At 61.7% G+C, this 56,657-nt stretch carries 54 protein-coding genes and 2 tRNA genes (1 of these 56 cut by a window edge); 30 read left to right on the forward strand and 26 right to left on the reverse strand.

From position 1 onward, the window contains the following. The 3 genes from NKH91_RS25940 to ggt (NKH91_RS25950) form a co-directional block, all read left to right on the forward strand. Positions 1 to 1,375 carry the 3' portion of a bifunctional rhamnulose-1-phosphate aldolase/short-chain dehydrogenase gene (locus NKH91_RS25940; RefSeq protein ID WP_023719464.1) on the forward strand. The gene continues 728 nt to the left of window position 1, outside the view, so 1,375 of the gene's 2,103 nt are visible here — the last part of the coding sequence; its start codon lies beyond the left edge, outside the window; it ends in the stop codon at positions 1,373 to 1,375. 168 nt (positions 1,376 to 1,543) lie between these two features. After that, complete coding sequence (rhaI, locus tag NKH91_RS25945) at positions 1,544 to 2,836, forward strand: L-rhamnose catabolism isomerase (RefSeq protein ID WP_352885287.1); 1,293 nt, start codon at positions 1,544 to 1,546, stop codon at positions 2,834 to 2,836. Between the two features lie 574 nt (positions 2,837 to 3,410). Further along, positions 3,411 to 5,141: a gamma-glutamyltransferase gene (ggt, locus tag NKH91_RS25950; RefSeq protein ID WP_352885288.1), complete on the forward strand. Its 1,731-nt coding sequence runs from the start codon at positions 3,411 to 3,413 to the stop codon at positions 5,139 to 5,141. Between the two features lie 54 nt (positions 5,142 to 5,195). Here the strand turns inward: ggt (NKH91_RS25950) and NKH91_RS25955 are convergent, their stop codons facing one another. The 3 genes from NKH91_RS25955 to NKH91_RS25965 form a co-directional block, all read right to left on the reverse strand. Then, positions 5,196 to 5,540, reverse strand: coding sequence for a hypothetical protein (locus NKH91_RS25955; RefSeq protein WP_198030499.1), 345 nt, complete (start codon positions 5,538 to 5,540; stop codon positions 5,196 to 5,198). Between the two features lie 176 nt (positions 5,541 to 5,716). Further along, the gene (locus tag NKH91_RS25960) at positions 5,717 to 6,157 is read right to left on the reverse strand and encodes a hypothetical protein (protein WP_352885289.1); all 441 of its coding nucleotides are present in this window, start codon (positions 6,155 to 6,157) and stop codon (positions 5,717 to 5,719) included. Positions 6,158 to 6,290: 133 nt separating this feature from the next. Next, positions 6,291 to 6,590 (reverse strand): DUF1236 domain-containing protein, encoded by a 300-nt coding sequence (locus tag NKH91_RS25965; protein WP_023719460.1) that lies wholly within the window; start codon positions 6,588 to 6,590, stop codon positions 6,291 to 6,293. Between the two features lie 424 nt (positions 6,591 to 7,014). On the opposite strand from NKH91_RS25965, the gene NKH91_RS25970 reads away from it, so the two are divergent. The 3 genes from NKH91_RS25970 (at position 7,015) to NKH91_RS25980 (ending at position 8,715) form a co-directional block, all read left to right on the forward strand. Further along, the gene (locus NKH91_RS25970; RefSeq protein WP_023719459.1) at positions 7,015 to 7,206 is read left to right on the forward strand and encodes a DUF3606 domain-containing protein; all 192 of its coding nucleotides are present in this window, start codon (positions 7,015 to 7,017) and stop codon (positions 7,204 to 7,206) included. Positions 7,207 to 7,417: 211 nt separating this feature from the next. Continuing rightward, a complete protein-coding gene (locus NKH91_RS32430) occupies positions 7,418 to 7,567 on the forward strand; it encodes a hypothetical protein (RefSeq protein ID WP_502899031.1) in 150 nt (49 codons plus the stop codon). Between the two features lie 731 nt (positions 7,568 to 8,298). Beyond that, positions 8,299 to 8,715 carry a VanZ family protein gene (locus NKH91_RS25980; protein ID WP_352885291.1) on the forward strand — a complete coding sequence of 139 codons (417 nt, stop codon included), beginning with the start codon at positions 8,299 to 8,301 and terminating at the stop codon, positions 8,713 to 8,715. 555 nt (positions 8,716 to 9,270) lie between these two features. Here the strand turns inward: NKH91_RS25980 and NKH91_RS25985 are convergent. Continuing rightward, complete coding sequence (locus NKH91_RS25985) at positions 9,271 to 10,167, reverse strand: NAD-dependent epimerase/dehydratase family protein (RefSeq protein WP_352482448.1); 897 nt, start codon at positions 10,165 to 10,167, stop codon at positions 9,271 to 9,273. 83 nt (positions 10,168 to 10,250) lie between these two features. Beyond that, complete coding sequence (locus NKH91_RS25990) at positions 10,251 to 11,408, reverse strand: mandelate racemase/muconate lactonizing enzyme family protein (protein ID WP_352482446.1); 1,158 nt, start codon at positions 11,406 to 11,408, stop codon at positions 10,251 to 10,253. A gap of 267 nt (positions 11,409 to 11,675) precedes the next feature. Here NKH91_RS25990 and NKH91_RS25995 point away from each other — a divergent pair, with 267 nt between their 5' ends. Further along, positions 11,676 to 12,662, forward strand: a complete 987-nt coding sequence (locus NKH91_RS25995; protein WP_352885292.1) for an aldo/keto reductase — start codon at positions 11,676 to 11,678, stop codon at positions 12,660 to 12,662. A 72-nt stretch (positions 12,663 to 12,734) separates the two neighbouring features. On the opposite strand, the gene NKH91_RS26000 is transcribed toward NKH91_RS25995, so the two are convergent. Beyond that, positions 12,735 to 13,448, reverse strand: coding sequence for a FadR/GntR family transcriptional regulator (locus NKH91_RS26000; protein WP_352885293.1), 714 nt, complete (start codon positions 13,446 to 13,448; stop codon positions 12,735 to 12,737). 461 nt (positions 13,449 to 13,909) lie between these two features. Here NKH91_RS26000 and NKH91_RS26005 point away from each other — a divergent pair, with 461 nt between their 5' ends. The 13 genes from NKH91_RS26005 (at position 13,910) to NKH91_RS26065 (ending at position 26,362) form a co-directional block, all read left to right on the forward strand. After that, positions 13,910 to 15,190 (forward strand): ABC transporter substrate-binding protein, encoded by a 1,281-nt coding sequence (locus NKH91_RS26005; RefSeq protein WP_352790977.1) that lies wholly within the window; start codon positions 13,910 to 13,912, stop codon positions 15,188 to 15,190. A gap of 2 nt (positions 15,191 to 15,192) precedes the next feature. Then, positions 15,193 to 16,116, forward strand: a complete 924-nt coding sequence (locus NKH91_RS26010; protein ID WP_352482440.1) for a carbohydrate ABC transporter permease — start codon at positions 15,193 to 15,195, stop codon at positions 16,114 to 16,116. Further along, positions 16,113 to 16,991, forward strand: coding sequence for a carbohydrate ABC transporter permease (locus NKH91_RS26015; protein WP_352885294.1), 879 nt, complete (start codon positions 16,113 to 16,115; stop codon positions 16,989 to 16,991). The genes NKH91_RS26010 and NKH91_RS26015 overlap by 4 nt, the downstream gene beginning before the upstream one ends. Before the next feature lie 40 nt (positions 16,992 to 17,031). Next, entirely contained in the window at positions 17,032 to 17,787 is a 756-nt protein-coding gene (locus tag NKH91_RS26020) for an RraA family protein (protein WP_352493805.1), read from the forward strand. A 26-nt stretch (positions 17,788 to 17,813) separates the two neighbouring features. After that, on the forward strand, positions 17,814 to 18,869 hold the full coding sequence (locus tag NKH91_RS26025; RefSeq protein ID WP_352885295.1) for an ABC transporter ATP-binding protein: 1,056 nt from the start codon (positions 17,814 to 17,816) through the stop codon (positions 18,867 to 18,869). A gap of 274 nt (positions 18,870 to 19,143) precedes the next feature. Then, on the forward strand, positions 19,144 to 19,815 hold the full coding sequence (locus NKH91_RS26030; RefSeq protein WP_352482437.1) for a GntR family transcriptional regulator: 672 nt from the start codon (positions 19,144 to 19,146) through the stop codon (positions 19,813 to 19,815). Positions 19,816 to 19,900: 85 nt separating this feature from the next. Beyond that, the gene (locus NKH91_RS26035) at positions 19,901 to 20,746 is read left to right on the forward strand and encodes a transporter substrate-binding domain-containing protein (protein WP_023719454.1); all 846 of its coding nucleotides are present in this window, start codon (positions 19,901 to 19,903) and stop codon (positions 20,744 to 20,746) included. Positions 20,747 to 20,815: 69 nt separating this feature from the next. Further along, positions 20,816 to 21,529: an ABC transporter permease gene (locus tag NKH91_RS26040; RefSeq protein WP_023719453.1), complete on the forward strand. Its 714-nt coding sequence runs from the start codon at positions 20,816 to 20,818 to the stop codon at positions 21,527 to 21,529. Further along, positions 21,526 to 22,245, forward strand: coding sequence for an ABC transporter permease (locus NKH91_RS26045; RefSeq protein ID WP_352716986.1), 720 nt, complete (start codon positions 21,526 to 21,528; stop codon positions 22,243 to 22,245). The genes NKH91_RS26040 and NKH91_RS26045 overlap by 4 nt, the downstream gene beginning before the upstream one ends. Positions 22,246 to 22,266: 21 nt before the next feature. Beyond that, on the forward strand, positions 22,267 to 23,859 hold the full coding sequence (gene ggt / locus NKH91_RS26050; RefSeq protein WP_352885296.1) for a gamma-glutamyltransferase: 1,593 nt from the start codon (positions 22,267 to 22,269) through the stop codon (positions 23,857 to 23,859). 463 nt (positions 23,860 to 24,322) lie between these two features. Further along, positions 24,323 to 24,778, forward strand: coding sequence for a hypothetical protein (locus tag NKH91_RS26055; protein WP_352791676.1), 456 nt, complete (start codon positions 24,323 to 24,325; stop codon positions 24,776 to 24,778). Further along, complete coding sequence (locus NKH91_RS26060) at positions 24,775 to 25,530, forward strand: AAA family ATPase (protein ID WP_023719449.1); 756 nt, start codon at positions 24,775 to 24,777, stop codon at positions 25,528 to 25,530. Before NKH91_RS26055 ends, NKH91_RS26060 begins: the two co-directional genes overlap by 4 nt. Positions 25,531 to 25,747: 217 nt before the next feature. Then, on the forward strand, positions 25,748 to 26,362 hold the full coding sequence (locus NKH91_RS26065) for a class I SAM-dependent DNA methyltransferase (RefSeq protein ID WP_352482429.1): 615 nt from the start codon (positions 25,748 to 25,750) through the stop codon (positions 26,360 to 26,362). 202 nt (positions 26,363 to 26,564) lie between these two features. Here the strand turns inward: NKH91_RS26065 and NKH91_RS26070 are convergent. From NKH91_RS26070 to NKH91_RS26115, 10 genes are all read right to left on the reverse strand, one after another. Continuing rightward, a tRNA-Phe gene (locus NKH91_RS26070) sits at positions 26,565 to 26,640 on the reverse strand. A 375-nt stretch (positions 26,641 to 27,015) separates the two neighbouring features. Next, on the reverse strand, positions 27,016 to 27,207 hold the full coding sequence (yacG, locus tag NKH91_RS26075) for a DNA gyrase inhibitor YacG (protein WP_352885297.1): 192 nt from the start codon (positions 27,205 to 27,207) through the stop codon (positions 27,016 to 27,018). Further along, on the reverse strand, positions 27,204 to 27,833 hold the full coding sequence (locus NKH91_RS26080; RefSeq protein ID WP_023719446.1) for a Maf-like protein: 630 nt from the start codon (positions 27,831 to 27,833) through the stop codon (positions 27,204 to 27,206). The genes yacG and NKH91_RS26080 overlap by 4 nt, the downstream gene beginning before the upstream one ends. 25 nt (positions 27,834 to 27,858) lie before the next feature. After that, positions 27,859 to 28,077 (reverse strand): translation initiation factor IF-1, encoded by a 219-nt coding sequence (gene infA / locus NKH91_RS26085; RefSeq protein WP_006200926.1) that lies wholly within the window; start codon positions 28,075 to 28,077, stop codon positions 27,859 to 27,861. An 89-nt stretch (positions 28,078 to 28,166) separates the two neighbouring features. Next, positions 28,167 to 28,577: an arsenate-mycothiol transferase ArsC gene (locus NKH91_RS26090; protein WP_023719445.1), complete on the reverse strand. Its 411-nt coding sequence runs from the start codon at positions 28,575 to 28,577 to the stop codon at positions 28,167 to 28,169. 58 nt (positions 28,578 to 28,635) lie between these two features. Further along, positions 28,636 to 29,121: a UPF0262 family protein gene (locus tag NKH91_RS26095; protein ID WP_023719444.1), complete on the reverse strand. Its 486-nt coding sequence runs from the start codon at positions 29,119 to 29,121 to the stop codon at positions 28,636 to 28,638. A 2-nt stretch (positions 29,122 to 29,123) separates the two neighbouring features. After that, positions 29,124 to 30,416: a histidinol dehydrogenase gene (gene hisD / locus NKH91_RS26100; protein WP_352885298.1), complete on the reverse strand. Its 1,293-nt coding sequence runs from the start codon at positions 30,414 to 30,416 to the stop codon at positions 29,124 to 29,126. 4 nt (positions 30,417 to 30,420) lie between these two features. Further along, positions 30,421 to 30,855, reverse strand: coding sequence for a DUF2948 family protein (locus NKH91_RS26105; protein ID WP_352885299.1), 435 nt, complete (start codon positions 30,853 to 30,855; stop codon positions 30,421 to 30,423). A gap of 93 nt (positions 30,856 to 30,948) precedes the next feature. Then, positions 30,949 to 32,241, reverse strand: a complete 1,293-nt coding sequence (murA, locus tag NKH91_RS26110; RefSeq protein ID WP_352885300.1) for a UDP-N-acetylglucosamine 1-carboxyvinyltransferase — start codon at positions 32,239 to 32,241, stop codon at positions 30,949 to 30,951. A 159-nt stretch (positions 32,242 to 32,400) separates the two neighbouring features. Then, complete coding sequence (locus NKH91_RS26115) at positions 32,401 to 32,583, reverse strand: hypothetical protein (RefSeq protein ID WP_352885301.1); 183 nt, start codon at positions 32,581 to 32,583, stop codon at positions 32,401 to 32,403. Positions 32,584 to 32,743: 160 nt separating this feature from the next. Between NKH91_RS26115 and NKH91_RS26120 the strand changes: the two genes are divergently transcribed. Together NKH91_RS26120 and NKH91_RS26125 are read left to right on the forward strand one after the other, a co-directional pair. After that, positions 32,744 to 32,818: transfer RNA gene (locus tag NKH91_RS26120), tRNA-Thr, on the forward strand. Between the two features lie 203 nt (positions 32,819 to 33,021). Next, positions 33,022 to 33,285: a hypothetical protein gene (locus NKH91_RS26125; RefSeq protein ID WP_023719439.1), complete on the forward strand. Its 264-nt coding sequence runs from the start codon at positions 33,022 to 33,024 to the stop codon at positions 33,283 to 33,285. 1,370 nt (positions 33,286 to 34,655) lie between these two features. Here NKH91_RS26125 and NKH91_RS26130 read toward each other — a convergent pair. Both NKH91_RS26130 and NKH91_RS26135 read right to left on the reverse strand, forming a co-directional pair. After that, positions 34,656 to 35,273 (reverse strand): cupin domain-containing protein, encoded by a 618-nt coding sequence (locus tag NKH91_RS26130; RefSeq protein WP_352885302.1) that lies wholly within the window; start codon positions 35,271 to 35,273, stop codon positions 34,656 to 34,658. A 1,095-nt stretch (positions 35,274 to 36,368) separates the two neighbouring features. Next, positions 36,369 to 36,554, reverse strand: a complete 186-nt coding sequence (locus tag NKH91_RS26135) for a hypothetical protein (protein ID WP_352482421.1) — start codon at positions 36,552 to 36,554, stop codon at positions 36,369 to 36,371. A gap of 134 nt (positions 36,555 to 36,688) precedes the next feature. On the opposite strand from NKH91_RS26135, the gene NKH91_RS26140 reads away from it, so the two are divergent. Continuing rightward, entirely contained in the window at positions 36,689 to 37,240 is a 552-nt protein-coding gene (locus NKH91_RS26140; RefSeq protein ID WP_352885303.1) for a group I truncated hemoglobin, read from the forward strand. A gap of 117 nt (positions 37,241 to 37,357) precedes the next feature. Here the strand turns inward: NKH91_RS26140 and NKH91_RS26145 are convergent, their stop codons facing one another. From NKH91_RS26145 to NKH91_RS26155, 3 genes are all read right to left on the reverse strand, one after another. Next, positions 37,358 to 38,209: a transglutaminase-like domain-containing protein gene (locus NKH91_RS26145; protein WP_352885304.1), complete on the reverse strand. Its 852-nt coding sequence runs from the start codon at positions 38,207 to 38,209 to the stop codon at positions 37,358 to 37,360. Between the two features lie 88 nt (positions 38,210 to 38,297). After that, on the reverse strand, positions 38,298 to 39,179 hold the full coding sequence (locus NKH91_RS26150; protein WP_352885305.1) for a transglutaminase family protein: 882 nt from the start codon (positions 39,177 to 39,179) through the stop codon (positions 38,298 to 38,300). Between the two features lie 73 nt (positions 39,180 to 39,252). Next, complete coding sequence (locus tag NKH91_RS26155) at positions 39,253 to 39,846, reverse strand: SOS response-associated peptidase (RefSeq protein WP_352885317.1); 594 nt, start codon at positions 39,844 to 39,846, stop codon at positions 39,253 to 39,255. Between the two features lie 53 nt (positions 39,847 to 39,899). On the opposite strand from NKH91_RS26155, the gene NKH91_RS26160 reads away from it, so the two are divergent. Beyond that, the gene (locus tag NKH91_RS26160; RefSeq protein ID WP_352885306.1) at positions 39,900 to 40,214 is read left to right on the forward strand and encodes a hypothetical protein; all 315 of its coding nucleotides are present in this window, start codon (positions 39,900 to 39,902) and stop codon (positions 40,212 to 40,214) included. A gap of 244 nt (positions 40,215 to 40,458) precedes the next feature. Here the strand turns inward: NKH91_RS26160 and NKH91_RS26165 are convergent, their stop codons facing one another. The 3 genes from NKH91_RS26165 to NKH91_RS26175 all read right to left on the reverse strand — a co-directional run bounded on the left by NKH91_RS26165 (position 40,459) and on the right by NKH91_RS26175 (position 43,183). Next, entirely contained in the window at positions 40,459 to 41,097 is a 639-nt protein-coding gene (locus NKH91_RS26165; protein WP_352951018.1) for a hypothetical protein, read from the reverse strand. A gap of 408 nt (positions 41,098 to 41,505) precedes the next feature. Beyond that, on the reverse strand, positions 41,506 to 41,706 hold the full coding sequence (locus NKH91_RS26170; RefSeq protein ID WP_023719429.1) for a CsbD family protein: 201 nt from the start codon (positions 41,704 to 41,706) through the stop codon (positions 41,506 to 41,508). A 193-nt stretch (positions 41,707 to 41,899) separates the two neighbouring features. Next, a complete protein-coding gene (locus NKH91_RS26175) occupies positions 41,900 to 43,183 on the reverse strand; it encodes an ROK family transcriptional regulator (RefSeq protein WP_352885308.1) in 1,284 nt (427 codons plus the stop codon). Between the two features lie 195 nt (positions 43,184 to 43,378). Here NKH91_RS26175 and NKH91_RS26180 point away from each other — a divergent pair, with 195 nt between their 5' ends. The 4 genes from NKH91_RS26180 to NKH91_RS26195 all read left to right on the forward strand — a co-directional run bounded on the left by NKH91_RS26180 (position 43,379) and on the right by NKH91_RS26195 (position 48,819). Then, the gene (locus tag NKH91_RS26180; RefSeq protein ID WP_502899030.1) at positions 43,379 to 45,937 is read left to right on the forward strand and encodes an ATP-binding cassette domain-containing protein; all 2,559 of its coding nucleotides are present in this window, start codon (positions 43,379 to 43,381) and stop codon (positions 45,935 to 45,937) included. Then, positions 45,934 to 46,923 (forward strand): ABC transporter permease, encoded by a 990-nt coding sequence (locus NKH91_RS26185; protein WP_352716916.1) that lies wholly within the window; start codon positions 45,934 to 45,936, stop codon positions 46,921 to 46,923. The genes NKH91_RS26180 and NKH91_RS26185 overlap by 4 nt, the downstream gene beginning before the upstream one ends. A 46-nt stretch (positions 46,924 to 46,969) precedes the next feature. Beyond that, positions 46,970 to 47,971 (forward strand): rhamnose ABC transporter substrate-binding protein, encoded by a 1,002-nt coding sequence (locus NKH91_RS26190; protein WP_352488291.1) that lies wholly within the window; start codon positions 46,970 to 46,972, stop codon positions 47,969 to 47,971. 86 nt (positions 47,972 to 48,057) lie between these two features. After that, the gene (locus NKH91_RS26195; RefSeq protein ID WP_352885310.1) at positions 48,058 to 48,819 is read left to right on the forward strand and encodes a glutamine amidotransferase; all 762 of its coding nucleotides are present in this window, start codon (positions 48,058 to 48,060) and stop codon (positions 48,817 to 48,819) included. A 114-nt stretch (positions 48,820 to 48,933) separates the two neighbouring features. Here NKH91_RS26195 and NKH91_RS26200 read toward each other — a convergent pair whose 3' ends face one another. After that, complete coding sequence (locus tag NKH91_RS26200; RefSeq protein WP_023719423.1) at positions 48,934 to 49,815, reverse strand: YihY/virulence factor BrkB family protein; 882 nt, start codon at positions 49,813 to 49,815, stop codon at positions 48,934 to 48,936. A 222-nt stretch (positions 49,816 to 50,037) separates the two neighbouring features. Here NKH91_RS26200 and NKH91_RS26205 point away from each other — a divergent pair, with 222 nt between their 5' ends. Further along, positions 50,038 to 53,883 carry a caspase family protein gene (locus NKH91_RS26205; protein ID WP_352885311.1) on the forward strand — a complete coding sequence of 1,282 codons (3,846 nt, stop codon included), beginning with the start codon at positions 50,038 to 50,040 and terminating at the stop codon, positions 53,881 to 53,883. Positions 53,884 to 53,982: 99 nt separating this feature from the next. Beyond that, a complete protein-coding gene (locus NKH91_RS26210; RefSeq protein ID WP_352885312.1) occupies positions 53,983 to 55,299 on the forward strand; it encodes an NAD(P)H-dependent oxidoreductase in 1,317 nt (438 codons plus the stop codon). A 121-nt stretch (positions 55,300 to 55,420) separates the two neighbouring features. Here the strand turns inward: NKH91_RS26210 and proC are convergent, their stop codons facing one another. Continuing rightward, positions 55,421 to 56,236, reverse strand: a complete 816-nt coding sequence (proC, locus tag NKH91_RS26215) for a pyrroline-5-carboxylate reductase (protein WP_352849517.1) — start codon at positions 56,234 to 56,236, stop codon at positions 55,421 to 55,423. Between the last annotated feature and the right edge of the window lie 421 nt (positions 56,237 to 56,657).

Here is a 56,657-nt window from a genome sequence, read left to right on the forward strand (position 1 = left end):
CGTCAAATCGCTCGATGCACCGGCGCGTCGCGCTGTGGCTGCAAAACTGATGCCGAGGATCCGCGGCCTGATCTCGGAGAAAAGCCACAAGCTCGGCCATTTCGACGATTCTCCTGCGGTGCTCGAATTCGTCAATTCCAGGGATTTGCGGCCGCTGGCGGCACTCGGCACATCCTGCCCGGACCACTTCCTGCGCACCAAGATCCGGCCGCTGGTCATCGAGTTCGATCCCAGGAATCCCGATGTCGATGCCGTCATTGCCCGTCTTGTCGACGATGTGGCGGAGTATCGCGTCGGCTATCAGGCCTATTATGACCGCTGCAAGCACGCGGATTCGCCACCGGTGCGCGATCCGAACGCCGTGGTCTATCTGATGCCCGGTGTCGGCATGTTCACCTTCGCTGGCGACAAGGCGACGGCGCGTATATCGGGCGAATTCTACGTCAACGCCATCAACGTCATGCGCGGCGCCTCGACGGTGTCGACCTATGTCGGGCTGCCCGACCAGGAAGCCTTCGATATCGAATACTGGCTGCTCGAAGAGGCAAAGCTGCAGCGCCTGCCGAAACCGAAAGCTCTTGCCGGCCAAATCGCGCTGGTCACCGGCGGCGCCGGCGGCATTGGCCGCGCCACCGCCAACCGGCTGCTGCGCGAAGGCGCCTGCGTCGTGCTGGCCGATATCGACGAGGCAGCCCTTGCCAGCGCCAATGACGAGCTTGCCAAGGCCTACGGCAAGGATTTCGTGCGGCCCGTCGTCATCAACGTCACGTCCGAGGATCAGGTGATCTCCGGCTTTGCCGAGACAGCGGTCGAGTTCGGCGGCATCGACATCCTGGTGTCCAACGCTGGCCTGGCCTCCTCGGCGCCGATCGAGGACACCACACTGGCGCTGTGGAACAAGAACATGGACATCTTGTCGACGGGATATTTCCTGGTTTCGCGGGAGGCGTTCCGGCTGTTTCGGACGCAAAAGATCGGCGGCAACGTCGTCTTCGTCGCCTCTAAGAACGGCCTTGCCGCATCGCCAAACGCCGCCGCCTACTGCACGGCCAAGGCTGCCGAGATCCATCTGGCGCGCTGCCTGGCGCTGGAAGGCGCGGAAGCCCAGATCAGGGTCAATGTCGTCAATCCCGACGCCGTGCTGCGCGGCTCGAAGATCTGGACCGGCGAATGGAAGGAACAGCGCGCCGCCGCTTACAAGATGTCGACCGACGATCTCGAAGAGCATTACCGCTCGCGCTCGATGCTGAAGCGGTCGGTGTTCCCCGAAGACATCGCCGAAGCGATCTATTTCTTCGCCTCCGACATGTCGGCAAAATCGACCGGCAACATCATCAATGTCGACGCCGGCAACGCGCAGAGTTTTACGCGATAATAGTTTGAAGGCGGCGCTGCCCCTCACCCTTACCCTCTCCCCGTAAGGACGGGGAGAGGGGGTCGCCAATGCCGGAGCGCTTCCCTTCTCTCCGTCTCTATACGGGGAGAAGGTGCCGGCAGGCGGATGAGGGGCAGCGCGACCAACGCAAATTGGGAGGAAACCACCATGTCCGAAACCATCATCTCCGCCGACCTCGTCGACAGGCACAATGCCGCGCGCAATGCCGACCTCAAGCGCGACTACGAGTCCCTCGGCGAGCGCCTCGACCGCCGCGGCATCGCCATCGATGCCATCCGCGACAAGGTCGAGAAATTCGCCGTCGCCATCCCGTCCTGGGGCGTCGGCACCGGCGGCACCCGCTTTGCCCGCTTTCCCGGCGCTGGCGAGCCGCGCGACATTTTCGACAAGATCGAGGACTGCGCCGTCATCCGCCAGCTGACGCAGGCGACGCCGACCGTCTCGCTGCATATTCCGTGGGACAAGGCCGATCCGAACCGGCTGAAGCAGGCGGCATCCCGCTTCGGCCTCGGCTTCGACGCCATCAACTCCAATACCTTCTCCGACGCCAGGGACCAAAAACTTTCGTATAAGTTCGGCTCGTTGTCGCATGCCGATGCCGCAACACGCCGGCAGGCGGTCGAGCATAATCTCGAATGCATCGAGATCGGCAGGACGCTGGGCTCGAAAGCGCTGACGGTGTGGATCGGCGACGGCTCGAATTTTCCCGGCCAGGTTAATTTCGCCAAGGCGTTCGAGCGTTATCTCGACGCGATGAAGGAGATTTATGCCGGACTGCCGGACGACTGGAAGCTGTTCACCGAGCACAAGATGTACGAGCCGGCCTTTTATTCGACCGTCGTGCAGGATTGGGGCACCAACTACATCATCGCCAAAGAGCTTGGCGACAAGGCGTTCTGCCTGGTCGACCTCGGCCATCACGCCCCCAACGTCAACATCGAGATGATCGTGTCGCGGCTGATCCAGTTCAAGAAGCTCGGCGGCTTCCATTTCAACGATTCGAAATATGGCGACGACGACCTCGACGCCGGCTCGATCGATCCCTACCGGCTGTTCCTGGTCTTCAACGAACTGGTCGATGCCGAGCTTTCCGGTGCCGAAGGGTTCGATCCGGCCCACATGCTCGACCAGAGCCACAACGTCACCGATCCGATCGAAAGCCTGATGCTGTCGGCGGTTGAAGTGCAGCGCGCCTATGCCCAGGCGCTGCTGGTCGATCGCAAGGCGCTCGAAGGCTTCCAGGACGCCAATGATGCGCTGATGGCAACGCAGACGCTGAAGATAGCCTATCGCACCGATGTCGAGCCGATCCTCGCCATGGCACGACTAAAGACCGGCGGCGCCATCGATCCGGTCGCCGCCTACCGCGCAGCCGGGTATCGGCCGAAAGTCGCAGCGGAACGGCCGGCGGTCGCGAGCGTCGGCGGTGGGATTGTTTGAAGGTGGCTGCGAAATGAAAAACCCGCCACGAAGGGCGGGTCGTTGGAGCCAATTAGCACCACAGCCAGATCAGTAGCATAGCTGCCGGCACAAAGCAAGAACAAAATTGCTGTAACGTGAAAATTCTGGGAGCCGCGATGAAGCGTGGCCTTGTTTCCAACGCTGCGGCGCTCAGAAGTAACGGCATGGATCCTAGGGTCTCCGCGACGTCGCTTCGCTCCTGCTCCGCCCTAGGATGACGAAGGCGTGAGCGCCTACAGCTAATCGCAGATGTTGGGGATTGGCCGGCTGATGGCAATGGCAAACGTTGCAGGCTGGCGGCTGCTGGCAAATCGCAAACTTTCGGGATTAGCCGATCCCTCCCTCCCTTCGTCATCCTAGGGCGGAGCAGGAGCGCAGCGACGTAGCGGAGACCCTAGGATCCATGCCGTAGCAGTCGCCGAAGATTGCAACGGCGGTTGCGAGGCGAACCGGCACAGGCGTGCGAACCCTCCCGATTCTTTCGATCTTCGCAGTAGACTCGATCTCCCCAAAGCGCGTTTCCTAGGCTCACCCCAAGCCACGGAGAACGGCCATGCACCGCCGAACCCTAATCGCCGTCAGCCTTTCCCTCACCCTGACCTTCGTGCCGTTCCTCGCCTTCGCCGCTTCGCCGCAGCCGGCGAAGGGCGAGCACGGCATGGTGGTGACCGCCCAGCATCTTGCGTCTGAAGTCGGCGTCGAGGTGCTGAAGAAGGGCGGCAATGCCGTCGATGCCGCGGTCGCCGTCGGCTATGCGCTGGCCGTGGTCTATCCGACCGCCGGCAATATCGGCGGTGGCGGCTTCATGACCATCCGCTTCAAGGACGGCCGCTCGACCTTCCTCGATTTCCGCGAGCGCGCGCCGCTCGCCGCAACCAAAACCATGTATCTCGACAAGGACGGCAAGCCGGTAAAGGGCGCCAGTCTCGACGGCTATCTGGCCGTCGGCGTGCCGGGTTCGGTCGCCGGCTTCGAGATGGCGCGGGAGAAATACGGCACGCTGACGCGGCAGGACTTGCTGGCGCCGGCCATCCGCTTTGCCAGGGAAGGCTTCGTACTGGAGCAGGGCGATGCGGCCTCGCTCCAGGGCGGCGCGGAGCGGTTGGCGAGGGACCCGGCGGCGGCGGCCGTTTTCCTCAAGCCGGACGGCAAGCCTTACACCGTCGGCGAGCGCCTCGTTCAGCCCGATCTCGCGGCTTCGCTTGCCGCCATTTCCGAACGCGGTGCGGATGCCTTCTACAAAGGCGCGATCGCCGACGCCATCGTCAAGGCGAGCGGCGAGAAGGGCGGCATTCTGGCCAAGGCGGATTTCGAAAACTACGCGGTGCGCGAGCTCAAGCCGGCGACCTGCAATTATCGCGGCTACGAGATCACGTCCTCGCCGCCGCCGAGCTCCGGCGGCGTCATCATCTGCGAGATCCTCAACGTGCTTGAGTTCTACCCGCTGTCCTATCTCGGCGCTGGTTCGGCCGAGACGGTTCACGTCATGGTCGAGGCGATGCGCCACGCCTATGTCGACCGGAATTCGGCGCTCGGCGATCCCGGCTTCGTCGACGATCCGGTCGCAAAACTGCTCGACAAGAATTACGCCAGGGAAATCCGCGAAAAGATCGATCCGTTCCGGGCCGGCGTGTCGCAGGAATTGATGCCGAAGGGCTTTGGCGAGAGCAACGAGACGACGCATTATTCGATCATCGACAATGACGGCAACGCCGTCGCGGTAACCTACACGCTGAACGGCTCTTTCGGCGCCGGCGTCGTCGCCGACGGCACCGGCATCCTGCTCAACAACGAGATGGACGACTTCACCCAGAAACCCGGCGTGCCCAATCTCTACGGCCTCGTCCAGGGCGAGGCGAATGCGATCGCGCCGAAAAAGACGCCGCTGTCGTCGATGAGCCCGACCATCCTCGCCAAAGACGGCAAGCCGTTCATGGTCATCGGCAGCCCTGGCGGTTCACGCATCATCACCATCACGCTGGAGGCGATCGTCAACGTCATCGATCACGGCATGAACATCCAGGAAGCGATCGACGCTCCGCGCATCCACCACCAATGGTTACCCGACACGGTCTATATCGAACCCTTCGGCCTGTCGCCGGATACCGAAAAGCTGCTTACCGGCATGGGCTACCGCCTCGATCTCGCCGAGGCGAATTGGGGCCAGGCGGCCGGCATCCTGGTCGGCGGCAAGAGTCTGGCGGAAATCGAGAAGGGCGGCGGCGCCCGCTACAACGGTGCCATCGACAGCCGCGCCGCATCCGGCGAGGCTATCGGGTATTAGACCATGGTCTCAAAAGGCGGAACCGGTTTTCGGATAAGGAAGATTCGCCTTGCTTCAGGTGACCAGCGCGATGGTCGACGCAATCAGCATCAACGCCGCGACGCCGACGAACAGGGCGTAGATGCGCGGCCGATCGAGCAGGAGCGCGTTGCCGGATATCCATGCCGCGGTGGCGCCGCCAAGCGCGAAAAAGAAGGTGCTGCGGCGCCCGAAGCTCAAGCCGGCGGCCATCAGGCCGCCGATGATCAGGGCGCCGAATACGATGATCACGGCTACCGCGTATTTTTCGAAATCGTTGCTGCCGGCGCTCGGGCCGATCGCGTTCAACCTCGACAGATCGTCCGGATCGAACGGGCTGGTCGACCCATATTCGTCTTGACCGACAGGCTCATGCATCATTCGTTCTCCGCAAACCGACAGCAAATCATCAAGCCTCGCCGAGCGCAACCGCTCGCCGAATGTGATCGGCACGGTGTTCAACACTTTCTGGCGGCGGCTTGCCAGAGATTTTTGGGTGCGTGCTTTGATCGCCCTGCTGCTCGGTCTGATCAAAGTGCTTTGCCCGAGCTTAATCTTCAAGCCGCCCTGGCCAAAGACCGCGTCGCCTGAACGGAAGCTCCAAGCACCGCCTGTGCGGTGTCGGCCTGTCTTTCATCGACATGCGCCAGCACCAGGATCACACCTTGTGCGGCATCCGGCTGGCCCGGCTGCTTGCCGATACGGGACAATGTCGCGCCGGCAACGCCGCCCAAGACTGCACCGACGAGGGCCGATGCCAGCCATCCCGCGCCGAGGGGATCGATGCCGGGCATATCAAAGGCGCCGAGGCCGGCCAACAAACCGGCTGCCGCGCCAAGGACGGCACCCGTACCTGGATCGCGCAAGACGGCGCCGATTTCATCATCGTAGGGTCCGATGACGCTGATCTCCTGGCGAGCAATTCCTGCTGCCTGAAGCGTTTCGACGGCACGGGCCGCCTGGTCATGGGAATCGAAAAGTCTGCTGATTGTTCGCATTGAAACTGCCTGTGAGGCCCCCCGGCCCTCGACGGTAAGGCGGGTCCCAGCTGAGCGCCGAGGAACCGCCTGACGCAAACGTCACCCGCCGCTCATTTCCGAGCGACGGGCGACGGCTGCCCGAGTTTTCACGTCACTCGATGACCTTGATGACCTTGCGCGTGCCTGGGTCGACGACAACGGTGCGGTTGTCAATGACGACATAACGATATTTGACGTTCGGGACCTCATGAAGCTCGACGGTGTCGGGGAGCGTCGAGCCGATGTTGAGCTCCACCCCAGGGATTTTCACCGAGGCCAGCGGCTGCTTTTTCACATACTCCCTGATGACGGTTTCCTGCTGCGGTTCGATGACAACGTCTTGCGCCGCAGCGGCGCCGACGCCTGCCAGCAGCAAAAGTCCCGCCGCCGCGGTGGAAAGATGCATTCTCATGGTCGTCTCCTTTGCGAACTCGGTCCGCTCTTCGCGCCAAGGCTCATTCGAACGGAAGCCAGCTGAAAACGTTCCGTCGACGGGGCTTCGGTCCCACCCGGCGGGGACCAATCGACGTGTTGCCGCAGGACCTAAGTCTGATCCTCGCGGGCAAAGGGTAGGTTTGTCGCGAAGCCCGGAACCGCCGCCGCTCAAACTCGTTGCTGGCTGCACGTTCCGGGAGGATTCTTTGGAAAATGTCGACGGTTGCTCGCACCGATCTTGGCTGTTTCCATTCCGATCGAACCCGGCATCTGCGCAGCCCTGTCCCTTCCTGCGCCGATAGGGTTCGCGCGTCACTTTTGTGGCGGGCGAACCCTCAATTGCAGCGTGCTTCTGACCAAAGTTGACCCTGAGGCGAGGAGAAGAGACGAGGAGAAGAGAAATGGCCGATGACAAGAGCAAGCGAGACTTCAGCGACCGCAACCGCGTGTCGGCGGATGAGTATTATGAAGTCGAATATTTCGCGCGGGAAAATGGTGTCTCGCCCAGCCAGGTGAGCAAGCTGATCAAAAGGACCGGTGGCGACCGGATGATCCTCTCGCAAGCGGTGAAAGCATTGCGCGAGCGCAAGTGAGACGGCGGCGGAGCCGGCGGTTGGAAAGGCACTGATCACGATCTGCCGAGAATTCCGGTCAGCTATCGACAACGTGCCCGGATGCCGCTGCTTCGGCCAAGCCAATGCCCCTTTATTTCTTCGATTCCGATGAAGACGGAATCGTCTATTCCGACGATTATGTGACGATTTCCCGCTGGTCAGGAAAGAAGCCCTTCGCACATTGGGCGAGATGGCCAGGGATGGCCTTCCTCACCGTAGGATCACAGTCAAGGTCCGGAACGACCATGACGGTCTGGTGCTTGAAGTGGCTTTGACCTTTGCCGTCGAAACGCGGCATTTCGACGAACGGATTTTCCAGATCAACATGCGCATGAGTTGACGGCCCGATCGTTGTCGTGCCGACCATGAGATTCTGGAGCAGCCGGCATCTTCCCCAAGGGAACATTAGAAGTCTCTAATTGTTATCTTAAGCAGCGGGAACCTCCCGGGTTTCTGCTGCAGATCGGGGTGCAACCCGGTCGGCCCGCGCCCTCCGCCAGAGGCGCGGGCTTCGTTTGTTTAGCCGATGCGCAACGCCATGCGGTGGCAGCATATTGGAAACCTGCGGGAGCATAAGTAGCAGAAGTCGCTACCGCGGCGCCCTGGCGCCCAGGCAACGGAGCCCGTCGTCCGACAGGGCGGCGGGCTTTTTGATGCGGGCCGGGTCATCGCGCAACCGGTGGAAATCCAATGCATGTCGTGCAAAAGTGTGAAGCGGTTTTGCGATAACGACATGCATCAAGACAAGAACCTTAAGCGCGTCGCATGAGGCCGGTCGAACGCGACGCGCTTTAGCTGGGAGAGATGGCCGGCGCTGCTTCGTGAGGCGTGGGGTAAGGTGCCTGATGCAGCGCCGGCCAAGCGGAAATCAGGTCCGCCGCAGCCAGATAGTAGCTGCGTTGGCGCGGCGGGTAATTGCGTGATCGCGGAAGCCACACCATTGCAGACCACTTGCCACGAGCCCGGCCTGTGCAGCGGCTGACCCGAAGCATTCATTCATTCTGACGATGCACCGGACGCCCGGACGGCGGAAATTGGACGCCGCGTTCGCTCTCGATTCAGCGGCCAGCGGTGTTCCCTGCAGATTTCGGACGAAAGGCCATTTCACCCTTGTTGCGCCTGGATTCTTATCAGATCGTGGCAAGGATTGCTTTCCCCGCCGCGTTTGCCGGCGTTCTGCTGTTTGCCCTTTTGCCGGAGCAGCTCCTGCAGGGTCTTGGCCTGGCTTTCACGTTTGGTCACGACAAGCTCAATCACGCCGCCGCCTTCGTCGTGCTGGCGGCTCTCGGAAGTCTCGGCTGGCCGGAACACAAGGCGAAGCTGATCGTCCTCCTCGTGCTCACGGGCGCGGCGATCGAGGGCCTTCAGGCCGTGCAGCTGATAGGGCGCCACCCGGATCTATTCGACTGGGTGGCCGACTGCGCCGGAATGGCCTTCGGGCTGACAATTGCAGGCTGGACAAAGCGGCTCGCCGGCGGATTGCCATAGCTCGAAAGCGCATAACGGAATCGGCGCGCCCGTGCTGCAATATGGGGAAAATGGCCGGCGTCACTTGGGGGGGCGCGTTGGGGTAAGTTGCCTGACGGACGCCGGCCAGGCGGAAAAATCAGGTCCGCCGCAAAGTAATGTAGCAGCAATGGCAAAGCGCGGCAGTAGCGTGATCGCGGAAGGTCCGCCTTCTCGCCTCCGATGCGGTGACCCGTTTTGGGTCAATAATTCTGGCACCTGAATTGCGCTGTAAGCAATGCCGGGGAACACTCCGGCGATCGTCCCCGAATATGGGGCCTCGCCGCTTCGCAAATGGAGCGGCGGGCCTTTTTGCCGGAAGTCGCCAAGCCTTCGCTGGCCCCATGGTTTCACGCCAGATAATTCTTGCAGATCATCGACAATCCGCTCGGCACGAGATCGTCATCCGGCCGACCGAGCAGCCGTAAACGCTGCCGAAGATTCGCCGACGGCCAAGCGGGGAGATCTCGGCATGGGCCGTCACGGACCGGGCGCCAATCGAAGCTTGCTCAGTGGTAGGAGCCGGGCCGGCCCCGATCATGAATCCCGAGGCTGAGCTCGCCAATCATGCTCTTGCTGGAACCCTAGAAGCTCACGCAGCTTGCGATTTGAGATTGGCCCCTCAAATTGCTCTATCGAGCGTGTAATCGGCGTGCCTGGTGCATGCTTCTTGAGAAACTCTGCCGTTGGCGCATCGGCAACGATATTGTCGTTGACGGCATTGAAGATTTGGAACCCCAAACCGTCCTTCTCGATGCAAAGATGCACGATCTGGCCCAGATCGCGCGCGTCCATATAGGTCCAGCCATCGCGCCGCCGTTTTGAAGCGTCCGCCAAAAACTCCGGAAAGCGGGCATAGTCTTGCGGCTCGACAACGCCACCTATTCGGAGCGCGTAAATGTCGTATCCGGTGCGGGAAGCGAAGGAGCGTGCGATCTTCTCGCCCAAGACCTTGGAAAGACCGTAGCTGTCGGTCGGGTCGGTATCGTAGTCCTCTTCCACCGGAAACGATGTGAAATCGCGTTCGCCTTCGGCAAAACACACGCCATAGACCGTCTCGCTGGACGCGGTGATGATCTTGCGGATGCCGAGCTTGGTGGCGGCCTCGATTACATTGTAGGTCGACAGCACATTGGCGGCGAACATGGCGTTGTCCGGTCGCAGGAATATTCTCGGGATGGCCGCGAAATGGACCATGGCGTCGACTGGGCCACGGCCTTTCCCGCCAAAATATTCGCCGAAACCGAAATGCAGCGTCAGTGCATTGTAGGTCTCGCCGGCATCGGCAAGGTTGGTGATGATGGTGTCGACGCCTGGCACATCAAGTGGCGTCAGGTCGAGGTTCAGGACCTGATGCCCACGCTTGAGCAGGTAAGGTATGACGTGACGGCCGATCTTGCCGCTGCCACCGGTGAAAATGATCCGCTTGCCCATGATTCCTCCAACGGACTTCTATCGGCGAGCGGAAATCTGGCCAAAAGGCATTTCCGCCCGGTCAAGAGCTATTCAGTCGCGCGCTATTCAAAGATGCCGTAGCCGGGCACGGCGTATTTGTGGACGCCATCCATGTCGAGATCGACGCCGATGCCGGGCACGTCGGGCACCACGATGTGGCCGTCTTCAACGATCGACCTGGCGCCGTCTGGCAGGCGCACATAACTGTCCCACACTTCCCGTTCTTCCAGGGCATGCCACTCCAGCACCAGGAAGTTCGGAACGCTCGCGCAGACATGGCACGTCGCCATTGTGCCGAGCGGCGTCGACACGAGATGCGGCGCGAACGGCACATAATACATCTCGGCGAGATTCGCGATCTTGCGGCTTTCCGCGAGGCCGCCGCATTTCGGCACGTCGGGCATGATGACGTCGGCGCCATAATTCTGGAACAACTCACGAAAACCCCAGCGCAGGTAGAGATTCTCGCCGACACAGATCGGGGTCTTGGTCCGCATGCGGATCTGCTTCAGTGCCTCAACATTTTCTGCCGGAATAGGTTCTTCCAGCCACAGAAGGTTGAACCGCTCCATCTCCCCTGCAATGCGGCTGGCGCTGAGCACGTCGTAGCGCGCGTGCAGGTCGATACAGAGATCGATGTCAGGGCCGATCGCCTCGCGCACCGCGGCCACGCGTTCCACCATGAAGCGCAGCTCCGCGCCGTTGATGGTGTGGTTTGCCGCGTCGAACTTTGCCGGATGGCGCAAATTGTCGATGTCGAATTTTAGCGCCGTAAAGCCCTCGTCCACCATGCGGCGCGCGCGCGCCGCGCATCCTTCCGGCGAACCGGTTTCTTCATCGCCGTCGCCGCAATCGGCATAGAGCCTGATCCGGTCGCGGAACTTGCCGCCGAACATGCGATAGAGCGGCTGGCCAGCAGCCTTCGCCGCTACATCCCACAGCGCCATCTCGAGCCCGGTCAGGGCAATGAGAAAGACGCCGGCCTGGGCGCCGGAGAACACATGGTCGCGGCGGATCTTGTCCCAGCAATATTCGACGTTGCGTGGATCCTGACCGATGAGCTCCGACTTGAGCTCCGAAATTAGGCCGACGATCGCGGCCGCGCCCGCATCGGGGTTCGCCTCGCCGTAACCGGAGATGCCGGCGTCCGTGTCGATACGGATCAGAGTCGCCTTGCCATGATAGGCGACGACCGCCGTCTTGATGTCCACGATCTTCATCGAACCCATCCTCCAATGATGGCGCCGCGCTTCAAACGTACCGTACAGGCAAATTGAACTTGTCAGATGAGCATACAAGATGAGAAGATGTGGCGTAAACCCCCTTTGAGCGATTACGCAGAAATGCGCTTTGAAAGCGCTGGAACCGTAGATTGCCGGGAATTCAGCCAGGCTAAAACCTACTTGTTAGACGAGCATATAAGCGTATAAATGAGCGGCAGCAAGGCGACAAGCACAGCCATGCATGCCGCAAACCGGAGGAACAGAATGCAACAGCGACAGCTAGGATCGTCGCCGGTCAAGGTGTCGGAGATCGGCCTGGGGACTTGGGGTATGTCCGGCGCGTTTTGGGGCGCGGCCGATGACGAGGAATCGATCCGGGTGATTCGCCGCGCCCTGGAGCTTGGCATTACGCTGATCGACACAGCCGAAGCCTATGGACATGGCCATGCCGAGGAGGTCGTCGGCAAGGCGCTGGCCGGCCGCCGGGACAAGGCGATCATCGCGACCAAGGTTGCGCCCAACCATCTCGAACCTGCAGCGATAGAGGCGGCGCTTGATGGCTCGCTGAAGCGGATGCAGACGGACTATGTCGACGTCTATTTTGTCCACTGGCCGAATTCGGATTTTCCCATCGGCCCTACCATGACGATGATGGAGAGGCTTCGGTCGTCAGGGCGGATCAAAGCGGTTGGCGTCTCGAATTTCAGCACAGCTGATATGGACAGCGCCCGCCAGCATGGCGTCATCGACGTGCTCCAGCCTCCTTACAACATGCTGTGGCGCGAGGTTGAGGGGCAAACTCTTCCCTATTGCCGCAAGCACAATATCGGCGTCATGCCTTACAGCGGTCTGGCCCAAGGGCTGCTCACGGGCTTGCTCTCGCCGGATACCAAATTCGTCGAGGGAGACGAGCGGCGCACCACCGTGCTGTTCCAACCGGGCACCTACGATCGCGCCGTCGGAGCCGTCGATGCCCTCAAGCCGATAGCGGCCAAATACGGCAAGACGCTGCCGCAGCTTGCGATCCAATGGCTCACCAGCAGGCCGGGTGTAAGTTCGCCCCTCGTCGGCGCGCGGACGGTCAGGGAGCTTGAGGAAAACGTCGAGAGTGTCGGTTGGAAGATTTCCGACGTGGACGTCGCGGCCATCGACAAACTCACCGCCCCCATCTGGGCGGAAATCAAGGACAAAGGCGACATGTTCGGATATCGCGCAAGGCAGCGTCAGGAACAGGAAGCCAGAAGAGCTTAGTTCGGTCGTGTCCTCCCGACACGCAGGCGGCGCGGTCAGCCACGACAGCTGGCCGCGCCTGTAGAACGTTGCTTAGCTCGCCATTTCCTTGTCGGGCATGGCGACGGCAGTGGTTGCCTTCAGGTGGCGGCGCATCGCCTCTTCGGCGCGTTTCGCGTCGCGTGCGACCAGCGCCTCGTAGATCGCTCTGTGCATTTCCGTGGCGGAAGGAAGAGCATGCGGCATCTGGTTGCTGATGCGTCTGCTCGCCGCTTGCCACCACCGTGACGAATACATGAAGCGGTCAAGGATTCTGTTCTGGGAAGCGCGGCAAATTTCCATATGGAAATCCAGGTCAAGCTTCAGGTAGGCGTCCGGATTATCCTCGCTGGCGGACATCGCCGCGAGCAGTGTGCCGAGACGTTCGAGGTTTTCCTTGGTCATGTGTTTGGCCGCGATGGCGGCGATGGCGGGTTCGATGATTATTCGCGTCGCGTGCGCTTCCGCCAGGAGTTCGCGGACCTGTTCGGGCGGCAGCCAGTCGATCAGCAATGGACTGAGATAATCCCATTCTTCGGCAGGACGCAGCACCACGCGTCGTCCCTGTGCGATCTCGATCATGTCGAGAGAAGCTAGGATCTTGAGCGCTTCCCGCGCGACCGCGCGCGAAACCCCGAACTCCTGAAGGATCTGCTGTTCCGACGGCCCCTGGCTGCCGGCGACGCCGCCGGTGGCGATGCGACGCGCGAGCACGCCCGCCACCTGCTTGGGCAAAGTTTGAAGCTTGACCTCCATGGAATCGACCATTAACATCCACTTGTCTGATAAGCTTATAGGCTGATGGTTGGATATGCAGTCAACTTATCTCATGAATGCTCACTAACCCATAACTCCGCCCGCGGGAAGGGACGTTGGACTCTCAACTTCAATATCCCAGCCCAAGACGTTCGAGATCAGGACCATTGCGCGTCGGCTGACCGCGCTCATCGCATTGTGTCCGGCCGTCTCGACGGCTCGCGACACACCGATTGCGTGGTTTGCGGGTCGCAGAGTCCGCCGGAAGGAAGGCAGGATGAAAGCAAAGGCTACCGCCGAAAGTCTCTGAGGCCATCGGCCTCGGCAGGGCAAGGCAGCATGTGGACGGGCGTGATCCGGGCTGTGTCGCGGCGGGAGGAGCAAAGCCACACTGCGGCTCAAGGGAAAACCTGGCCGTCGTCGCTCGACCCCAAAAAAGGGGCCGACCAATTACAAACAAGGAGGAAATTGTGATGTCCGGAAACCTATCGAGACGCAAATTCCTGGCCGCGAGTGCCGCGGTGACGGCCGGCTCGCTTGCTACGCCGTGGATCGCTAGAGCAGAGGCGAACGAGATCACCGCGCTGCTGATCACCGGCGGCCCGCTCTATCCCAAATACTGGGAGAAAATCGTCCAGGATTTCACCGCCAAGACTGGCATCAAGGTTCGCTACGATCTGCTGGAATTCACTCCGCTGACATCGAAAGTCGTCACACTCAGCGCCGCGAAATCGAGCCAGTACGACGTCTACAGCACGCACACCGCCCAGATCGATTCCTATTTCAACCATTTTGCGCCGCTGAACAGCTATTTCAGCGACTCCGAACTGGCTGACTTCTATCCGGTTGCGGTCAAATACCTACGCGATCCCAAGACCGGCAATCTGGCCGCTATCCCGCGCAACATGGATGCGCGCGTTCAATATTACCGCAGCGACATCTACCAGGAGAAAGGCCTGAAGCCGGCCGAAACCTGGAATGATCTGGTGGACGTCGGCCTGAAACTTACCGGCAATGGCCACTATGGGCTGGTCGTGCCGGGGCAGGGTGACCCCGCGCAGCGCACCTTCAGCGATCTCCTGTGGCAAGCCGGCGGGGACTGGGTCGATCAGGCCAACAAGCCAGCTTTCAATTCCGAAGCCGGCATCAAAGCCCTCACCTTCTACCGCGACCTCATCCAGAAGCACAAAATCGTGCCGCCGGACGCGGTCGGCTATCAGTGGAATGAAAATTCGACCGAATTCTCGTCCGGTACGGTCTACGCCAATTTCGACTGGCCAGGTGCCTTCGCAACCTTATCCAATCCGGAAACTTCGCGGGTCGTCAGCAAGTGGTCGACTGCACCCTACATCAGGGACAAGGCAGCGATTTCGTGCGCCATCTCCCATGCCATGGCTCTCAATGGACAATCAGGACGCAAGGAACCTGCCGTCGAATTCATCAGATATACGGTCGGTCCGGAGGCGCAGCGGCTGCAGTTCGATCAGTTCACCAACTTCCCCAGCAGTCAGGCGATCGCCAAGGAAGTGATTGCAGCGGCAAAAGGTCCCCAGGCCGTGTGGCTGCAGCAACTCGAGACGACGATAGCGAACGGCAAGGAATGGCCGAAGCTGGCTGGATTCTCGAAAGTCTGCACCTTGATGTTTTCGGCTATCGAACAGGCCCTGACCGACCAGGTCTCGCCGAGCGACTCGCTCAACCAGGCGGCGACTGAGGCGGAGGAGATCATGCGTCGGGCCGGAGCATACGACTGAGGATGCCGCCCGTCGCGCAGCACCAGGTCCCGGGGCGTCGGCGACGTTCGCCGCTGCCCTACACCTGGCAGAGGGGGTACCTCCTGGCCAGCCCCGCGCTCCTCGTCATGCTCGCCATCCTTATCTATCCGCTCGGATATTCTTTCATAATGAGTTTCTTTCGCTGGGATCTGAGCGGCTCAGCGCCATTCGCCGGAACTGGGAATTACACCGACGAACTCTTCGGCCGCCAGTTCAATCAGGCTCTGCGAAATCAGATCATCTTCAGCGTCGTTTCCATCACGGTGGAAGTGGTGGCTGGAATGGCGATCGCTGTGCTCGTCAACGGCAAATTGCGCGGAATGCGGCTCGCGCGCACCTTGCTGCTGGTGCCGCCGATGATCGCGCCCGCCGTCGTGGGGCTGAATTTCCGTTGGCTTTTCAACACCCAGTACGGGCTCGTGGACGCGCTACTGCGCATGTTCAACCTGCCCGACATCCCCTGGCTCAATCATCCGACCTGGGCTCTTGTCTCGGTGATTGTCGCCGATGTCTGGCAGAATACGCCGCTGATGGTGCTGCTCTTTCTTGCCGGTCTGCAATCCTTGCCGCAGGAGCCGCTCGAGGCCGCCACGGTGGACGGCGCCACGCCATGGCAGCGCTTCTGGCACATCGTGCTGCCACTGATGCGTCCGGTCATCATGATAGCGCTGATGCTTCGCATCATCGACACGTTCCGGACCTTCGACGTCGTATGGCTGATGACGCAGGGCGGGCCGGGAGGCGCCACAAACCTACTCACCGTCTATTCCTATCTGCTGGCGTTTCAGGCGGTGGATTTCGGACACGCGGCGGCGGTTTCCTACATCGCGCTGGGAATGTCGCTGTTCGTGCTCGGCCTCCTCTACGGGGTGCCGTGGCTGATTGCGAAACGGAGAGCGATATGACCGAAGCCGCGATCGTCAGCGCGCGTCCCAAGCCACGACGCCGTCGCCGCCGGTTCACGGCAGGCGCCGCCGGCCAATATCTAGCGCTGGTTCTGACCATCGCCTTCACCGTCTTTCCGCTGGCATGGCTGTTCCTGACCTCGATCCGCAGTTCAGCCGACATCTTCTCCGTCCCGGTCCACATCATCCCCGAGACCGCGACGATGACGCAGTACGTCTCCGTCTTCACCGAGTACGACACGATGGGTTATGTGTGGAACACCGTCATCGTCTCGGTCGCGACGGTCATCTTGGTCCATCTGCTGGCCATACCCTGCGCATACGCCCTGTCGCGCTTCAGGATGCCGGGCGTCATGCTGATTTTTGGCCTGCTTTTGATCATGCGCATGATTCCGGTCATCGCGCTCGCCATCCCGCTCTTCGCGGTGTTCGCCGCGCTCGGCCTGCTGGATACCATTTGGGCGCTGATCCTGAGCCATACGGCGGCTAAACTGCCCGTCGCCATCTGGCTGCTGCTGGGCTTCATCCAGGATGTGCCCAAAGAGATCGAGGAGGCTGCCCAGTCGGACGGCGCCGGCACGGTGCGCACCCTGGTCCAGATCGTGGCGCCGCTGATTGCGCCTGGCATCGGGGCCAGCGCGGTCATCACCTTCCTTTTCACCTGGAATGACCTGCTGCTCGCATTGACGCTGACTTCCAGCAAGGCCGCACAGACGCTGCCAGTCGGGCTGACCAACTTCGTCTCGCAGTTCGGCATCGACTGGGGAGCGATGTCGGCGGCGGGCGTCCTCATGGTCATCCCGACCTTGGCGTTTGTCTGGTTTGCTCAAGGCCTGTTGGTCAAGGGTCTCACGACCGGTGCAGTTCGCGGCTGAATTGAGATCATGAAAAACTTGATCGAAGGGAGGATGAAACGTGGAAGTAGGCCAGGCAGCGGCAATAAAGGACATTTCTCGGCCACCGAGGCAGCTGGTCGACGCACTTGCAGCGATCGGTTCAGCGACCTTGGCCAGCGAGCTTTATCACAAGATGGGTATTCGCGATCCGCACATCCGAGGGCCGCGGCCGCTAACGCCCGGCCGCACGGCGGCCGGGCCGGCTCTCACCCTCCAGTGCATGCCGAAGCGGGAGGATCTCTACAACGAGACTGAGTATGAGGAGCCCGAACGCCAACTTCACCGTCACGTACTGTACCCCACGCAGCCGGGCGACATGGTGGTCGTCGATGCGCGCGGCGACCTTGGCAGCGGTATCTTCGGTGAGATGATGTTGACCTATTTCGCCGGGCGTGGCGGGGCCGGCGTGGTTGTCGACGGGTGTATCCGAGATTCTGCCCAGGCGGCTGCCTTGGACATCGGCATCTGGGTGAGGGATGTCACGCCGAATTTCCACGCCCAGACCAACATCGTACCCTTTGCCGTTAACGTCCCCATTGCCTGCTCGAACGTACTCGTCATACCGGGAGACATCATCGTCGCCGACGATGATGGCGTCGTCGTGGTACCGGTAGCCCTTGCCCCAAAACTGGTTGAGCTCGCCGGCGAACATATCGAGTGGGAGGAATTTTCCCGCACGCGCTTGGCCGAGGGAGGCGACCTACGAAAATACTACCCGTTGAGCCCCGAAGGCGAGGCCGAATACCGCGCCTGGCGGCATGCTCAACGAAAATGAGTAGTGCCTGGACGGGAGGAAAATAGGTGTCTGCAATCCAGATAGAACAGCTCGGCAAGAGCTTTGGCGCCGTGGAAGTTCTGCGCGATGTGACGATCGAGATCGCCAGTGGCGAGTTTGTCGTCCTTGTCGGTCCCTCAGGCTGCGGCAAGTCAACCCTTCTGCGCATGATCGCCGGCTTGGAAGAACAGACGACGGGCGAGATCCGTATCGGCGGGCGGGTCGTCGACGAGATGCCGGCCAAATCGCGCGACATTGCGATGGTGTTCCAGAGCTACGCGCTTTATCCGCACATGAGTGTCGCGGACAATATGAGCTTTGCGCTTCGATTGGCGAAGGTCCCCAGAGAAGAGATTGTCGCGAGGGTGAAAGCGGCCGCTGAGATCCTCGGCCTGCAGGATCTGCTTGGCCGCATGCCACGCCAGCTGTCCGGCGGCCAGCGCCAGCGCGTCGCCATGGGCCGCGCGATCGTGCGTGATCCAGCCGCCTTCCTGTTTGACGAGCCGCTGAGCAACCTCGATGCCAAGCTGCGTGTCAAGATGCGCGCCGAAATCAAAAAGCTTCACCAGCGGCTGGGCCGAACGAGCATCTACGTCACTCACGATCAGACCGAAGCGATGACCCTTGCTGACCGTATCGTGGTGCTGAACCGCGGCCGGGTCGAGCAGATCGGCACACCTTCAGAGCTCTATGAGCAACCCGCCAACCTGTTCGTCGCCGGTTTTATCGGATCCCCGGAAATGAACCTGATCCCGGGCCGGATCGACAACGGCGCATTCGTCGCCGAGCAGGGTCTCCGCTTACCCTTACCGGAGGACGGCCGGATGGGGGACAGGGAAGAGGTGGTATACGGAATTCGTCCGCAGCACATTGCAATCGGCGGGAACCACGCTCGGGCGGAGGTTCAGGTGGTCGAGCCGACCGGCGAGGCCCAGGAACTTACCTTGAATGCAGGTGGCGTCGACCTCATGGCCGAGGTGCGGGATCAGCCCCCGTTCAGACCTGATCAGGAGATTGGCTTGGAGATCATGGTCTCCAAGGTGCATCTGTTCGATGCTCGAAGCGGCATCAGGATTGTTTAGGGGCGGGCACTGACGGGCTTCCGGCGAATCTCGGCATCGACGTTGGCCGGCATTGTCGAAGAGGTCGGTGAGGCGTCGAAGGTTTCCGACGCGTAGGCACCGAAAAGCACGCCGATCAGCGGCGTAGCTGATGACGGTGTGCTTGCTCCATTTTCCCCCCCCAAGTGTTTATTCTCACAAGAGAAATTCTAACGCGCACAAGCTTGGGTGCTTGACACAGGTCGCGACAACTGGATAAGTGGATACACAGATACGCTCTGATTGGACCAAGGACATGGCAGCAGACGCAATCGAGCCGCTGGGCATCACGACCGCCGAGGAGGAGGCTTATCGCCACATTCAGCGTGCCTTGAGGATGGGGCGCTACCGCGCCGGGGACCGGCTTATCCCGGAAGAGATCGCGACGGAAATCGGCATGAGCCGCATGCCGGTTCGCGAAGCATTCCGCCAGCTGGCCGCGGAAGGTCTTGTGGTCATTCGCCCGAACCGTGGCTGCATCGTCGCCGGCCTTACCCTCGATGAGATATACGAAACGTTTGAAATGCGCTCGGTGCTCGAAGGGCTGGCGGTGAGGCTTGCCATGCCGCACATCGATATCGAAGTGCTTGAAGAACTGGAACGCCAGCTCGACCGCATGGAGCGCGCCAGCCAGACCGGCAGCAGCGACTGGGTCGTGCGCCATCAGGCCTTCCATTTGCAGATTTGCCAATTGAGCAACCGACCCAAGCTGGTCCGGCAGATTGCCAGCCTGCACGTCGTGATCGAACCCTACCTGCGCATCTGGTTCGACTATGTCGACAAGCCCGCCAGCGCGCGCGCCGAGCACGAGATCCTGATTGAGGTGTTGCGGTCAGGTGATGCCGGCAAGGCAGAGATCGTCATGCGGGATCATATCGTCGAGACAGCGCCCCTTCTGGCCAACTTCGCAAGTCCCGGCCGCCGCTAGAAAACGCCATCTAACTCGTTGAAGCCGGAAGATAATCCGGCACGCCGAAAGGGAACTGCCATACCGGCAAAAAGAGGAGAATGACATGAAAATTAGCCGCATCGCAGCCATTGCGTCGGTCCTGTTCGGCCTGGTCCAGGCCGCCGTTGCACAAGAAACACCAAAGGCAATTACCATTGCCACCGAAGGAGCCTACGCGCCCTGGAATTTCACAACAGCCGACGGCAAATTGGACGGCTTCGAAGTCGATCTCGCCAATGATCTGTGCGGGCGAATGAAGATCGAGTGCAAGATCGTCGCACAGGACTGGGACGGCATGATCCCCGCGCTGACCGTTGGCAAGTTCGACGTGATCATGGCGAGCATGTTCATCACTGAAAAACGTCTGAAGATCATTGACTTTACCCAGCCATATGCGGTGGATCCCTCAGGTTTCGCGGTCGCAAAGGATAGCGAACTGGGCAAGGTCGGCATTTCCAACGAGCGGTTCAAGCTGGAGAATGAAGCCTCTGCGCAGGCGGCAATCGACAAGCTCAAGCCATTGCTGAAGGGAAAGATCATTGGAGTTCAGGCTGCAACGGCGAACCTGGAATTTGTGAAAAAATACTTCTCGGACGTCGCCGAGATTCGCGAATACAAGACCACCGAGCAACACGATCTCGATCTCGCTGCGGGTCGCATCGACGCGCTCTTCGCACAGCAGACAGCGCTGGCCGCCACGTTGGGCAAACCGGAGTTCAGCGACTATACGCTTGCCGGGCCGGGATTTGTCGGGGGGCTCTTCGGTCTTGGCTCCGGTGCCGGTATCCGCAAAGAGGACATCAAGCTGAAAGATATGCTCAACGGGGCCATCGACGCCGCGATCGCCGATGGCACGATCAAAACCCTGTCGCTTAAATGGCTCAAGAGCGACGTCACTCCAGTCAAGTAGGCGCTTGTCGGCGAACGGCCATTCCTGACCCGTTCCGGAGCTGAGCCGTTCGCCCTGCCGGGGGTATCGATGGTTGACGCATTCCGGCTGCTTGGTTTCCAGCACGGAGGTTGGGGGGCTGCTCTTCTCATGGCGGCCTCGGTTACAGTGCTTCTGTCTGTGCTGGGCTTTGCGCTTGGCGCTGTATTCGGTGGGCTGGCAGCGGCCGGCCGTCTCCGCAACTCCAAGGTATTGAGGTTCTTGGCCCTTGGCTATTGCACGGTTTTCCGAGGCGTGCCCGACCTTCTGACCATTTATCTGCTTTACTATGGAGGAAGTGTCGCCCTGACCTCGCTTGGTCATAGCCTGGGCGGGTCCGGATTCGTCGGCGTTCCGGCCTTTGCCACTGGAACCTTGGCCATCGCAATCATCTCGGGCGCCTATCAAGCCGAGGTCTATCGAGGGGCCTACCTCGCCATCGACCAAGGACAGCACGATGCCGCTTGCGCGCTTGGTCTCAACCGGCTGCAGCGGCTGCGACAGGTTATTTTTCCCCAGCTCCTGAGCTACGCGCTGCCAGGTCTCGGCAACGTGTGGCAGTTGGTTCTGAAGGACTCGTCGCTGATATCGGTAATCGGCCTCGTTGAACTGATGCGCCAGGCACAGATCGCTGCAGGTTCGACCCGTGAACCATTCATCTTCTACATTGCTGCAGCCTTGCTCTATCTGGCTATCGCTTCCGTCACGGGCCATGCCTTTTACCGTCTGGAACGAAAGGCGCCGTGGCGCGTCCGGTCGGCATGATAGATTTCAGTTTTTTCCTCGAAATCCTGCCGAAGCTCCTCGCCGGCCTGCCGCTTACGATAGAATTGGCCCTGACTTCCATTGTTGCCGGCTTCGTCCTTGCCGTCACATTGGCGCTTGCCCAGCAATCGGAATCGCCCTTCGTCGTTTTGCCGATCCGTGGCTTCGTTGCCGTGTTCAGGGGCACGCCCCTGCTGGTGCAGATTTTTCTGACATATTATGGCCTTGGTCAGTTCCGGCACCAACTGTCGGCAATTGGATTATGGGCCGTTTTCCGCGAACCCTACTGGTGCGCAATCATCGCGCTGACACTCAACACCACCGCCTATGGCAGTGAAATCCTCCGCGGCGCGATTCAATCGGTGCCGCGCGGCCTTGTCGAGGCGGCCCGGTCTGTCGGCCTGTCCACCTGTCTGACCTATCGGCATGTTATCCTGCCGCTGGCCTTTCGCCAGGCTCTGCCGAGTTACGGCAACGAAATCATCCTGATGATCAAGGGCACGTCTCTGGCCTCCATCGTGACCTTGATGGAGGTGACTGGAATTGCCCAGGGATTGATCTCCCAGACTTACCGCGCCTTTGAAGTCTTCATCTGCGCGGGCGCCATTTATCTCACTTTGAATTTCGCGATCATCCGTGCCTTGGCGGCACTCGAATACTGGATGTCGCGGCATCTGCGGCACCGCCCCTCGACGATGAGGGACGCCGCCTCTTGAGCACGATCAGAAGGGCATAGCATGCGAAATTTTGAGAAGCCAACGCGCTCGGTCGTCGTTTCACGCGAGGCCATGGCCGCCACCTCTCATCCGTCGGCGACCCTGACGGCGGTGGAGATCATGGCGACCGGCGGCAACGCCATGGATGCCGCCATCGCAGCCTGCGCAGTGCAATGTGTCGTCGAGCCAGCCTCGACCGGCATTGGAGGCGATTGCTTCGCTCTTCTGTCGCGAAACGGATCCGGCGAGGTCATCGCCTATAACGGATCGGGCAGGACACCCGCCGCCCTCACAATTGACTGGTTCCTCGAACGTGGCATGGCGGAGGTAGCCCGCAATTCTCCTGGCTCCGTCACCATCCCGGGAGCCATCGATGCCTGGACCAGGTTGCACGCTGATCATGGGCATATGCCCTTCGATCAAATCCTGGCCCCCGCTATACGTTTCGCCGAGGAAGGCTACGCCATTTCACCGCGGGTCCATCGTGACTGGGCGTTGGAAGAAGAACTTCTGGCCTCCGATGTGACCGCGAAACGGATTTTCCTGCCAAACGGCCGCGCGCCAGGCGTTGGCGAAGTGCATCGCCAGCCTGAGTTGGCTGCAACGCTGCGGCTGATCGCCGAGAAGGGACGAGAGGCCTTCTACACTGGCCCTGTGGCCGAAGACATGGTCGCCTATCTTCGTGGGCTCGGCGGATTGCACACACTCGAAGATTTCGTCTCGGCAACAGGCGAGTACGTGACCCCGATCAGCACGGCGTTTCGAGGCTGCGATGTGTTCGAATGTCCGCCGAATGGCCAGGGTGTGATCGCATTGCTGATTCTAAACATCCTCTCGCGCTTCGAAGCCCACGGCGACCCGCAATCCGCGGACCGGCTTCACCTGGAAATCGAAGCGACACGCCTCGCTTACGCCGCGCGTGACCTGCTCGTCGCCGATCCTGATGCGTCCGAGGTCCCGGTGGCCGACATGTTGTCGAATGCTTGGGCCGATCGTCTGGCGGGCATGATTGACCTAAAGCGCGCCCGCGCGGACCTGCCGGCGTTCGATATGCCGCTGCACAGCGACACGGTCTATATTTCCGTTGTCGACAAGGATCGCAATGCGGTCAGTTTCATCAACTCGGTCTTCGACAGCTTTGGCTCGGGCCTGGTCTCGCCACGCTCCGGTGTCGTCTTGCACAATCGCGGGCAAAGCTTTTCGCTTGACCCCAGGCACCCCAATGCAGTGGCGCCGAACAAGCGACCTCTGCATACCATCATACCCGGGATGCTTGCGAGAGGCGGCCGGGCAGAGATGCCTTTCGGCGTTATGGGTGGCTACTACCAGGCAATGGGCCACGCGCACCTGCTGACGAAGGTGCTCGACTTCGGGATGGATCTGCAGGAGGCGATCGATCTGCCGCGGGTCGCCCCTGTCAGCGGCACGATGAAGGTCCAGGCCGAACACGGGCTCGCTCGCGAAACCGTAGCTGAACTTAGCCGGCGCGGTTTCGAAATCATTCCTGCCACGGACCCGATCGGCGGTGCGCAGGCTATTCGCATCGATTGGGCAAACGGGACCCTGCTGGGCGGTTCTGAACCGCGCAAGGACGGCTGCGCCCTCGGTCTGTAGGGCGGTTGTGGCCAGAGCGGAATCCAAGATGCTGAAGGCGTTCTTCATCGCCATTTGGCCGGCGAGCAGGAGCCTCTGGCGCCATGGTCCAGATAATTCTTGCACGCCATCGACAATCCGCTCGGCGCGAGATTGTCACCCATGTCTTAGGTATAAACTGTTACCTATATCTCCGGGCCGTACAGGGAAAAAATGGTGCCCAGAGGCGGATTCGAACCACCGACACCCGGATTTTCAGTCCGCTGTCGGTGATTGATATTGTTCAGATTTTAGGCCGAATGTCGCGTTTGTGTCGCGTCAAGCCAAAACCGCCCGCTCGGCCTGAACTCGTTGCCCTGTTTAGCGCCCAAACGCGCGTGCCGTGGTGCCGACAGTCATTCAGATGGATGATGGTATGGTTCGGCACTCATAGTAAGCACTGATCCCCAGGCAATTTAGAGACTTTCTGAGGTCCATGTTCCCTATGGGCGCAAGCGGCGCGACGACGGAGGTGTTGGCGCAGGCGGCGGGGTCGGCGTCGTCGAGGCTCGCACGCCTGGAAGCCACGACGACCGACGTCGACCAACGGGCAACCGTGGGGCGCTCGATCGATCAGGAGATGGCACGGGCGACGAGCCAGTTCGACAGCGACAGGCGTGTCAACCAGCCGCAAGCGCAGGCGATCGAGAAGCAATTGCAAGTTCTCAAGTCAACCGGCAACGCTGTCGCGGCTCAACAGGCGGGACTGCACGCCATGGAAAGGCAGTCTTCCACCGCATCGCATCTCCTCCAAAGCTTTTTGCGGCGTCAGCAGGATGCCAGCGAGCGGGGTCAACTCGGCCAGGCGGATGCCAGAGTGTTTACGCTCGCCACACCGCCGGAGCGGGCGAGCTCGCTTCATCCGATCTTTCTGCTTCCTGTTCGGGAGATCCCTACATGATTATCGAGTTGTTCGGTCCGCCTGGTGCAGGCAAGACGACCCTTCTCCGCGCCCTTTGCCGTGAGCTGGCGAAACACGACATCCGTGTGAAGACAGTCAATGGCTATCGCCGGATTGATTTTGTGTCTGTCGGCAGCGAAGTCGATTCGGTCGAGGATGAAAGCCCGGAGACACGCCATGGTATCCAGCGTCTGGTGCACAAGCTCGCCACCGCGAGTCCGGTCTTGTTCTCGACCCCGCCGAGCGAGGGGGCCGCTGCGCGGCTTTTGGCATCGATCCCTCCAAAAAGCCGAATATGGGCGTTGCGTCTGAAGATCGACGTCGTTTTGCTCTTCGAAGCCTGGAATACGGCGAAGGCCTCAGAAGGGTACTTCATTTTCGAAGAGGGCATCGTTCAGGCGTTGTGTGCGCTCGTCCTGTTGGGACGAAATCCAAGTATCGACATGGTTCGTAATTGCCTGACGTTCCTGCCGCGACCGGATCTCCTCATTCAAGTCGACGCGCCCGGGGAAACGCTGCGCCACCGCCTCATTGAGCGGTATGCGCGGCAGCCGTACCTCGAGCGCCTTCTCGAAGTCGGAGTGGTCAGGGGCCTGAAGCAAGCGGATATCGCGAGGGAGATCGGCCAATGCCTGCAAGACAAATGGCCGCTGATGCGTGTCGACGGCCTCGACCCACGCAATTTCGAACAGGTCGTCGCGCGCATCGTGGGGCACGGATTGCCCGCGACGGCATGCGTCGGGCCAGACTAGAGGCGCGAGTTGCATGGTGCTCACGGTGAGATCGTTCGTTGGCATTCGCAGATTTCTGCGGGCGCAGCGGCGACCGTTCGGGAGCGTCCATGAGAACCGTGCACCCGCTCGTCGGGATTACCGAGCAAGCCACCAGACGGCTGGGTACGGTGCCCATTACTCCGACACGTACCGGTCCGGCTACTATGCAGCTCTGTGGTCGGGTATCGAAAAGCCTTTGGTCGAACGTATTCTCCTGCCTGTCGGCGGGCCGAACCGGAAATGCCTGGACTTCGCATGCGGCACAGGCCGCATAGCAAATATCGCAGCTCCATTTTTTGGTGAAGTCGTCGGCGTTGACATCTCCCAATCTATGCTGGCTAGCGCACGGGTTCCGAAGAACGTGAAATTGGTCCGCGCTGATCTTACGTTCTCTCCGCTTGCCGAAAGGTTCGACGTGGTCACGGCATTCAGATTCTTCCTCAATGCTGAAGATGAGCTCAGGAAGGATGCACTGTCGGCCATCAGCGCGCATTTGAACGAAGGTGGATTGCTAATCTCGAATATCCACATGAATGCGACCTCCCCAATAGGGCTGGTCTGCCGCATTCTGAACCGTTATGCAGGAGGGACAGTCCGCCACACTTTGAGCATTAAAGGATACGAGCAGACGCTCATTGCAAATGGCTTTATTGTCGAGCGGATAGTTGGGTACGGTTTTTTGCCGCGACCCGGGAAATTGCTGCCAAGACTGTGCGAAATATTGATGGTGCCGTTTGAAAGGATCTGCGCAAGTGCCAGGATTCCGGCGGAGCTTGCGCAGAATTTCCTGGTGGTTGCCAGAAAGCGGTAAAGCCGGCGGGCACATGAAATTTGAAACCGAGCATTTGCCATGAGGCTGGTCTTTGTTGAAGCTCATGTCGCGTGGAGTTGCCGACAGTCGCAGGAAACCCTTGAAACTCAACGGTAACAGTTCGCAACACGGCGCGACATGAAATGCCGTAAGTCGCCAAGCTGGCGACACCGCAAGCCATTGACTTTATATGAGGAAGTAGTGGTGCCCAGAGGCGGATTCGAACCACCGACACGCGGATTTTCAGTCCGCTGCTCTACCAACTGAGCTATCTGGGCCTGCTCCGGCGGGCGGCAATCTGCACACCGGGTTCATGAAAGCGCCGTCGGCACCCCTTGAAAGCGCGTGGGTTATAGCACGGGAATTCGGCCTGTCCAGCGCTTAGAGCATGATCCCGAAAAGTGGAATCCGGTTTTCGGAAAAGATCATGCTCAAACAAAAAGCATGATCCCGAAAAGTGGAATCCGGTTTTCGGAAAACATCATGCTCAGGCAAAACGCCAGAACCTGTTCCGTCCGACAGTGCCCGGATGGAACAAGTTCTGGACATTGAGTTCAGGCGGGAAGCGACAGGCAGTCGGCAAGGCCGATCATCGGTCACAATCGCGGCCGCGAAACCGTCCCGAGCTTGTGGAAAACCGCAGGCGGACGGCGCTATTTCTGGTCGTCGTCGTCGTCCTCGTCGTCGCGGCCCGGGATGACGTAGACGCCCTTCAGCCAGCGGTTGAGGTCGATGTCCTTGCAGCGCTTCGAGCAGAACGGGTAGGTTTCGCGCGCCGATGGCTTGCCGCATTCGGGGCAGGGCCGCTTGGGTCGCAGCGGCGTGACCTTGTCGTCCGGGCTCATATCCGCGCACCCGCCAGCCAGTTGACGTGCACCTTGAAGCCTTCGCCGCTCAGCAGCGCCACCGTCTCGTAGAGCGGCAGGCCGACGACGTTGGTGTAGGAGCCGACGAGCTTGACGACGAAGGCGCCGGCAAGCCCCTGGACGGCATAGCCGCCGGCCTTGCCGCGCCATTCTCCCGACGCGATATAGGCGTCGATCTCCTCGCGCGGCAGCCGCTTGAAGCGCACCCTGGTCTCGACCAGCCGCAAGCGCTGCTTGCCGCCCGGCGTGATCAGGCAGATGCCGGAATAGACCCGGTGCGAACGGCCGGACAGCAGCCCGAGGCAGTTGGCGGCATCGTCGAGCGTCTCGGCCTTGGGCAGGATGCGCCGCCCGACGGCAACCACCGTGTCGGCGGCCAGCACGAAGCTCGGCAGGTAGTCCGTCTCGGTTTTCAGCGAGACCAGCGCCTTCTCGGCCTTCTGCGTCGCTAGCCGCTTGGCCAGCGACCGCGGATGCTCCGCGCGCAGCGGCGTCTCGTCGACATCGGCCGGCAGCACGCGATCCGGCTCGATGCCGGCCTGCTGCAACAGCTCGATCCGGCGCGGCGAACCCGAGGCAAGCACGAGCTTCTGCAAAATGCCCATCGCGATCCCGGCCGGGTCCTTGAACTTACTTGAAGCGGTAGGTGATGCGGCCCTTGGTCAGGTCGTAGGGCGTCATCTCGACCAGGACCTTGTCGCCGGTCAAAACGCGGATGCGATTCTTGCGCATGCGGCCGGCCGTATGGGCGATGATTTCATGTTCGTTTTCGAGCTTGACCCTGAACATCGCGTTGGGCAGCAATTCCGTCACGACACCCGGAAACTCGAGGACTTCTTCCTTCGGCATTCGATACCTTTGCTTGGATGGGTACTTCCAGCGCCCCGGCCGGAAAGTTGCGCGGAACCTATATGATAAACGTCCGCTTGTGAACACGCTTAATCCGCAGCGTTTTCAGCCTCGTTGCCGAGAAAACGGCGGCCGATCCGCGCCTTCAGCCGCTCGCGCACGTCGCGATAGGCAGCCATGATCTGTTCGCGCGTGCCGCTGACGCCGGTCGGGTCGGGCATTGGCCAATATTCGACTTCGACGGCCAGCGAGCGGGTGAGTTCGAGCGCGGTGTGGTGGGCTTCCGGCGCCAGCGTCACGATCAGATCGAAATAATCGTCTTCGAGGTCGTCCATCGTTCTCGGGTGCCGTTCGCCGAGCGACAGCCCCTCTTCGGCCAGCACGGCATCGACGAACGGATCGCGTTCGCCGCCGCGCACCCCGGCCGAGGCGACGAAAGTGGTAGGCGGGAGCACCTTGCGCGCCAGCAATTCGGCCATCGGCGAGCGCACGGCGTTCATGCCGCAAACAAACAGGATAGAGCGGGGCAGGATCGAGCGGGGCAGCGGGGCGGCCAGTTTAACCTCGCCAGTGCAGCACGCAAACCAGCGTGAACAGCCGGCGCGCCGTGTCGAAATCGATGTCGATCTTGCCGGCAAGCCGGTCCATCAGCGTCTGCGAGCCTTCATTGTGCAGGCCGCGCCGGCCCATGTCGATCGCCTCAATATGGCTGGGCGTCGCGGTGCGGATGGCGTCGTAATAGCTTTCACAGATCATGTAGTAATCCTTGACGATGCGCCTAAGCGGCGTCAGCGACAGGATATGGGTGACCACGGCTGCGCCGTCCTCGCGCGCCACCGCGAACACCAGCCGGGATTCGGCCAGCGACAGTTTCAGTCGGTATGGCCCGGCACCGTCGTCATTGACCGGCTGGAAACGGTTCTCCTCGATCAGGTCGAAGATCGCCACCGCCCGCTCATGCTCGACATCGGGCGTCGATCGGCCGATCGTCTCGTCGAGCTCGACATCGATCAGCCTGGCGCGGGTTTCGTCGTAGTCGGACATTTCTACATGTTCAGCCGGATGGCGACGGAGCGTCCATGCGCATCGAGTCCTTCCGCCTTGGCCAGCGTGATCGCCGCCGGCGCCAGCGCCCGCAACTGTTCCGGCCCGAGCTTCAGGATCGAGGTACGCTTGACGAAATCGAGCACCGAAAGCCCGGACGAAAAGCGCGCCGAGCGCGCCGTCGGCAGCACGTGGTTGGAGCCGGCGACATAGTCGCCGATGGCCTCCGGCGTATGACGGCCGAGAAACACCGCACCGGCATTGCGCATCCGCGCCAGGAAAGGCTCTGGGTCGTCGATGGCAAGCTCGACATGTTCGGCCGCGATGCGGTCGACCAGCGGCAGTGCTGCCTCGATCGTCGGCACCAGGACTATGGCGCCGAAATCGCGCCAGCTCGCCGCCGCCGTTTCTCCGCGCGGCAGGTTCTGCAACTGGCGTTCGACCGCCTGTTCGACCGCCGCGCCAAAGGCACGGTCGTTGGTGATCAGGATCGACTGCGACGACACGTCGTGCTCGGCCTGGGCGAGCAGGTCGGCTGCGATCCAGTCGGGGTCGTTGCTGCCATCGGCGACGACCAGCACTTCCGAAGGCCCGGCGATCATGTCGATGCCGACCGTGCCGAACACCTGGCGCTTGGCCGCCGCGACATAGGCATTGCCGGGGCCGACGATCTTGGCGACCGGCTTTATCGTCTCGGTGCCATAGGCAAGGGCTGCGATCGCCTGGGCGCCGCCGACGCGGTAGATTTCGGAAACGCCGGCAAGGTCGGCCGCGACCAGCACCAGCGGCGGCACGTCGCCGCCGGAGGCTGGCACCACCATGGCAATGCGCTCGACGCCGGCGACCTTGGCCGGCACGGCGTTCATCAGCACCGAGCTCGGATAGCTCGCCGTGCCGCCCGGCACATAGAGCCCGACGGCCTCGATCGCCGTCCAGCGCGAGCCGAGCTCGACGCCGGCTGCATCGGTATAGCGATCGTCTTTAGGCAGCTGCCGCTGGTGATGGGAGCGGATGCGGTCGCGCGCGAATTTCAGCGCCTCGATCGTCCGCGGATCGGCTGCTTCGTAAGCCTTGGCGACGTCATCCCCGGAGACGGCAATCCCGAGCCTTGTCAGGTCGCCGCCGCCGAATTTCTGCGTGTAGGCGACGAGCGCCGCGTCGCCCTCGGCGCGCACCTTGGCGATGATCTCGCGCACCACGGCGTCGACGTCGGCCGAGACTTCCCGCTTCGTCAGCAGGAACGCGGCAAAGCGCTGCTCGAAATCGGCGTCGGACTGGCGAAGCGTGATGGCCATCGGCTCAGACTCTGTGGACCGGGCGCGACGTCGCTTCCCAGGCGCCGCCGACATCGGCAAGCCGCGCCTCGATGCATTCGACATCGAGCATGATGGCGCCGCCTCCCGCAAAGATCAGCTCGACGATGCCGGCCGGCTTGTCTAGCGCGACGAAGCTGATCGCCAGCAGCGACAGCACTTCCTCGGGCTTGTCGCGGGCAATACCGCTGGTCTTGGCGGCGAGCACCCGGTCGAAATGCAGTACGGCTTGCCGCCGCTCATTGTGCTGGCGCAAGAAGCCGGATTTCGCCTCCCAGACGAAGCGGTTCATGGTCAGCACGAAGCGCTTTACCGAAGGCAGGTATTCGAGATCGCTGACCTTCATGACGGCATCCTGGACATGCGCCGAGATGATGCTCAGATCCTGATCGTCGAGCGCGACAAGCTTAAGGCCATTCATGCGGAATTCGCACCTGCGAAGGTTTACATTTGGCCTTCTGTTAGGCGGTCTTGGCGATCCGCGCAACCGGACCGCAAGCCTTGCGGAAAGGCTTTAGCCCGAAATGCGCTCGATCTCCGCGCCGCAGCCGGACAGCTTTTCTTCCAGCCGCTCGAAGCCGCGGTCGAGATGATAGACGCGGTTAACCGTGGTCTCGCCTTCTGCCGCAAGGCCGGCGATGACCAGCGACACCGAGGCGCGAAGGTCGGTTGCCATGACAGGCGCGCCCTTCAGCTTCGCCACGCCGTCGACGATCGCCGTCTGGCCGGACAGCGTGATGTGGGCGCCGAGCCGGGCGAGCTCCTGGACGTGCATGAAGCGGTTTTCGAAGATCGTCTCGGTGATGCGCGACTTACCCTTGGCCATCGTCATCAGGCCCATGAACTGCGCCTGCAGATCGGTCGGGAACGCCGGGAACGGCGCCGTCGTCACGTCGACCGGCGAAATGCCGGCGCCGTTGCGCCTGACGCGGATGCCGGAATTGGTCTGCGTGATCTCAGCACCGGTCTGCGAAATGATGTCCAGCGCCGTCTGCAACAAGTCGGGCCGCGCGCCTTCCAGCACGACGTCGCCGCCGGTCATCGCCACCGCCATCGCATAGGTGCCGGTCTCGATACGGTCGGGGATCACCCTGACGCGGGCGCCCGACAGCGCCTCGACGCCGTCGATGGTGATGGTCGCGGTGCCAGCGCCGGAGATCTTCGCACCCATGGCGTTGAGGCAGTCGGCAAGGTTGACGATCTCGGGCTCGCGGGCTGCGTTTTCGAGCACCGTCTCGCCTTTGGCCAGCGAGGCCGCCATCATCAGCACATGGGTGGCGCCGACCGAGACTTTCGGGAACACGTAGCGGTTGCCGACCAGCCGGCCGTTCCTGGTCTTGGCGATGACATAGCCGGTGTCGACGTCGATATCGGCGCCCAGCGCCTGCAGGCCTTCCAGGAAGAGGTCGACCGGCCGCGTGCCGATGGCGCAGCCGCCGGGCAGCGACACCTTGGCCTCGCCCATGCGGGCCAGCAGAGGGCCGATCACCCAGAACGACGCCCGCATCTTCGACACCAGCTCGTAAGGCGCCGTCGTGTCGACGATGTTGCGGGCGGAGAAATTGATGGTGCGCGAATAGCCCTCATGCTGCTTTTCGCGGCGGCCATTGACCGAATAGTCGACGCCGTGATTGCCGAGGATGCGGATCAGCTGCTCGACGTCGGCCAGATGCGGCACGTTTTCCAGCGTCAGCGTGTCGTCGGTCAAAAGCGCGGCGATCATCAGCGGCAGCGCGGCGTTTTTCGCGCCCGAGATCGGGATGGTTCCGGCAAGCTTGTTGCCGCCGACAATTCTGATGCGATCCATGAAGAGCGTCCCCTCGGCCGAAAAGCCGGTTTAAATCGGTTGAGTCAGTTGCGGCCCATCTAGACCATTGGCCGGCTTGGTTCAAGAAACAGGCTATTTCCCCGCGTTGGCCCACGATACCTTGGCCAAAATACCGGCGACCAACATAGCCGATTCGCGTTAATCCTTCTGCTTTGCCGCCTGCAGCCCGTCCGGCCGCTGGTCGGCCCCGCCGGTTCGCCGTGAGCGCGATTGCGCCTTACGCTTCTGCAGATTGGCACGCAACTGCTCGGCCAGCCGGTCCTTGCGGCCAGCCTTTTTTGGTGGACCATCCTTGTTCGGAGAAATTCTCTTATCGTTCATCGTCCCGTCCCCGGCCGGCGACCCGCCGGTGCGCATCAAGGGATAGCCAACATTGTGGCATGGCCATGTCCGGAACAATCGCCTGGTGCGGCCTTTCAACCCGTCTTTGTCTTGGCCTTGCGCTTGCCGGTTCGATATGGCAGAAGCCCCGCCATCGGCGGCTGCGGTAGCTCAGTGGTAGAGCACTCCCTTGGTAAGGGAGAGGTCGAGAGTTCAATCCTCTCTCGCAGCACCAGATCGTTTTCGCTAGCGCACCTTCCAAGGCCGCTTGACCTGCTCGATGATGATTGTGCACGGTTGGCGAGGTTGCCGAAAAATAGGCGCCCCGCGACCTGCCGAGTGCCACGCGCGCAGGCTTGTCAAAAATGATGGTCTTGCACGCTCACCTCCCGAGTCTCGAACGCGACTCAATCCTCTGTGATGTGATAGCTTACCGCCATGTCGGATCATATTTTGCCTGGCCAGAAGCAGCCCAAGCTGATCGTCGTCGTGGCGTTCGATCGTGGCGAGGACGGCGAACTGTTTCCCACCTTTGGTCCGGCCGATCAGCAAAGCGAGGAACGCGCCATCCGCACCGCTAAGACGCTCGCAGGGAAGCACGTTGGCGTAATCGCATGGAGCCGTGACGCGAACCCGGCGCTTGGTGACTACGGCCCGCCGACCGTGCTATTCACCAGCGGTGACGTGCCGGATATGGAGTAAATTCAGTCGGGGTCTATCTCACGGTGCTCGATGGGACGTGCTTTACAAGGATGATGAGCCTTTTTGCCCGATTCATCCTCGCCCTTCCAGTCTGCTTGATCTGTCTGCCTTTCGTATCCAAAGCGGCTCCAGGCTCCACAGCATCCCGCGATGTGGAGGAGGCCGAGGCGTGCAGTCCTCTAAACAAAGCCAACGAAAGAGTATTAAGGACGCCCGCCATTCAGGTTACGGACCACTTAGTTAGGTATGGTGACCAACCTGGGTTTCTGCATCAAGAAGAGATCTACATAGGCGACATGGTTTACTCACGACGCCAGCCTTTTGGGCGCTGGATCGCGACGGCACGTCCTCCGGGCAGCGACTTGAATCCGGACGGGACGCCGATAAACCGAACTTGCAGCCGCGTCGGTGAAGAGAAGTTGGACGGCATAAATACCGTGGTCATCAGATATGATAAAATGATCAACGACCAACACCAGTCGTACCGCTGCACCACTTGGCTTGAAACTCCAAAATACAGACCCCTAAAGATGGTGTGTAAAGGACCCTTTGAGTGGACAAGATATTGGTTCTACCGGACCGACATTAAGCCGCCGATGCCACCACCGAAGTGAGCGCCTCTCGCCGTTTCACCTCTCAAGTTCCGTCCATGCCGCATCATCGCATCCGCGATGACCTCGCGGTGGCGTGTATAGATGCCGGGGCTCGACACAATTGATGCAGGCGTGCCGAAGACGCACGGTTGATCGTTCCAAGCGATTGTGGCGGGACGGTCCATGTGCCAATTAATTGCGGTACACTGACGTGCCCGATTTGGAGAGCCTCATTTGAAGTGCGCTGGCAAATTGATCGTCGCAACAGCATTGCTGATTGCTGGCTGTCAAAGCGATGGTAGAGCCCAATTTGAAGCAAGCAGAGCGAAACTGCAGAGTCCGGAACAGAGGCGCGCTGCAATTCAGCACTGCCTCAAAGGCGTAACATCGAAAAAGAGATGGGTTCGAGGACGACCTCGTCCCGGAGGCGTGAAGTGGTGCACCGACTTTGTCAATGCTTGGGCCACCGGCCGCTGGACCTATGACGACTATCGCAACGGAACTCCGAAGACCGGCTATGACTACAGAAGAGACAAGATCGTGAAACTTCCCGCCCCATGAGGGCCTGGACCGTCGTTGTCAGGCCTCGCTTGAAATATGAGCCCCGAGCGGGAAATGGACGGCTATGCAGGTCAGGCGAACCCAATCCGATGGCGTTGGGGTTAAAACCCAACACCCTGAACGACCCGAGTTCGACCCAGGGCAGACATTCACAGCTCGTTGACTGACTGTCTGCAACAGCTGGAGAGCGGAAGTGCCACCCCGGGAAATGTCGCCTCAGTCGAGGCTGGCCGGCGACGAGAACGGCTGCTTGGCGTCGACCACGAAGATGGCCAGCTCATCGAGATCGGTTGTGCCGGCGTTGAACACCTCCATCGGCGTGTTGGCCCCGTGTCCGATCATGGCTGTGCCAGCTTCAGCATAGGTCACTCCGTGGGGCGTTCTCTGGCCGACCTTGCCGGCCAGCACATAGAAGGCCTCTGGTCCCGGATGCGTATGGATCTTCGTCTTGACGCCGGGCGCTCCACCGGCGCGGTTGACGCGCAGCAAATACTCGCTTGCGCTGATCGGAGGGATCGGTCCGATCTCGATGACCTTGGTTCCGCCGGTCGTAGAGCCATCCTTCGGTCCAAGCGTGAACAGCCAGACCTTGCCTGCGATCTCCGCCGCAAGCGAGGTCGGGCCCGCCGCGCTTTGGGCCTGCGCCAGCGTTGGCAGATTATCCAGCCGCCAGTACAACGGTCCGGAGGGCAGTTCCGTCACCTTTTTCTCAACCACCGGCTCGACGGCGAATTTGCTGTCTGCGGGCATTGAGACTGACGTCATCAGCCCGAAAGCACACACCGAGAATATAAGCAGGCCAATACGGCGGGCGCTGAGGGAATGCGGCTTCATGGTTGGTCCTCCCTTTCATGGTCGTCCCCTCGACCCCATATTAGCTATAGCATATGTACCGCCTTACGGCACGGACCAACTTCACCCTAGAGCGCCTGCCGCCAAAGAAGACTGTTCATGATGCCAAAGCGTCTAGGGAGAGTTTTCAAGTATTGGAACTAGGTCGTCGCGGTGGCATTGGCTGCGATGACGAGTGCCAGCAGCGAAACGCGTGGCTCCTCCGCGTCGTCAAATGGGTAGCCGACGGCCCCGTTTAGGGTTCGAAGCAGTCTTGCCCCCAGGCTACTGTGTCTGACGTGAGTCCAACGGTCCAGCCGTCCAAGATCGGCCCGCGCATGGCAGCCAGAGCCGTTCAGGCGGGCGCTCGAAAATGTCTGAGGTGCCAAGGTCGGCGCACAGCTCCGCTCGCATGCGCCATGATGCGTGCGGGGAAAGGCTTCTGGTCTGCCCCTGCTGCAGGCGGCTTAGCAAAGCTTGCAGCCGGGAACAACCACTCAACGACTCGCGTTTCTTGCCAGGGCCCGCTTCTTTTGCAACAGGGCGGCGGGCGTCGAAGGCTCGCAAATGTCGCGCCGGCGTTTCAATAGCACTCGCCTCAGCCCTCACGATTTGGCTATTTGTGAACGCGTGTTTGATCAGGTTTGCGCAGATGAACACATTGACCTTTTAAGCCTGGATGCCGAAGCCTTAGCGGTGATGATTGTCGCAATCTTCCGAAACTTGACTACCAATGAGCGCGAACTGCTGGAGGAAGTTAGGTCTCTTCGTCGCTCAAAAGGCAGAGAGAAGGCGCACTAGCTTTGCGGCGTTCCGAGGTGAATTGGTCTAATCCCGCTTTGGCACAGCCGTTTGGCATCTGAATTGCCCATTGAGAATCGCCAGAGTGTAGCCACCGAGCTTGCGAAGGGGATGGAAATGGGCTTAGCCAAAGACTTATCGGATGTCGCGCTCACATTCGAATGTCCGGATTGCTCGCATCCGGCGGTAAGAAAGGGCTCTGCACTCAGAACAATCGCGCACTTCAAATGCGACGGGTGCAACGCAAAGGTGCGGATCACCTATCCGCAGAAGCTAGCGATTTTTGAAAAGCACAGGCTATTGGCCGCAGGCGACCGCCGCCAGCGAGGCCAGGAACACTACGGTGCCCGCAACATCGATCGGGCCGATGCGGCCGAAGTGGCTTCGCGACCTCTGCCGCGTGCAGCGACGCGTGCTTAAGCCTTCCTCATCCGCGCGGCCTTCGCCCTTTTTACGCATGTTGACCGTGAGAATGCCGTCCATCGGAATAATTCGGGCGAAGGGCTCGTTTGTTCCTTAGACGATGCTAAAATATAGCAAAGTGTCCGAATGTCACTTCATGAAGCCCGCCAGACAGGCTGCGGCTTGCTCTGGCCTAACCTCGAAGGGAACCAGGGATGAAAACGGCTGTTTCAACCTCTTTGACAAGACGAAGTGTTGTTGCCGCGCTGGCGCTGGCCGCCGCGTCGACGGCGGTATTGCCCGCCGACAACGCACTCGCCCAGGCCAAGAAAACCACAGCTGAAAAAAGTCTGTATGAGCGGCTGGGGGGCGTGTTCGCCATCGCAGCGGTGATCGATCATTTTAGCGACGCCGTCGTGAAGAACCCGATCGTCGGCAAGAAGTCGAAGAACCCACAATTGCGCAAATGGCACACCAAGAACCTTGAAAGGTTGCCCGGCCTCAAGTTCATGCGCACGCTGTGGGTCTGCGACGTTTCTGGTGGGCCCTTCAAGTTCGTCGCCACCAAGCCCGGCACGACGCCGCTCGGCCTCGAGGAGGCGCATCGCGACCTGCGGATTTCCCCGGCGGAATTCGATGAGGTCGCAGCGGAACTCGGGCGAACCCTGGATCATTTCAAAATTCCGAAGCCTGAGAAAACCGAAGTCTTGGAAGCTTTCGCCGCCCACAAAGACGAGGTCACCGCCGGCTACGTCAAGCAGGGCTGAAGCGCTTATATCGTGCGGGCGGATGCATTCGCATGGCGCCAGCGTCGCCTTGAATGCAGCGCGGCCCTGACCTCGAGGTCAGGGACATCGTCGACCCACCTCTACGAACCTTGCAGCTCAAGGTGAGAACGCGGAATTTTCGACAGACGCCGGGGAAGGTTCGGCCTGGACCTCCTCCGTCACGACTTCGAAGCGGGTAAGCCGCGAACAACCGAAACTGGTTGAGATAGCGACGTCGGTCGCGTCGCGCCCGGTTGCCATCAATATCCGCCCGATGCGCGGGCGGTTGTGGCGAGGATCGAATGTGAACCAGGTGCCGGCGAGATAGGCCTGGAACCAGGCGCTGAAATCCATCGGATACGGCGCCGGCGGTACCCCGATGTCACCGAGATAGCCGGTGCAGTACCGCGCGGGAATATTCATGCAACGGCATAGCGCGATCGCCAAATGGGTAAAGTCACGACAAACGCCGGCCTGGTCGGTGAAGCTGTCGTGAGCCGTCCGCAGCGGGTCGGCTTTCTGGTAATCGAAGACGATGTGATTGTGAACGAAATCGCAGATCGCCTGGACACGCGCCCATCCAGGCGCGGTATTGCCGAATTTCGCCCAGGCAAAATCGCCAAGACGATCGGTATCGCAGTAGCGGCTGCCGAGAAGAAAGACGAGCACCTCGTCCGGCAGGTCCTTGATCTTGTGCTGCACAGCCTGCTCGGCGACCGCATCGGGCTCGCCGCTATCGTAGATATCGAAGGTGGTTGAGATCGTCGTCAGGCCCGAGGGCGCCTCGATCCTCGTGCAGGCGTTGCCGAAACCGTCGACGTAGCCGCGTGCTTCGACGGGACGATCGAAATCGATGACCTGTTCCGTCAACAGATCGACCCGGCGCGATGGATGGATCTCGAGCGCCAACAGCATCGGCGTTGGCCGCGGACATTCGTAGGTGAGGGTGTAACCTGCGCGGATCCGCATCGGCGCTCCGATTGTTGTCATTCAGCAACCGGGCAAACTCCGCGTCGGCCAAACAGTTCCGGGAAAACATCAGCGGATGCCAATTTTCCTACGCACCGATCTCCTTCGCCACTTTCACCTCGACGGTCATTGCAAGAAAGCTCGACGCGCTTCCCGAATAACTCCCGGAAAGCGGAATGGCTTGACGAGGATGCCGGGCCACGGCCACCCTGATCAAATCCCGATTGCCGACAATGCCATTGGTGGGGTCGAACTCGACCCAGCCGGCACCCGGCAGGTAGACCTGGCACCAGGCATGCGTCGACCCGCCGCCAAGAACCGTCGCGCTGTCGCGGCTCGGCACATAGACGTAACCAGTCACAAAACGGGCGGCAAAGCCGAGCGAACGAACCGCCTCCATCATGAACAGCGCAAAGTCCCGGCATGTGCCGCGACGCAGGTGCAACGTCATCAGCGGCGGCTGCGTCCCTGGCTCGCTTCGACGGGAATACACAAAGCTCTCGTGGATGGCATAGCAAAGCGTCATCAACAGATTGCCGGTCCCGGTGTGCCCTGCGGCACTGAGGAACTGTCGTGCCCACTTGCCAACCTCGTCACTGTCATCCTCGTATTGACGTTCCATCGTCTGGGAGAGATCTGCGGCTTCGTCGGGATCGTAGGAAAACGGATAGTGAAGCGCAGCTTCGTCGATACGGAAATCGGGCGCATGCTGCGGCGTGTGGTCCAGCCGAATGTCTGTCGCAAAGCGCAGTTCTTTCGCGGGGTTCTCGAAATCGATCACCGCCACGCAGTTTCCGAAAACGTCATGGATCCAGCGAACCTCTTTCGGCTCGGGATCGACAGACAAGGCGTGGTCCAGGAGTCTTTGATCGAAGCTGTCGCGCGGTCTGAACATCAGCCGATGCTCGCCGAACCTCACCGGCCGGCTATAGCGATAGACCGTCGTATGCTGGACTGAGAAGATCGGCATCAGTTTTGGTCGACAAGTTTACCTGCGATGTTGGCGCAATCATATAATCTTTTCCACGCTCATTCGATGGTTCCTACTCGGAACCTGCGCGAACTGTTTCCGCTCTGAGCGACCCTTCCGGCAGCGGCCGCATGAGTTCAGCCTCGGACTTCGTCAGATGGATCCATGCCGCCCAGTCCGATGGCCGCAGCACAACCACTTGGCGGTTGTGATATGGCGCCACGTCCGGCCCCGGATCGGTCGTCAGCATCGTGAACGTCGGCGGCTTGTTGCCGAAACCCTCGCGCCAAAGCCCGGCAATCGCCATGAACGAATGGCCATTCAGCGTGAACTTGTGCTTGGCTTTTGGATATTTCGTTCCCGTGAACTCGAAGAAAGCCGACGCCGGGACGAGGCAGCGTTTGCTGTTGCCGAATTGTCGACCCTCCGAGCGAAAGTTGAATACAGGTCCGCCTTTTGGTCCGGCCGGAGGAAAGCCGAACGTCATCGACGCCAGTTCGATTGTGTCGCCGGCCCCGCGCATTACAGGCGCAGGGTCGTTGATGTGGATGTCGTCTGCCTGCGGCAGATCCAGTTCGGTTTGATGGCTGGGAATATTGAGCGCCAGCGAAGCCATCATCCGGCAATACTCGGCCCAGGCGACATGCTGTTCGTAGTCATTGCACATGGAAGGCTCCGCACGCTCGATCGAGATCAGTTTCAATATAGCGTTGTCGGTTTGTGCCGATTGCTGGCGGATTTGCCCTATTTGGGCCGGCGTGCGGCAGCGATGGCCTGCAACAGATTGATGCTGTTCATGTCGGGGTCGCTGGATGCGGCAACGGCAAGTGCGGCGGCCTCGGCTATTTTCGCGACGTCGTCGCTGCTGATTGTTCCGCGCTTTTCCAGCAGATTTATAAGTTCGACAACGAGAAGAAAGGCGTTCACGCCATATCGTTCGGCTTTGAGCTCGAACTCGCCTCGAGCCAATCTCTCCGCGTCTCCTTCAGCCCGTTTGTCCATCTCGGCGTCCTCTCCTATGGCGACAAGCTGTGAACGCTTAGCACGAATGGTTTAATCCTTCGAACTGGCCGCACCTTTCGCCAGTTGCCGATTGCCGGAGCTTGGCACCGTGTCGCCGGCGGCAGGGCACGGCTTCAGCCAAGGATGAGACCTGCCAATAGAACGGTAAGGATAAGGGACAGCACGACGGCAAGCAGCCCGCATGCCTCCAAGGTGTTGGTTTGCCAAACTTTCGTCGGGCGCCTCCGGTTTGAATTCCCGTTTCGCGAAACAAACTTCATCGGGCACCAGATTGGACGCGGAGCCGGCTTGAATTTGTGTAAGCGCTCGTCTTCATCTGTCCGGAACGGCAGATGCGCCGCGGCATCTCCACGGAACTCCGAAGCACTGCCTGCGCGGCGCCGGCCTGCTTTTCATCGACGCGGGCCATCACCAGAACGACACCCTCTGCGATCTTCGGCTTGCCCGGCTTCTGGGCAAAATTGGCGAAGGTTCCGAGAAGCCCGCCGCCAAAGCCGCCCCACGCCGCACCGACCAGAGCCATGCCGGTCATCCCCGCGGGATCAATGCCCTGAGCTCCAAAAGCGCTAAAACCGGCCAGCAGACCAGCCGTTGCGCCAAGTGCGGCCCCTGCGCCCGCACCTCGCCAGAGAGCGCTCATCTCATCGTCGTAATATCCAGCAACGCTGATCGGTTCATCGTTGTCATTGTAAGATCCGACCACGCTGATCTGCCGGCGACGAATCCCGCCGGCCTGAAGCCTGGCAACAGCACGTGCTGCCTGGGCATGGGAATCGAATAGTCGGCTGATCGTTTGCATTTGCGTCCAAACCCGACGCTCGTTCGGAGCGTCGGGCTTCTCCTCTCTGGCTTGAACTCTTCCGCCCAGACGCATCTTGGTCGCGCCAAAGCTCACTACAACGTGAGCCAGCCGGCTGCGTTCCTCAGCCGGGGCTTCGGTCCATTCCTGGAGCGTCTTGCTTGGGACCTAAGTCTGACCAGCTTGGGTGTGCTGAGGCCATGCCGACCGGGCCGCCGGCTCGAAGAGAGGGCTCAGATGCTATCGCAGACCCAAAAAGCTCAAAATAGCGATTACGATCACGATGGCGCCGACCAGCCAGATAATGTTGTTCATGATTGCACTCCTTCGCCTCCGGGCTGGGCGCACGCCGGGGCGAAGCCCGCCACGCAAGTAGAACATTAGATACGGCTAAAGGTTCCTCGCGGGCCTCGCTGTCGAAAGAGCCCACCGCACCAGTCGGCACGGCGGGCGACGCAGAGTTCACCCCGGTGGTGGGGCAGCAGACGGCGTTGCGTCCAAGGCTCAGCTGATGCTTCTGGACCAGTTATCTACCTGGCGCTCTGCCTCTTCCTTGGCGATGCCATATCGCTCCTGGATACGCCCCAAGAGCTGGTCTCGGTTGCCCTCGATCCGATCAAGATCATCGTCGGTGAGGTCACCCCACTGCTCCTTCGCCTTGCCCTTGAACTGCGTCCATTTTCCCTTGATTTGATCCCAGTTCATATGTTCCTCCTTTGCTTCCTGGGCCCGCACTGAAGCGGAGCGCGGACCGATCGGCATTTCAATGTCGGTGACGAATGAAGATCAGCGGCCGCTAAAAGTTCCGGTGCCGGCGCAAAAAGCCCGCCGTGCCCGTGCCGGACTGCGAACTGATGTTGATGATGCCCGGAGCTTGATGCTCTCTCGCAGCGCCATCCTATCCCGTTGAAGTCGCCGAGCTTCTCGCTGGCTGGCTTTGCCTGGCAAGCCTCGAAAGGCTACCCAGCAGCATTGTTCTGTCCTTGCCGATCATCAGCACGCCGCTGTCGGGCGCCAACAGTGCCGAGAACGGCAGCATCGCCGCGCCGATCGGCGAGGCCTCGGGGCCGAATTGTCCCGAGACGATTTCCGGCGCCACGATGCCGATGGCGCTGATCCTGTTGAACTGGGTCTGCACCTTTGCCAACAGCTCGAGATGGATCGGCCGCGGCAGGATGCTGTCGAGGACGATCGCCTCGATGTCGATGACGGAGGTGATGGCGATGATCGCCTCGACCAGCGCATTGGCGCAATCGTCGATCCATTCGGACAGCGGCTCGCGCGCCCCTGGCGGCAAGGGGTCGAGTTCGCGCACGCGATTGATTTCGATGCCGCGCGATTTGAGATGATTGACCAGCACATAGATCGAAGCGCGATGCAGCAGGCTCTGGTAGCGCGCCGGCTTGGCCGCCACCGAATCGAGGCTTGAAGGCGAGACCGGCAAAGGACCGAGCGCGGCGCTGTTGCCGTGCGGCCCGGTGTGGACCTTGCCGCCTTGCACCAGTCCGCCGCCGACAAAGGTGTCGATCGAAATATGCATGAAGTCGCGGAACCGCGCGCCAGTCCCCTGGATGAGCTCGGCCAGTGCGGCCGATGACGCGTCGTTTTCCACGAAGACCGGGGTCTTCGGCTTTGTGGCGAAGAAAGTCGTCAGATCGATTGCTTCCCACCGGCTACCGAGGTCGTCGGGAAAGCCGAGCTCCTCGCTCCAGCCGCCGAGGAAATATGGCGACGCGATGCCGACGCCGACGATGCTGGCATCGCCAAGCCCCTCGACCAGTTTGTCGAAATTGGCCAGCGACATGTTGCCGGCCTTGAGCACCATGTCGGGATCCGGGAAGCGATATTCGTGCGACTCGCGCGAGCGGACCTCGCCGGCGAAGTCGACCAGCACGGCTTCCAGCGCGCGCCGGCCGATCTTGATGCCTACGCTGTAGATACGCTCCGGTGCAAGTCGGTAGAGAGTGGATGGCGATCCCCGTTGTCCGAACCTTTTTCCCACTTGCTTTACGAATCCCGACGATTCCAGCCCGTCGACAATGGTGGCGACCGCGGCCGGCGTCAGATTTGCGGCGCGCGCCAGATCGGACTTGGATGCCTCTTTCAGGCGGCGGATGGCATCGAGCACGAAGCGCTCGTTATAATGCCGAACCTTGACCGAATTGCTGCCTTTTCCGGACAAAACCGGCGCCTCCCCATTTCATTGCCGCGGAACTGCTCTAGTCGCCTGCAGCTTTGAAGTTGCCGCAGTCGAGCGCTCCAGCTGCACCCGTGCGCGAAGCGACAGTGCCCTTCGGGGCCACGGAAGTCAATTTTCCAGTTGCGGCGCCGGCCCATTTAATATAGCAAATTGAAGAAACAGGACCAGGGAGGAAGGGTGCTGCACTTGGGCGCATTAGGCGAAGCCGATGCCATGGTGAAGAGCGACGTGGCGGTCCCCGTTGCCCTGGTTCAGGCGACAAAGGCCTTCGGCGGCACGATTGCCCTCAAGGACGCGTCCTTCGAATTGCGCTCAGGCGAGGTGCTGGCTCTGCTTGGCGAAAACGGTGCCGGCAAGAGCACCTGCGTGAAGCTGCTGGCCGGCGTGTACCTCCCTACCGGCGGCCATATCGAAGTCGACGGCAAGCCTGTGGTCTTCCATTCGCCGCACGATGCCCAGGCTGCCGGCATCTCGGTCATGCACCAGCACCCCGGTCTTTTCCCGGATCTTTCGGTGGCGGAAAACATCTATCTCGGCCATATGCCGCGCGATCGCTTCGGCGGCATCGACAACGCCGCCATGCTTGCCGGCGCGCGCAAGGTGCTGGCGACAGTCGGCCTCGACGTGCCGGCCGAAACCCGGCTCGGAACGTTGCGCACCTCCGAACAGCAACTGGTCGAGATCGCCCGCGCCCTGTCGCTCGACGCGCGGGTGCTGATCATGGACGAGCCGACGGCCGCCCTGTCGCAGCGCGAGGTCGAGCGGCTGTTCACCGTCGTCGCCGACCTGCGGCTGCATGGCGTGGCGATGATGTTCGTCGGCCATCGCATGGACGAGATCTTCCGCATCGCCGACCGCATCGCGGTGCTGCGCGACGGCCGCCTCATTGGCATCAAGCCGAAGGCCGAGCTTGGTCGCGCCGCCGCCATCGGCATGATGGTCGGCCGCGAAGTGACCGACCTCTATCCGGAACGAAACCACGCCACCGGCGCGCTGGTGCTGGAGGCGAGGGGGCTTTCGCATGCCGGCGGCTTTTCCAACATCGACCTCAAGCTCCACGCCGGAGAGGTGCTCGGGCTCGGCGGCCTGGTCGGCAGCGGCCGGACCGAGATCGCGCGCGTGCTGTTCGGCATCGACCAGCCGGATGCCGGCGAAATCCTGATCGACGGCGAGGCCGTGCACTTTGCATCGGCACGCGACGCCATGGATGCGCGCATCGCCTATGTCTCGGAAGATCGCATGGGCCAGAGCCTGGTGATGGACTTTTCGATCCTCGACAACGCGGTGCTGCCCGTGCTCGACAAGGCAGCTCGCTCCGGCTTCTACGGCACGGACCGCGCGATCGATCTGGTTTCGGACTGGCTGAAGCGGATGAAGCTTCGCTTTTCCGGCTACGGGCAGCCGGTAAAGGAACTGTCCGGCGGCAACCAGCAGAAGGTGGTGTTGGCCAAATGGCTGCGCACCGAGCCGCGCGTCCTCATCCTCGACGAGCCGACGCAAGGCATCGATGTCGGCACCAAGGCGGAAGTGCATGCGATGATCGCCGACCTTGCCGCACAGGGCATGGCTATCATCCTGATCTCCTCGGAAATGCCCGAGCTCATCGGCATGTGCGACCGCATCATCGTCCTGCGCGAAGGCCATCGGACGGCCGAATTTGACAGGGGCGAAGCCACCCAGGAAAAGGTGCTGGAAGCCGCGATGAAGGCCGACAAACGCGCCGACCCGGCAGCGCAGGCCGCCAGCGAAGAGAAAAGAAAAGGACCGCTCGACATACTGAAGCGGCGGGAGTTCGGCCTGCTCGCCGCGATGCTGGCGGTCGCCATCCCGGTCACCATTATCAATCCGCGCATGGTGAGTGCGGCAAACCTGACCGCCGTGTCGATGGATGCAGCCCTGCTGGTAGTTGCAGCACTCGCTCAGATGCTGGTGCTGATCACCCGCAACATCGACCTTTCGATCGCCGCGGTGATCGGCTTGTCGGCTTACATGGCGGCGAGCATGGTCCAGGCCTATCCAGGGCTCGACATCGGCATTGGCCTGATGACCGCATGCGCGGTCGGTGGTGTCGCTGGCCTGATCAACGGCCTTGTCGTTACCAGGGGAAAGATCCCGGCGATCGTCGTCACGCTGGCCTCGATGTCGATCTTCCGCGGCTTCAACTCGATCTGGGCAGCCGGCGACCAGATCAGCGCCGACGAAGTCACGCAAGCCTGGCTCGACATGACCGGCCTGAAGATCGCCGGCGTGCCGCTGATCGTCATTATCGCGATCGTCATCCTGTGCCTGGGTTATGTGCTGCTCTATCGCACCGCCATCGGACGCGAACTGTTTGCCGCCGGCTCCAATCCCGACGGCGCACGTCTTATCGGCATCCCCGTCGACCGGCGGATTCTGCTGGCCTTTGGCATGGCCGGCCTGCTCGGCGGCCTGTGCGGTGCGCTGTGGGCATCCCGCTATGCGACCATCGATGCCCGCGTCGCGCTCGGTTTCGAACTCACCGTGATCGCGTCGGCGGTGGTCGGCGGCGTCGCCATCCGCGGTGGTTCGGGCACGCTGCTCGGCATCATCCTCGGCGCGCTCACGCTGCTCGTCATCAAGAACGGGCTGACGCTGGTGCGCGTCGACCCGCTGTGGCTGCAGGGCGTCTACGGCCTGGTGATCCTGGTCGCCATCGGCATCGACACCTTCATCGTGCGGCGTGCCGAGCAGGCAAGACAGGCGAGGGCGCGGTGAGAAAGTTCCTCCGTTCGATCGACTTCTGGGATCTGCTGCTGGCGACCTCCTGCGTGGCCATCTTCCTCTACGCGGCGATCGTCGTGCCGAATTTCGTCTCCGGCTTCAATCTCTCGCAACTGGCCGCCAGCGCCTCGGAAAAGGCGCTGCTGATCCTGCCGATGACGCTGCTCATCATCACCCGCGAAATCGACCTGTCGATCGCCTCGGTGCTGGCGCTGACGTCCGTCGTCTTTGGCTTGCTGGTACAGGCCGGCGTGCCAACGCTTGCCGCAATCCCGCTGACGCTCGTCGCCGGCGGCCTGCTCGGCGCTTTCAACGGCTACCTGGTCTCGGGCCTTGGACTGCAGTCGCTGGTGGTGACGCTCGGCACGATGGCGCTCTATCGAGGTATTGGCTACATCCTGCTCGGCACCGGTTCGGTCAACATCCTGCCGCCCGCGGTCGTGGATTTCGGCATCAACAATCTGCCGGGCACCGAGATACCGTGGACCATCGTCCCCTTCCTGGCGCTGGCGCCGGTGTTTGCGGTCGTGCTGCAGAAGACGCCGACCGGCAAGCGCATCTACGCGCTCGGCGGCAGCCCCGAGGTGGCGCGCTATTCCGGCATAAACACGCGCCGGATGGTGCTGAACCTGTTCGTCGTCTCGGGCGTCGTCGCGGCGATAGCCGGCATCGTCTATACCGCGCGCCTTTCCAATGCCCGCGCCAACAATGCGCTCGGCATGGAGCTCGACGTCATCACCATCGTGCTGCTCGGCGGCGTCAGCGTCTTTGGCGGCAAGGGCCGCCTGACCGGCGTCATGCTGGCGTTGGTCCTGATCGCCATCATCCGTAACGTGCTGGCGCTGAACCAGATCGGCGGCGACGCGCAGGGCATGATCATTGGCCTGCTTCTGATCGGCTCGCTGCTGGTCGGCAATTACTGGCGCTCCACACAGGAGCTGCTCAGCAGATCCCGCGCAATGCGCGAGACAAAGGGGTGATCTCGGGCCCCTTCCTTTAAGCCCGAATTTTGACGGAGGAGTCACAATGAAAGCGTTTAGATTAGCCCTGCTCGCATCCGCGGTTCTGCTCGCGCCAACCTCGCTGGCCTTCAGCCAGGAATGCGCCAAGGAACCCGTAACGGTCGGTTTCCTGCCCAAGCTCGACACAGACCCCTACTTCAAAGTGGCTTTTGGAGGCGCACAAGAGGCAGCCAAGGAAATTGGCGGCACCGCTACCCAGGTCGCCCCATCGCAGGCGACCGCCGAGGCGCAAATCGAATTCATCAACAGCCTCGTGTCGCAGAAGGTCGGGGTCATCGCAATTGCCGGCAACGACGCCAATGCCGTCGCGCCGGCGCTGAAGCGCGCCGTTCAGCAGGGCGTCAGGGTGATTTCGTATGACTCCGATGTGGCCGCCGATGCCCGCGCGGCATTTGTCAATCAGGTCAAGGGCGACAGTCTCGCCGAGATGATGCTGGAAAGTGCATTCGCCCTCAGCGGCGGTGAAGGCGAATTCGCGATCCTGTCGTCGACGCCGACGGCGACCAACCAGAACGCCTGGATCGACTTCATGAAGGCGAAGATGGCTGCCGAGCCGAAGTTCTCCAAAATGAAGCTGGTGCAGGTGGCCTATGGCGAAGAAAGTGAACAGATCAACCAGCAGCAGGCGCTGGCGCTGGTCCAGGCGTTTCCCGATCTCAAGGTGATCATCGTCCCGGCAGGCATCGGCCTTCCGGCGGCCGCGCGTGCGCTCGAGGAGGCGGGCATGATCGGCAAGGTCAAGCTGACCGGCCTCGCGCCGGCTACTCTGATCTCGAAATACATCAAGGACGGGGCGGCCCAGGATATCTGGTGGAACGTCACCGATCTTGGCTATCTTACCTACCAGACGGCCCAGGCGCTTGCGCAGTGCAAGATCACCGGAAAGGAGGGTGAGAAGTTCACGGCAGGCAGGCTCGGCGAATACACGATTGGCGCCGGCGGCGAACTGATCCTTGGTCCAGCCAAGATCGTGACCCCCGAAAATCTGGCCGAGTTCAAGTTCTGATCCTTTGGAGTTCGACCTCCGCGGGGCCGCCGGCCCACCCGGCGCCCTTCCTAAACCTCTCGAATGAAAACAGTGCGGGGGCGGCAATGAAGATATTGCTTGCGGGCGAAACCTTTGCGGCGACGACGTCGGTCGCCGTCGGTAGCGATGTGCTTACAAGTGCGACCTCGACAAATGGCGCGACGGCCTTCAATGCCGCGCTGGCCACTGAGGGCATCGCCGTCACGCAGATCGGCGGTGAGCGTTGCAGCGCGGAGTTTCCCTATGACCTCGATGGGCTCGCCCAATATCAGGCGGTGGTGATCTCCGACGTCGGCGCCCTGACATTGCTGGTGACGCCGGATGCCCGCGCCGGGCGTGTCGGCGTCAACCGCCTCGATCTGCTCAAGGCCTATGTCGAAGGTGGCGGCGGGCTGATGCTAGCCGGCGGCTATATGGGCTTTCAGGGCATGTTCGGGACGGCGCGGTTCCACGACACCCCGGTCGAGGACGTTCTGCCGGTCCGTTGCCTACCCTACTGCGACGGCATGGAGGTGCCGCAAGGCCTGCAGGCCTCCATCCTGCAGCCGTCACATCCGATTTTTTCCGGGGTGGAGGGGCCTTTGCCGCCGATCCTCGGCGTGAACAAGCTGGAATTCAGGCGCGACGGTTCATCCCGGCTTCTGGCGACCTGCCACCACCGCGGCACCGACTGGCCGCTCCTTGCCGTCGGCAGCCACGGCCGCGGCCGCACGATTGCCTGGGCAACCGATATCGGCCCGCATTGGCTCTCGCAGGATTTTCTCGCATGGCCGTTCTACGGAAAACTGACGGCGAACATGGTCCGTTGGCTCGCCGGCAATGAATGAGAAAGCCGGACACCAGGTTTGACCACTGCAGTCCGCCTGCCGCTGCCTCCGATGCCGCGCGAGGCGCCGGTGACCAGCACCACCTTGCCGGCCAGGTCGAATTTCGGCGTGAACTCATTTGTCATGCAATTCCACCTTGTTCTTCAAATCGGACCGGCTGCCGTGTCGAACCGAATAGGCTCGCGTGAATTCGGCGCCCAGCAGAAATATCTCGGCCGAATAATAGACCCACAACAGCACGACGAGCAGGGCGCCGGCCGCGCCGTACGACGATGCGAAAGCGCTGGTTCCGATATACCAGCCAATCAGCGACTTGCCGATGGTGAACAGAAACCCGGTGACGACGGCGCCAAGGCCGACATCGCGCCATTGCAGACTGCGGTCGGGCAGCACCTTGTAGATCGCGGCAAACAGCAGCGCGATCAGGGCAAACGAGACAATCCCGTTGACCGCGCTCAGGATGATGGTGCCGAACGGCAGATAGGCGTTGATGACGTCTCCGAGCGCCGAAATCGCGGCGCTTACAACCAAGGACACCAGGAGCAGGAAACCGAGAGCGGCGACCAGGCCCAGGCTTGCAATGCGTGCCCGCACCAGCCGTGAGATCGTTGCTGCCCTCGGTTTGACTTTCCAGATTTCGTTCAGCGCCAGCTGCATTTCGCCGAACACGCCGGATGCGGCGACGAACAGCGTGACCAGCCCCAGAATGCTGGCAAGGGTTCCCGCTTCCTTCTGCGAAGCGTTTTCGATCGTCGCCTGCAGCAGCTCGGCACTTTGCGGTCCCATCAGGCCGGCGATCTGTGCCGAAAGGGCGAGTTGTGCCGCCTCGTGCCCGAAGGCCATGCCGGCGATAGCGACGACGATCAGCAGGATCGGCGCAAGCGAGGTCGTGGCATAAAAAGCTATCGCCGCCCCATGGCTCAGCGCATTGTCATCGATGAAGCCGAGGACGCTCTGCTTGAGGAGCCTCCAGCTCTCTGCTGCCAAATTCCACATGTGGGCCTCGCATGCTGTCAACAAACAAGTAGCGGCGGCGCAGCGCTGGGCGAGGGAGGGGCGCGAAGATCGCAACGGAGCGGCACGACAGGCCACGACAAGAACACCTCTTGCCCGAACACTTGCCAAGCGCCGGCCATCATGATGCCATGGCGCTGTGGAAGATTGCACGCTGGGTTGGGGTGGGCGATGTTGTTTCCAGGTGCAACAGGGCGCATAGGCGTGGCGTTTGCCGCGCTGCTTTTGTGCGCGCTGGTTCCTGCTCGGGGCGAGGAGCCGAAGGCGCTAAAAGGCGTCGCGCTCGTCATCGGGCAGTCCGACTATGAGCATGTCGGCAAGCTGCCCAATCCGGAAAACGACGCCCGCGCCATCGAGGAGATGTTCGACAGGCTCGGCTTCGAAACCGATGTCGCCGTCAATCGCGACGCGCGCAAATTGCGGCGCGACCTCGAAGGCTTCGTCGACGATGCCGAGGGTGCCGACGTCGCCATTATCTACTATTCCGGCCACGGCATCGAAGCCGGTGGCGAGAATTTCCTGGTGCCCGTCGATGCCGACATTGCGGCGCTCGAGGATGCCGGCGAGAAGCTGGTCCCGCTGTCGTCGATCGTGGCCGAACTGAAGGCCAAGGTGCCGGTCACCATCGTGCTGCTCGATGCCTGCCGCAACGACCCGTTTCCGCCGGGCACGCTTTTGAAACTCAAGCCGGGTGAAGCGGGCAAGCCGATCGGCGCCGGCGGCCTCGGCGAAACGCGCAGCGTCGTGGCGCTGAACGACAGCGCGCCGGCCAAGGGTTCGGCTGGCGACAGCGGTTCTGCCGACGACAGCCTGGGCCAGGTCATCGGCTTTGCCGCCGAGCCCGGCAAGGTGGCGCTCGACGGTCCCGCCGACGGCAACAGCCCCTACGCGGCAGCCATATTGCGTCACATCGACACGATGGGCGGCGAGGAATTCGGCACCGTGCTGCGCATGGTCGGCGAGGAGGTCTATCTCAAGACCGGCGGCCGGCAGCTGCCATGGGTCAATGAGAGCCTGCGCCGGCTGCTCTATTTCGGCACGCCCGCCGAGGTGCCGAAAGGCGAGGAAGGCGAGATCCTCTCAGAGCGCCGCCGGTTGCTGCTGACGATTTCGACGCTGCCCGACCCGCAACGCCGCCAGATCGAGACGATTGCCCGCGACGGCGGCGTACCGATGGACGCGCTCTACGCCATGCTGAAGACGCTGGGCACCGAGACACCCAGGGATGCGGCCGAGCTCGACAAATTGCTGCGCGGCCAGACCGAGCGGCTGAAACAGGTACTGGCCGAGCAGGCGACACTGAAGAGCCAGGATCCGGAAATCGTCCGGCTTTCAAAACTGGCCGAACAAGCGGTGCAGGAAGGCGCGCTCGAAGCAGCGCAGAAAATCCATGAGCAGGCCAAGGCCCGCGTTGGCGAACTGTCGAAAACCGTCGACCAGGCCGAGGCCGATCTCAAGGCGCGTCGTTTCGAGTTTGCCGAGGTTTTCGGCGACAGCGCCAAAACCTACGAAATCTCCTTCAGCTATCAGGCGGCAGCCCAGGACTATGCCAAGGCCTATGAGCAGGTCGAGAAATGGGACGACCATGAAGCCTGGTTCTACAAGGCAGCCGAGGCCCAGGCGCTCTCCGCGCATGGTTCTTTCTCGGGCGACAACGCCTTTCTGGTGCAGGCGGTCGCTGCCTATGAAAAGGCGCTGACCTATGTGTCGCGCGAAAACAGCCCGCGGCAATGGGCGGCCATGCAAAACAATCTCGCCACCACACTGTCGACGCTGGGCGAGCGCGAGGCCGGCCGCGAAGACCTCGACAAAGCGGCAGCCGCCTTCGATCAGGCGCTGAGCGTCTACACGCGCGACGCCAATCCGGACGACTGGGCCTCGACGCTAGGCAATCTCGGCACCGTCTATTGGCGGCTCGGCCAGCGCGAGAACGGCACGACGTTGCTCGACAATGCCGTTGCTTCGTTCCGCGCGGCGCTCGAGGTGCAAGTGTCGAAAAAGCTGCCGCTCGAATGGGCGGCGACTGAGAATAATCTCGGCATCGTGCTCTCCGAACTGGGTGAGCGCCAAGCCACCAGCGACAGCTTTCGCGCCGCCATCGAAGCGCATCGCGCCGCGCTGACCGAATACCGCAGGGAGCGCGTGCCGCTCGACTGGGCGTTGAGCCAGGTCAATCTCGGCGCGGCCTTGTTCCGCCTCGGCGAGCGTGAACAAGACGTACCGACGCTTGAGCAGGCCGTTGCCGCCTATCAGGCGGCGACGGAGGAAATGACGCGCGAGCGCGCGCCGGCGCAATGGGCGACGATCCAGAACAATTTGAGTTCGGCGCTGGAATCGATCGGCCAGATCAATGGCGACATTGCTACGCTGCAACGCGCTCGGAAGGCGGCAGAGGCCGCACTGACGGTGTGGACGCGCGAGCACGCGCCGGCGAACTGGGCAAACGGCCAGTTGACGCTTGGCAATGCCTTGCAGCGCCTCGGCGCCAGGCAGGACGGCGATGACGCACTGCTCAAGGCGGTCGCTGCCTATGAGGCCGCACTTTCTGAATATCCGCGCGAAAAGCTGCCGCTCGACTGGGCTTCGTTGAACCAGAATCTGGGCTCGGTCTATGCGACGCTTGGCGATCGGGACACCGGCATCGACTATCTCCGGAAGTCGGCGTCCGCCTATCGCGAGGCCTCGCAGGTCTATACCGTCGCCGCCGCGCCGCTCGAATTCGCCTCAATAGAGCACAGTCTCGGCAACACGCTGTCGACCTGGGGCGACCGTGCTCGCGACAAAGCGGTCCTTGAAGAAGCGGTCGCCGCCTATGATGCAGCGCTCACCGTGCGAACCAAGGAGAGCGCCCCGAAGGACTGGGCGAAGACGCAGTACCGGCTGGGCGCAGCACTTTCCATGCTCGGCAAGGCCGATGGCGGTTCGGACGAGGCGCTCCAGCGCTCGGCGGTGGCCTATCGCGCGGCGCTCGAAGTGCAGAGCCGTGACAGCGACCCCGACGCTTGGGCGGCAACGCAATGGGGTCTCGGCCATGTGCTCCTGGTTCTGGGCGACCGCACGCAGGACGGCGAAGCGTTCAACCAGTCGGCGACGGCGCTTGAAGCGGCGCTGCCCTTCTACGATCTCGCCACGGTGCCGGAAGATCACGCCCAGCTGCAGAACGAACTCGGCAGCGCCTATTACTACCTTGCCGGCAGCGCCAATGACCCGTCGCTCTACCAGAAGGCGGCGGCCGCGCATGAAAAGGCACTGGCCGTCTATGCCACGCTGCCCGACCGCTCGCTCTGGGCTTCGGTCGAAGGCGACCTCGGCAATGCCCGCATGATGCAGGCAAACGCCAGTTCCGACCCGGACGCCATGGCCAAGTCTGTCCAGGCCTATGAGGCGGCACTGACGGTGATAAGCCGCGACAGGGATGCCGACGAATGGCTGCGCAACCAAACCAATCTGGCCAGCGCGCTTTCGACGCTGGGCTACTGGCGCGACGACGTTGCCCTGCTGAAGCGTTCGGCCGGCATCTATCGTTCGATCCAGAGCGTGCGCACGCGCGACCGCGCCCCCGAACGTTGGGCCAGCACGCAGGCAAGCCTGGCCAATGTGCTTGGCATGATCGGCGCGAAAGAGCCTTCGCCGGCTTTGTTCCACGAGGCGGTCGCCGTCTACCGAGCATTGGCAGACCAGGTCGACCGCGACCGCGACCCCGAGCGCTGGGCGAGCCTGCAAAACGAGATCGGCTATCAGCTGACGCTCGCCGGCCGCGCCGGAAACAACGTCGCCAAATTCGAGGAGGCGGTGCCGATCCTGCGCGAGGCCATCGCCGTGCAGAAGAAGATCGGTTCGGTGCCGGGCATCGCTTTCACCGAGGACAGCCTGTGCGACGTGCTTACCGATCTGGGTGCTGCTCGCAAGCAGAAGGCAATGGCCGAGGAAGCGATAGCCGCCTGCCAGCATGCGCTCGTCATCTTTCGGGATGGCAAGATGGACGACCTTGCCGCCGGCTCCGCAAAGAACCTTGCCGAGGCACAAGCCTTGCTGGCCGAATTGCAATAGCGCACAGGAAAAGGTGGCCGCGGCCGGTTTCGATTGGCAAAGGGTTGCCGTTCCCTGCTATTCCCGCTTCAAATCAAAAAAGCAGTGGACGTTTCCAGCATGACCAATGTCGCCTTGACCGGGCTTGCCCGGGATCTTGCCAAGCGCGCGGCGGAAGGCCGCCCGGTGCGCATCGGTGTCATCGGGTCGGGCGAGATGGGCACCGACCTGGTGACGCAAGGCATGCTGATGCCGGGCATTTCGGTTTGCGCGATTTCGACCCGCCGGCCGCATACGGCGCGTGACGCCATCCGCATCGCCTATGGCGACGAGGCAATGGCAGCCGAAGCGGACAGCGCTTCGAAGGTCAGCCAAGCGATCGAGAGCGGCAAGATCGCAATCACCTCGAACGAGATGCTGGTCACCAATCCGCTCATCGATGTTGTCATCGATGCCACCGGCAAGCCCGGCGTCGCCGCCGATTTCGACCTGATGGCGATGCAGCACGGCAAGCATCTGGTGATGATGAATGTCGAGGCCGACGTCACTATTGGCTGCTACCTCAAGCAGCAGGCCGACCGGCTCGGCGTCGTCTATTCGGTCGGTGCCGGCGACGAACCGTCGAGCTGCATGGAGCTGATCGAGTTCGCCTCGGCGCTCGGCTACACCATCGTCTCCGCCGGCAAGGGCAAGAACAACCCTCTCAACCACGACGCCGTTCCCGACGACTACCGCGAGGAAGCGCTGCGCCGCAACATGAATCCGCGCATGCTGGTCGAGTTCGTCGACGGCTCGAAAACCATGGTCGAGATGTGCGCCATTGCCAACGCCACTGGGCTGGTGCCCGACGTTCCCGGCATGCACGGCCCCAAGGTCGACCGCGACGAGCTGGTCAAGGTGCTGATCCCGCGCGAGCAGGGCGGCATCCTGTCGAAGAAGGGCGTCGTCGACTACACCGTCGGCAAGGGCGTGGCGCCCGGCGTCTTTGTCATCGTCGAGGCGACGCATCCGCGCATCATCGAGCGCATGGACGATCTGCATATTGGCCACGGCCCCTATTACAGCTTCTTCAGGCCCTACCATCTGACCTCGCTGGAAGTGCCGCTGACGGCCGCCCGTATCGCGCTTTACGGCAGGCCCGACATGGTGCCGCTGCCGAGGCCGGTGGCCGAGGTCTGCGCCGTGGCCAAGCGCGATCTGGCGGCAGGCGAGACGTTCGACGCGATCGGCGAGACCTGCTACCGCTCCTGGACCATGACGGTCGAGGAGGCTCGCGCCCACCACGCCGTGCCCGTCGGTCTGCTCGAAGGCGGCAAGGTGCTGAAACCGGTGAGGAAAGGCGAATTGCTCACCGCCGACAATGCCGCGCCCGACCCGACGACCAGGCTATTCGCCTTGCGCCGGCTGCAGGACGAAATGCTGTATGGGGCGGGGTAGGTGCGGTGCAGAAACTTTGACGTCGGCGCGAAGGAGCGCTGCGTAGCGGCTTTTCTACAGGCGGCTATTGCCGCTGAAACGCACGGCAGACCATCGCCGCCGACCGGCTCCCCCAAAAGCCCTACTTCCCCAGCTCTATCGACCGCAGCCGCGCCGCTTCCACCGCCTCGGTGAGCAGGCGTGTCAGCCGGTCCTCGCCCATCAGTACTGCAAGGGCCGCAGCCGTGGTGCCGTTGGGGCTGGTCACCTGCTGCCTGAGCACGCCGGGCTCCTCGCCGCTTTCGGCGGCCAGCGATGCGGCGCCGTAGACCGTCTGCATGGCCAAGAGCTTGGCAGTCCTGGTCGGCAGGCCAGCCTCCCCGGCGGCCACGGTCAGCGCTTCGATGAAATGGAAGATATAGGCTGGACCGGATCCGGAGACTGCCGTCACCGCATCCATCAGGCCCTCGTCATCGATATCGGCCACTTGCCCGCTTGCCGAAAGCAGGTCGGCGACAAGGCGTTTGGTGTCCTCGGAAACCAGCCTGTTGGAAAACACCACCATCATGCCCTTGCCGATAGCCGCCGGCGTGTTGGGCATGCAGCGCACGATCGGCGCGCGGTCGCCGAGAATGCCTTCGAACGTGGCGACCGGCGTCCCGGCGGCGATGCTGAGGAAAGTGGTTCGGCCATCGTTGAAGCGGATGTAGCCAGCCGTCACGTCGCGGATCACCTGTGGCTTGACCGCAAGGACGACGAGGGCCGGCACGGCGTCCGCCGGGATGACGCCGGCATCCGCGGCAGCAGCGCAGCCCAGTGCTTCGGCACGCTTGCGCAACTCGGCATTGGGCTCGACCACGAACACCGCAGCCGGAGCCAGCTTGCCGGCTTTCAGCCAGCCCGAGAGCATGGCGTAGCCCATATTGCCGCAACCGGCGAGAACAAGCCTGATCGTCATCGAAGCTCTCCATTCGAAAGGTTGGCTTTGCCATAGACGTTCATGGGCGGACGGGGAAGCCCCTCTCGGACCTTGATCAGGGGCCGGGTTATGTCGCCGCTTTCGCCGCCTGATCGGGCTCGGTCAGTCATGACCCGATCACTCTGGACGGCCAGGTTCGGCCCATCCCAGACTAAAAACAGGGATTGCAGACGAGGTGGGAGCGATAGCCTGGATTCTCCAACAGCGCACCAAAGCCGACAAGAAATCCTCCCCAACCAAGCACAACTGCCACGGCAACGACGCCGACTCCCATAGCCATCTTGCAAGCCGCCACGGCCCCTGAAGAAAAGCGCCATGGGCGTATCAAAGCAAGGATTGCGGTCCCTGCCAGCAGACTAAGCACCGGAACTCCGAAGAGCACAGCGTGCATCTCCAGCAT

The organism is Mesorhizobium sp. M0894, from assembly GCF_040319725.1.
In the GTDB taxonomy this organism is placed as follows: domain Bacteria; phylum Pseudomonadota; class Alphaproteobacteria; order Rhizobiales; family Rhizobiaceae; genus Mesorhizobium.

Bases quoted from the DNA above. Each gene is read 5' to 3' on its own strand.
- rhaI (WP_352885287.1), top strand. From the start codon at position 1,544: ATGTCCGAAACCATCATCTCCGCCGACCTCGTCGACAGGCACAATGCC.
- ggt (WP_352885288.1), top strand. From the start codon at position 3,411: ATGCACCGCCGAACCCTAATCGCCGTCAGCCTTTCCCTCACCCTGACC.
- NKH91_RS25955 (WP_198030499.1), bottom strand. From the start codon at position 5,540: ATGATGCATGAGCCTGTCGGTCAAGACGAATATGGGTCGACCAGCCCG.
- NKH91_RS25960 (WP_352885289.1), bottom strand. From the start codon at position 6,157: ATGCGAACAATCAGCAGACTTTTCGATTCCCATGACCAGGCGGCCCGT.
- NKH91_RS25965 (WP_023719460.1), bottom strand. From the start codon at position 6,590: ATGAGAATGCATCTTTCCACCGCGGCGGCGGGACTTTTGCTGCTGGCA.
- NKH91_RS25970 (WP_023719459.1), top strand. From the start codon at position 7,015: ATGGCCGATGACAAGAGCAAGCGAGACTTCAGCGACCGCAACCGCGTG.
- NKH91_RS32430 (WP_502899031.1), top strand. From the start codon at position 7,418: ATGGCCAGGGATGGCCTTCCTCACCGTAGGATCACAGTCAAGGTCCGG.
- NKH91_RS25985 (WP_352482448.1), bottom strand. From the start codon at position 10,167: ATGGGCAAGCGGATCATTTTCACCGGTGGCAGCGGCAAGATCGGCCGT.
- NKH91_RS25990 (WP_352482446.1), bottom strand. From the start codon at position 11,408: ATGAAGATCGTGGACATCAAGACGGCGGTCGTCGCCTATCATGGCAAG.
- NKH91_RS25995 (WP_352885292.1), top strand. From the start codon at position 11,676: ATGCAACAGCGACAGCTAGGATCGTCGCCGGTCAAGGTGTCGGAGATC.
- NKH91_RS26000 (WP_352885293.1), bottom strand. From the start codon at position 13,448: ATGGTCGATTCCATGGAGGTCAAGCTTCAAACTTTGCCCAAGCAGGTG.
- NKH91_RS26005 (WP_352790977.1), top strand. From the start codon at position 13,910: ATGTCCGGAAACCTATCGAGACGCAAATTCCTGGCCGCGAGTGCCGCG.
- NKH91_RS26010 (WP_352482440.1), top strand. From the start codon at position 15,193: ATGCCGCCCGTCGCGCAGCACCAGGTCCCGGGGCGTCGGCGACGTTCG.
- NKH91_RS26015 (WP_352885294.1), top strand. From the start codon at position 16,113: ATGACCGAAGCCGCGATCGTCAGCGCGCGTCCCAAGCCACGACGCCGT.
- NKH91_RS26030 (WP_352482437.1), top strand. From the start codon at position 19,144: ATGGCAGCAGACGCAATCGAGCCGCTGGGCATCACGACCGCCGAGGAG.
- NKH91_RS26035 (WP_023719454.1), top strand. From the start codon at position 19,901: ATGAAAATTAGCCGCATCGCAGCCATTGCGTCGGTCCTGTTCGGCCTG.
- NKH91_RS26040 (WP_023719453.1), top strand. From the start codon at position 20,816: ATGGTTGACGCATTCCGGCTGCTTGGTTTCCAGCACGGAGGTTGGGGG.
- NKH91_RS26045 (WP_352716986.1), top strand. From the start codon at position 21,526: ATGATAGATTTCAGTTTTTTCCTCGAAATCCTGCCGAAGCTCCTCGCC.
- ggt (WP_352885296.1), top strand. From the start codon at position 22,267: ATGCGAAATTTTGAGAAGCCAACGCGCTCGGTCGTCGTTTCACGCGAG.
- NKH91_RS26055 (WP_352791676.1), top strand. From the start codon at position 24,323: ATGGGCGCAAGCGGCGCGACGACGGAGGTGTTGGCGCAGGCGGCGGGG.
- NKH91_RS26060 (WP_023719449.1), top strand. From the start codon at position 24,775: ATGATTATCGAGTTGTTCGGTCCGCCTGGTGCAGGCAAGACGACCCTT.
- yacG (WP_352885297.1), bottom strand. From the start codon at position 27,207: ATGAGCCCGGACGACAAGGTCACGCCGCTGCGACCCAAGCGGCCCTGC.
- NKH91_RS26080 (WP_023719446.1), bottom strand. From the start codon at position 27,833: ATGGGCATTTTGCAGAAGCTCGTGCTTGCCTCGGGTTCGCCGCGCCGG.
- infA (WP_006200926.1), bottom strand. From the start codon at position 28,077: ATGCCGAAGGAAGAAGTCCTCGAGTTTCCGGGTGTCGTGACGGAATTG.
- NKH91_RS26090 (WP_023719445.1), bottom strand. From the start codon at position 28,577: ATGAACGCCGTGCGCTCGCCGATGGCCGAATTGCTGGCGCGCAAGGTG.
- NKH91_RS26095 (WP_023719444.1), bottom strand. From the start codon at position 29,121: ATGTCCGACTACGACGAAACCCGCGCCAGGCTGATCGATGTCGAGCTC.
- hisD (WP_352885298.1), bottom strand. From the start codon at position 30,416: ATGGCCATCACGCTTCGCCAGTCCGACGCCGATTTCGAGCAGCGCTTT.
- NKH91_RS26105 (WP_352885299.1), bottom strand. From the start codon at position 30,855: ATGAATGGCCTTAAGCTTGTCGCGCTCGACGATCAGGATCTGAGCATC.
- murA (WP_352885300.1), bottom strand. From the start codon at position 32,241: ATGGATCGCATCAGAATTGTCGGCGGCAACAAGCTTGCCGGAACCATC.
- NKH91_RS26115 (WP_352885301.1), bottom strand. From the start codon at position 32,583: ATGAACGATAAGAGAATTTCTCCGAACAAGGATGGTCCACCAAAAAAG.
- NKH91_RS26125 (WP_023719439.1), top strand. From the start codon at position 33,022: ATGTCGGATCATATTTTGCCTGGCCAGAAGCAGCCCAAGCTGATCGTC.
- NKH91_RS26130 (WP_352885302.1), bottom strand. From the start codon at position 35,273: ATGAAGCCGCATTCCCTCAGCGCCCGCCGTATTGGCCTGCTTATATTC.
- NKH91_RS26135 (WP_352482421.1), bottom strand. From the start codon at position 36,554: ATGGACGGCATTCTCACGGTCAACATGCGTAAAAAGGGCGAAGGCCGC.
- NKH91_RS26140 (WP_352885303.1), top strand. From the start codon at position 36,689: ATGAAAACGGCTGTTTCAACCTCTTTGACAAGACGAAGTGTTGTTGCC.
- NKH91_RS26145 (WP_352885304.1), bottom strand. From the start codon at position 38,209: ATGCGGATCCGCGCAGGTTACACCCTCACCTACGAATGTCCGCGGCCA.
- NKH91_RS26150 (WP_352885305.1), bottom strand. From the start codon at position 39,179: ATGCCGATCTTCTCAGTCCAGCATACGACGGTCTATCGCTATAGCCGG.
- NKH91_RS26155 (WP_352885317.1), bottom strand. From the start codon at position 39,846: ATGTGCAATGACTACGAACAGCATGTCGCCTGGGCCGAGTATTGCCGG.
- NKH91_RS26170 (WP_023719429.1), bottom strand. From the start codon at position 41,706: ATGAACTGGGATCAAATCAAGGGAAAATGGACGCAGTTCAAGGGCAAG.
- NKH91_RS26190 (WP_352488291.1), top strand. From the start codon at position 46,970: ATGAAAGCGTTTAGATTAGCCCTGCTCGCATCCGCGGTTCTGCTCGCG.
- NKH91_RS26195 (WP_352885310.1), top strand. From the start codon at position 48,058: ATGAAGATATTGCTTGCGGGCGAAACCTTTGCGGCGACGACGTCGGTC.
- NKH91_RS26200 (WP_023719423.1), bottom strand. From the start codon at position 49,815: ATGTGGAATTTGGCAGCAGAGAGCTGGAGGCTCCTCAAGCAGAGCGTC.
- NKH91_RS26210 (WP_352885312.1), top strand. From the start codon at position 53,983: ATGACCAATGTCGCCTTGACCGGGCTTGCCCGGGATCTTGCCAAGCGC.
- proC (WP_352849517.1), bottom strand. From the start codon at position 56,236: ATGACGATCAGGCTTGTTCTCGCCGGTTGCGGCAATATGGGCTACGCC.